Origin of the sequence: Sphingomonas sp., from assembly GCF_036388215.1 — a bacterium.
Classification (GTDB): domain Bacteria; phylum Pseudomonadota; class Alphaproteobacteria; order Sphingomonadales; family Sphingomonadaceae; genus Sphingomonas.
Genome location: NZ_DASVSH010000013.1, coordinates 1 through 45,035, shown reverse-complemented (window position 1 = coordinate 45,035; position 45,035 = coordinate 1). Strand labels below are relative to the sequence as shown.

At 64.6% G+C, this 45,035-nt stretch carries 46 protein-coding genes, 1 tRNA gene and 2 pseudogenes; 26 read left to right on the top strand and 23 right to left on the bottom strand.

Features of this window, described 5'->3' with window-relative positions:
* Positions 1-290 (bottom strand): chorismate mutase (locus VF617_RS06550; RefSeq protein WP_331014068.1); only part of this gene is annotated, 290 nt, incomplete at its 3' end.
* 178 nt (positions 291-468) lie between these two features.
* Between VF617_RS06550 and rpsD the strand changes: the two genes are divergently transcribed.
* Entirely contained in the window at positions 469-1,083 is a 615-nt protein-coding gene (gene rpsD, locus VF617_RS06545; RefSeq protein WP_331014067.1) for a 30S ribosomal protein S4, read from the top strand.
* A 93-nt stretch (positions 1,084-1,176) separates the two neighbouring features.
* On the opposite strand, the gene VF617_RS06540 is transcribed toward rpsD, so the two are convergent.
* The gene (locus VF617_RS06540) at positions 1,177-3,147 is read right to left on the bottom strand and encodes a S9 family peptidase (protein WP_331014066.1); all 1,971 of its coding nucleotides are present in this window, start codon (positions 3,145-3,147) and stop codon (positions 1,177-1,179) included.
* 147 nt (positions 3,148-3,294) lie between these two features.
* Between VF617_RS06540 and VF617_RS06535 the strand changes: the two genes are divergently transcribed.
* The 4 genes from VF617_RS06535 to VF617_RS06520 all read left to right on the top strand — a co-directional run bounded on the left by VF617_RS06535 (position 3,295) and on the right by VF617_RS06520 (position 7,344).
* Complete coding sequence (locus VF617_RS06535; protein ID WP_331014065.1) at positions 3,295-4,917, top strand: M28 family metallopeptidase; 1,623 nt, start codon at positions 3,295-3,297, stop codon at positions 4,915-4,917.
* Positions 4,917-5,909, top strand: coding sequence for an agmatine deiminase family protein (locus VF617_RS06530; protein WP_331014064.1), 993 nt, complete (start codon positions 4,917-4,919; stop codon positions 5,907-5,909). The genes VF617_RS06535 and VF617_RS06530 overlap by 1 nt, the downstream gene beginning before the upstream one ends.
* Positions 5,910-6,776, top strand: a complete 867-nt coding sequence (gene aguB, locus VF617_RS06525; protein WP_331014063.1) for an N-carbamoylputrescine amidase — start codon at positions 5,910-5,912, stop codon at positions 6,774-6,776. It abuts the gene before it with no gap.
* Positions 6,777-6,945: 169 nt separating this feature from the next.
* The gene (locus tag VF617_RS06520) at positions 6,946-7,344 is read left to right on the top strand and encodes a GFA family protein (RefSeq protein ID WP_331014062.1); all 399 of its coding nucleotides are present in this window, start codon (positions 6,946-6,948) and stop codon (positions 7,342-7,344) included.
* On the opposite strand, the gene VF617_RS06515 is transcribed toward VF617_RS06520, so the two are convergent.
* Positions 7,313-7,927, bottom strand: a complete 615-nt coding sequence (locus VF617_RS06515) for a uracil-DNA glycosylase (RefSeq protein ID WP_331014061.1) — start codon at positions 7,925-7,927, stop codon at positions 7,313-7,315. The genes VF617_RS06520 and VF617_RS06515 overlap by 32 nt on opposite strands.
* Positions 7,928-7,950: 23 nt before the next feature.
* Between VF617_RS06515 and folK the strand changes: the two genes are divergently transcribed.
* Complete coding sequence (gene folK, locus VF617_RS06510) at positions 7,951-8,427, top strand: 2-amino-4-hydroxy-6-hydroxymethyldihydropteridine diphosphokinase (RefSeq protein ID WP_331014060.1); 477 nt, start codon at positions 7,951-7,953, stop codon at positions 8,425-8,427.
* A gap of 13 nt (positions 8,428-8,440) precedes the next feature.
* Positions 8,441-8,516, top strand: a tRNA-Lys gene (locus tag VF617_RS06505).
* A 119-nt stretch (positions 8,517-8,635) separates the two neighbouring features.
* On the opposite strand, the gene VF617_RS06500 is transcribed toward VF617_RS06505, so the two are convergent.
* On the bottom strand, positions 8,636-10,126 hold the full coding sequence (locus tag VF617_RS06500) for a YadA-like family protein (protein ID WP_331014059.1): 1,491 nt from the start codon (positions 10,124-10,126) through the stop codon (positions 8,636-8,638).
* A gap of 254 nt (positions 10,127-10,380) precedes the next feature.
* Between VF617_RS06500 and VF617_RS06495 the strand changes: the two genes are divergently transcribed.
* Complete coding sequence (locus VF617_RS06495; protein WP_331014058.1) at positions 10,381-12,459, top strand: TonB-dependent receptor; 2,079 nt, start codon at positions 10,381-10,383, stop codon at positions 12,457-12,459.
* Between the two features lie 84 nt (positions 12,460-12,543).
* Entirely contained in the window at positions 12,544-13,275 is a 732-nt protein-coding gene (locus tag VF617_RS06490; protein ID WP_331014057.1) for a phosphatase PAP2 family protein, read from the top strand.
* A 270-nt stretch (positions 13,276-13,545) separates the two neighbouring features.
* Here the strand turns inward: VF617_RS06490 and galE are convergent, their stop codons facing one another.
* Positions 13,546-14,538, bottom strand: coding sequence for a UDP-glucose 4-epimerase GalE (gene galE / locus VF617_RS06485; protein ID WP_331014071.1), 993 nt, complete (start codon positions 14,536-14,538; stop codon positions 13,546-13,548).
* Positions 14,539-14,620: 82 nt separating this feature from the next.
* Here galE and msrA point away from each other — a divergent pair, with 82 nt between their 5' ends.
* Positions 14,621-15,166 carry a peptide-methionine (S)-S-oxide reductase MsrA gene (gene msrA / locus VF617_RS06480; protein WP_331014056.1) on the top strand — a complete coding sequence of 182 codons (546 nt, stop codon included), beginning with the start codon at positions 14,621-14,623 and terminating at the stop codon, positions 15,164-15,166.
* On the opposite strand, the gene VF617_RS06475 is transcribed toward msrA, so the two are convergent.
* Entirely contained in the window at positions 15,163-16,161 is a 999-nt protein-coding gene (locus tag VF617_RS06475; RefSeq protein ID WP_414713970.1) for an L-threonylcarbamoyladenylate synthase, read from the bottom strand. The genes msrA and VF617_RS06475 overlap by 4 nt on opposite strands.
* On the opposite strand from VF617_RS06475, the gene VF617_RS06470 reads away from it, so the two are divergent.
* Complete coding sequence (locus tag VF617_RS06470; RefSeq protein ID WP_331014054.1) at positions 16,160-17,866, top strand: acyl-CoA dehydrogenase; 1,707 nt, start codon at positions 16,160-16,162, stop codon at positions 17,864-17,866. The genes VF617_RS06475 and VF617_RS06470 overlap by 2 nt on opposite strands.
* Here the strand turns inward: VF617_RS06470 and VF617_RS06465 are convergent.
* From VF617_RS06465 to VF617_RS06455, 3 genes are read right to left on the bottom strand one after another with little or no spacing between them, the layout of a single operon-like run.
* Positions 17,863-18,162 carry a putative quinol monooxygenase gene (locus tag VF617_RS06465; RefSeq protein ID WP_331014053.1) on the bottom strand — a complete coding sequence of 100 codons (300 nt, stop codon included), beginning with the start codon at positions 18,160-18,162 and terminating at the stop codon, positions 17,863-17,865. The two genes, VF617_RS06470 and VF617_RS06465, sit on opposite strands and share 4 nt — an antisense overlap.
* 2 nt (positions 18,163-18,164) lie before the next feature.
* Entirely contained in the window at positions 18,165-18,521 is a 357-nt protein-coding gene (locus VF617_RS06460; RefSeq protein ID WP_331014052.1) for a GntR family transcriptional regulator, read from the bottom strand.
* 18 nt (positions 18,522-18,539) lie between these two features.
* Positions 18,540-19,127 (bottom strand): nitroreductase, encoded by a 588-nt coding sequence (locus VF617_RS06455; RefSeq protein ID WP_331014051.1) that lies wholly within the window; start codon positions 19,125-19,127, stop codon positions 18,540-18,542.
* Positions 19,128-19,282: 155 nt separating this feature from the next.
* On the opposite strand from VF617_RS06455, the gene VF617_RS06450 reads away from it, so the two are divergent.
* Positions 19,283-20,881: a peptide MFS transporter gene (locus VF617_RS06450; protein WP_331014050.1), complete on the top strand. Its 1,599-nt coding sequence runs from the start codon at positions 19,283-19,285 to the stop codon at positions 20,879-20,881.
* 216 nt (positions 20,882-21,097) lie between these two features.
* The gene (locus VF617_RS06445) at positions 21,098-21,229 is read left to right on the top strand and encodes a hypothetical protein (protein WP_331014049.1); all 132 of its coding nucleotides are present in this window, start codon (positions 21,098-21,100) and stop codon (positions 21,227-21,229) included.
* Positions 21,230-21,233: 4 nt separating this feature from the next.
* On the opposite strand, the gene VF617_RS06440 is transcribed toward VF617_RS06445, so the two are convergent.
* Entirely contained in the window at positions 21,234-23,273 is a 2,040-nt protein-coding gene (locus tag VF617_RS06440) for a M13 family metallopeptidase (RefSeq protein WP_331014048.1), read from the bottom strand.
* 70 nt (positions 23,274-23,343) lie between these two features.
* The gene (acs, locus tag VF617_RS06435) at positions 23,344-25,281 is read right to left on the bottom strand and encodes an acetate--CoA ligase (RefSeq protein WP_331014047.1); all 1,938 of its coding nucleotides are present in this window, start codon (positions 25,279-25,281) and stop codon (positions 23,344-23,346) included.
* A gap of 119 nt (positions 25,282-25,400) precedes the next feature.
* Here acs and VF617_RS06430 point away from each other — a divergent pair, with 119 nt between their 5' ends.
* From VF617_RS06430 to VF617_RS06415, 4 genes are read left to right on the top strand one after another with little or no spacing between them, the layout of a single operon-like run.
* Positions 25,401-26,831 (top strand): efflux transporter outer membrane subunit, encoded by a 1,431-nt coding sequence (locus VF617_RS06430; RefSeq protein WP_331014046.1) that lies wholly within the window; start codon positions 25,401-25,403, stop codon positions 26,829-26,831.
* Entirely contained in the window at positions 26,821-28,218 is a 1,398-nt protein-coding gene (locus VF617_RS06425; protein WP_331014045.1) for an efflux RND transporter periplasmic adaptor subunit, read from the top strand. The genes VF617_RS06430 and VF617_RS06425 overlap by 11 nt, the downstream gene beginning before the upstream one ends.
* Positions 28,205-28,918: an ABC transporter ATP-binding protein gene (locus VF617_RS06420; RefSeq protein WP_331014044.1), complete on the top strand. Its 714-nt coding sequence runs from the start codon at positions 28,205-28,207 to the stop codon at positions 28,916-28,918. The genes VF617_RS06425 and VF617_RS06420 overlap by 14 nt, the downstream gene beginning before the upstream one ends.
* Positions 28,918-30,126 (top strand): ABC transporter permease, encoded by a 1,209-nt coding sequence (locus VF617_RS06415; protein WP_331014043.1) that lies wholly within the window; start codon positions 28,918-28,920, stop codon positions 30,124-30,126. Before VF617_RS06420 ends, VF617_RS06415 begins: the two co-directional genes overlap by 1 nt.
* Before the next feature lie 3 nt (positions 30,127-30,129).
* Here the strand turns inward: VF617_RS06415 and VF617_RS06410 are convergent, their stop codons facing one another.
* Together VF617_RS06410 and VF617_RS06405 are read right to left on the bottom strand one after the other, a co-directional pair.
* Positions 30,130-30,723, bottom strand: coding sequence for a nucleotidyltransferase family protein (locus VF617_RS06410; RefSeq protein WP_331014042.1), 594 nt, complete (start codon positions 30,721-30,723; stop codon positions 30,130-30,132).
* A complete protein-coding gene (locus tag VF617_RS06405) occupies positions 30,716-31,621 on the bottom strand; it encodes an XdhC family protein (protein WP_331014041.1) in 906 nt (301 codons plus the stop codon). The genes VF617_RS06410 and VF617_RS06405 overlap by 8 nt, the downstream gene beginning before the upstream one ends.
* Before the next feature lie 74 nt (positions 31,622-31,695).
* Here VF617_RS06405 and VF617_RS06400 point away from each other — a divergent pair, with 74 nt between their 5' ends.
* Positions 31,696-32,736, top strand: coding sequence for a glycerophosphodiester phosphodiesterase (locus VF617_RS06400; protein WP_331014040.1), 1,041 nt, complete (start codon positions 31,696-31,698; stop codon positions 32,734-32,736).
* Between the two features lie 8 nt (positions 32,737-32,744).
* The gene (locus tag VF617_RS06395) at positions 32,745-33,044 is read left to right on the top strand and encodes a hypothetical protein (RefSeq protein WP_331014039.1); all 300 of its coding nucleotides are present in this window, start codon (positions 32,745-32,747) and stop codon (positions 33,042-33,044) included.
* Between the two features lie 45 nt (positions 33,045-33,089).
* Here VF617_RS06395 and VF617_RS06390 read toward each other — a convergent pair whose 3' ends face one another.
* On the bottom strand, positions 33,090-33,830 hold the full coding sequence (locus VF617_RS06390) for an esterase/lipase family protein (protein WP_331014070.1): 741 nt from the start codon (positions 33,828-33,830) through the stop codon (positions 33,090-33,092).
* Positions 33,831-33,880: 50 nt separating this feature from the next.
* Here VF617_RS06390 and phhA point away from each other — a divergent pair, with 50 nt between their 5' ends.
* The gene (gene phhA, locus VF617_RS06385) at positions 33,881-34,747 is read left to right on the top strand and encodes a phenylalanine 4-monooxygenase (protein WP_331014038.1); all 867 of its coding nucleotides are present in this window, start codon (positions 33,881-33,883) and stop codon (positions 34,745-34,747) included.
* A pseudogene (locus VF617_RS06380) lies at positions 34,744-35,240 on the top strand (DUF6882 domain-containing protein). Before phhA ends, VF617_RS06380 begins: the two are co-directional and overlap by 4 nt.
* A 93-nt stretch (positions 35,241-35,333) precedes the next feature.
* On the opposite strand, the gene zapE reads toward VF617_RS06380, so the two are convergent.
* From zapE to VF617_RS06355, 5 genes are all read right to left on the bottom strand, one after another.
* Positions 35,334-36,446 carry a cell division protein ZapE gene (zapE, locus tag VF617_RS06375; protein WP_331014036.1) on the bottom strand — a complete coding sequence of 371 codons (1,113 nt, stop codon included), beginning with the start codon at positions 36,444-36,446 and terminating at the stop codon, positions 35,334-35,336.
* Between the two features lie 82 nt (positions 36,447-36,528).
* On the bottom strand, positions 36,529-36,999 hold the full coding sequence (locus tag VF617_RS06370) for a PaaI family thioesterase (protein WP_331014035.1): 471 nt from the start codon (positions 36,997-36,999) through the stop codon (positions 36,529-36,531).
* On the bottom strand, positions 36,996-37,781 hold the full coding sequence (locus VF617_RS06365; RefSeq protein WP_331014034.1) for a succinate dehydrogenase iron-sulfur subunit: 786 nt from the start codon (positions 37,779-37,781) through the stop codon (positions 36,996-36,998). The genes VF617_RS06370 and VF617_RS06365 overlap by 4 nt, the downstream gene beginning before the upstream one ends.
* A gap of 67 nt (positions 37,782-37,848) precedes the next feature.
* Positions 37,849-38,451 (bottom strand): ATP-dependent Clp protease proteolytic subunit, encoded by a 603-nt coding sequence (locus VF617_RS06360; protein ID WP_331014069.1) that lies wholly within the window; start codon positions 38,449-38,451, stop codon positions 37,849-37,851.
* Between the two features lie 301 nt (positions 38,452-38,752).
* Complete coding sequence (locus tag VF617_RS06355) at positions 38,753-39,718, bottom strand: C13 family peptidase (RefSeq protein WP_331014033.1); 966 nt, start codon at positions 39,716-39,718, stop codon at positions 38,753-38,755.
* Between the two features lie 159 nt (positions 39,719-39,877).
* On the opposite strand from VF617_RS06355, the gene VF617_RS06350 reads away from it, so the two are divergent.
* The 4 genes from VF617_RS06350 to VF617_RS06335 are packed head-to-tail and all read left to right on the top strand — an operon-like array spanning position 39,878 to position 41,092.
* Positions 39,878-40,135 (top strand): hypothetical protein, encoded by a 258-nt coding sequence (locus VF617_RS06350; protein ID WP_331014032.1) that lies wholly within the window; start codon positions 39,878-39,880, stop codon positions 40,133-40,135.
* On the top strand, positions 40,090-40,449 hold the full coding sequence (locus tag VF617_RS06345) for a type II toxin-antitoxin system PemK/MazF family toxin (RefSeq protein ID WP_331014031.1): 360 nt from the start codon (positions 40,090-40,092) through the stop codon (positions 40,447-40,449). Before VF617_RS06350 ends, VF617_RS06345 begins: the two co-directional genes overlap by 46 nt.
* A 53-nt stretch (positions 40,450-40,502) precedes the next feature.
* Positions 40,503-40,790: a type II toxin-antitoxin system RelE/ParE family toxin gene (locus VF617_RS06340; protein WP_331014030.1), complete on the top strand. Its 288-nt coding sequence runs from the start codon at positions 40,503-40,505 to the stop codon at positions 40,788-40,790.
* The gene (locus tag VF617_RS06335; RefSeq protein ID WP_331014029.1) at positions 40,790-41,092 is read left to right on the top strand and encodes a HigA family addiction module antitoxin; all 303 of its coding nucleotides are present in this window, start codon (positions 40,790-40,792) and stop codon (positions 41,090-41,092) included. Before VF617_RS06340 ends, VF617_RS06335 begins: the two co-directional genes overlap by 1 nt.
* A 6-nt stretch (positions 41,093-41,098) precedes the next feature.
* Here VF617_RS06335 and VF617_RS06330 read toward each other — a convergent pair whose 3' ends face one another.
* From VF617_RS06330 to sdhC, 4 genes are read right to left on the bottom strand one after another with little or no spacing between them, the layout of a single operon-like run.
* Complete coding sequence (locus VF617_RS06330) at positions 41,099-41,428, bottom strand: hypothetical protein (protein ID WP_331014028.1); 330 nt, start codon at positions 41,426-41,428, stop codon at positions 41,099-41,101.
* Between the two features lie 54 nt (positions 41,429-41,482).
* Positions 41,483-43,288, bottom strand: coding sequence for a succinate dehydrogenase flavoprotein subunit (gene sdhA, locus VF617_RS06325; protein ID WP_331014027.1), 1,806 nt, complete (start codon positions 43,286-43,288; stop codon positions 41,483-41,485).
* Entirely contained in the window at positions 43,288-43,674 is a 387-nt protein-coding gene (sdhD, locus tag VF617_RS06320) for a succinate dehydrogenase, hydrophobic membrane anchor protein (RefSeq protein WP_331014026.1), read from the bottom strand. The genes sdhA and sdhD overlap by 1 nt, the downstream gene beginning before the upstream one ends.
* Complete coding sequence (gene sdhC / locus VF617_RS06315; RefSeq protein ID WP_331014025.1) at positions 43,667-44,089, bottom strand: succinate dehydrogenase, cytochrome b556 subunit; 423 nt, start codon at positions 44,087-44,089, stop codon at positions 43,667-43,669. Before sdhC ends, sdhD begins: the two co-directional genes overlap by 8 nt.
* A 164-nt stretch (positions 44,090-44,253) precedes the next feature.
* On the opposite strand from sdhC, the pseudogene VF617_RS06310 reads away from it, so the two are divergent.
* Positions 44,254-45,035: pseudogene (locus tag VF617_RS06310) on the top strand (chemotaxis protein); the annotation flags it as partial.

Genomic DNA, 45,035 nt, shown 5'->3' with positions numbered 1-45,035 from the left:
TCGAACGCCCGCATCTCGTACGCGATCGACGCTTCCACCAGCGCGTCCCACAGCGCCGCGATGTCGTCTGCCGGCAGCCCCGCTTCCACCGCCGCGGCGTGCGCATTGCCCACAACCGCGGCCTTGCGCGCCTCGTCGCGGACCGCGTCGCGGGTCGGTTTGATCCGTGCCGCCGCGTCCATGTACGCGAAGCGGCGCTCGAGGAGCGCGATCAGGTCGCGGTCGACCTGGTCGACGCCGGCGCGGACCTCGGTCATGGTCGTGCAATCGGGCCCGGATAGGATGGTCATGGCGGCAGCCTCTGGCGGCGTCCTCCCGCGCTGTCCAGCTTGACTTGAGCCCGCCCCGCGGGTAGGCGCCCGCGTTCGCAATGGCTCCGCACCCCGGTGAAGCGGCGGCCCTGCCCTCCTCATGGAGCAAGTAGAGCGATACCGGGACCAACGTTGTTCGATATTGCAAGGAATACATATGTCGAAGCGCCATAGCGCCAAGCACAAGCTCGACCGCCGGATGGGCGAGAACATCTGGGGTCGCCCGAAGAGCCCGGTTAACAAGCGTGAATATGGCCCCGGCCAGCACGGCCAGCGCCGCAAGGGCAAGATGTCGGACTTCGGCATCCAGCTGCGCGCCAAGCAGAAGCTCAAGGGCTATTACGGCGACATTACCGAGAAGCAGTTCAAGCGCAGCTACGAGGATGCCTCGCGCATGAAGGGCGATACCGGCCAGAACCTGATCGGCCTGCTCGAGCAGCGCCTCGACATGATCGTCTATCGCGCCAAGTTCGCGCCGACGATCTGGTCGGCCCGCCAGCTCGTCAACCACGGCCATGTCCGGGTAGGCGGCGAGAAGTGCAACATCGGCTCGCGCCGCATAAAGGTCGGCGAAGAAGTGTCGCTGGCTCCCAAGGCTCAGGAAATGGCGTTGGTGATGGAAGCGCAGAGCCTGTCCGAGCGGGATATCCCCGATTATGTGGTGCCGGACGGCGCCTCGAAGATCACCTTCACTCGCGTGCCGACCCTTGATGAGGTTCCCTATCCGGTGAAGATGGAGCCGAACCTGGTGGTCGAGTTCTACAGCCGCTGATTCGCGCTGCAGCGACCGGCGGCGCGGCTTCGCTGCGACGTGAACGCAAACAGGAAAAGGGCGGTCCCTCCCCTGGGCCGCCTTTTCTTTGCTTTACGGCATCGCCGGCAAACCCATCGACGTGCGCAGGAAGCGGTCGATCTTGTCGAGCATTTCGGTACGGACTGCGCTGTCGTCGAGCTGGTGGTCCAGGCCCTTATACTCGACCAGCTCGACCTTGCCGCCCGCGCCGCGCAGCTTCGCAGCCATGGTCTGCGACTGGCCGATCGCCACGTTGAGGTCGAGGTCGCCATGGAAGAGCAGCACCGGCGCCTTGATCCGCGCGGCATTGGCCGCGGGCGATGCTTCCTTCCAGAGCGCCGCCGATCCGATGATGTCCTTCACCTGGCCATCGCTCGAATAATCCTTCATCTCGTCCCGCAGCGCGTCGAGGTCGGTTACCGGTGCTACCGCCGCGATCGCCTTGAAGACATTCGGGTCGAGCACGCTCGATTGCAGCGCCGCGTAGCCGCCGTAGGACCAGCCGACGATGGCGAGCTTGTCCGCTGACGATATCCCTTCGGAAACGAGCCAGCGCCCGGCATCATTGACGTCGCCCATCGCCAGCTTCCACGAGCGGAAGCCGTTGTCGCGGAACCATTTCTCGCCATAGCCGCTCGATCCGCGATAATTGGGCTGGAGCACCGCATAGCCGCGCGCCGCGAAGAATTGCGAGAGCCAGTCGAAGCCCCATTCGTCTCGAGCCGCAGGACCTCCATGCGGCATTACGATCGCAGGCAGATTCCTGCCGTCGCTGCCGGGCGGTAATGTCAGGTAGGCAGGGACCATCGTGCCGTCCGCCGCCTTGTAGCTGATCGGCTTGACCGCAGCGAGCTTGACGCCGGCAAGTTCGGGACGAACCGGCGAGATTTCGGCCATCTTCTTGGTCGCGCGGTCGAGCACATAATAGCGGCCCGGATCCAGATCGCTGCCGACGAAGATCACCAGCTTGTTCTCGTCGAGGCTGGCATCCTGGACGCTGACGACCGGAGTTCCGGCCAGCGCCTTGGCAATCGAGCCGGTCAGTGCCTTAAGCCTGGGATCGAAGAAGCTGACCAGCCGCTGCTCGGTCGCATAGCTCACGCCGACCACGCGGCGCTGGCGGCCTATCCGAACCAGCCGGTCGATATCGACATCGGGGCGCGCGAGGACCAGTTCTCGCTTCAGGCTCCCGTCGAGGGATATCTTGTAGAGCGCCTTGCGCCCGTCAAGGTTGTCGAAGCCGTAGGCCACGTTGAGGTCGCGATCGACGGCCCATGGGTCGAAGCCGGTGGTCGCGTAGCCGTTCTCGACGACCGTGCTCAGCGGTTCCCATTCCTTGCCGCCCGGGCGGCGATATTTGTACACGCGCTCGTTGCTGGAATAGCCGCTGCTCAGCCGTGCCCGCGTCGCCATCACGCGCGCAGTGCCATGACCGTCGGTAATGAATTCCGTTGCGGTCGGGCGCGGAGGCTCGACCATCGAGCGCTTAAGAGTGACAGTATCGACGCGCTCGACGCCGAGTCCTTCACGCGAACTGGCAAGCAACGTGCCCGTGCCGTGCTCCGGTACGAAATGGCGCAGCATGAGCACTGCGCTGCTCCTTTCGTCGGGCAGCCAATCGAGGATGTCGCCGCCATAGAAGCGCTCATACAGATCACGGGTCCCCTGCCGTGCGCTGAGCTCCTTCAAGTTGGAGCCATCCGCGTTGACGGCGATCATCCGCGTCATTCCCGCTGGCTTGCCCTCGTTCGAAACGATTCCATAGAGCGTACAGACGAGCCGTTCAAAGGTCGACCAGCTGCAATTCGCCAGGCGCACGGGCTGTTCGCCGGGATAATTAAGGATCGGCTTCATCTGCCCGTCGAGCGAGACGACCACCAGGCCAGTGCCGCGCTTTCCGCTCGAGATCAGCATCGCCAGCCGCTGGCCATCTGGCGAGATGCTCACATCGCGCACGGTCTCGCGCGCGCCGAATTGCTGGGCCTGAAGGCTCTGCGCCGCCGCGGGCGCTACGCACGATAAGGAGGCGGCAAACGCCGCCATCGAAACTCTATTCACGCAAATCCCCCGAAAACATCCCCTTCACAGCAGGATAGTTACTTCGCACCATAGATCAATCCGCACATGGATGCTCGGTTGCGGTTCTGTGCCAGCCTTGCCAAAGTCGCGCGTCCGCCCTTGGAGATTTCGATGCGCCCTGCCCTCACCGCTGCCCTGCTCCTGGCTGCCGCCCCCGCCTCCGCCCAGGGCATTTCGCTCGACACGATCAAGGAAGTGACCAGGACGCTTTCGGCTGACGAATATGAAGGCCGCGCGCCGACTACGCCGGGCGAGGAAAAGACTCTCGCCACGATCGTCGACCGGATGAAAGCGGCCGGCCTCCAGCCCGGCAACAAGGGACAATGGTTCCAGGATGTGCCCTTGGTCGAATTGAGCGCGCAGAACGTTTCCAATCTCGAGTTCAGCGGCGGCAAGTCACCCGTCAGCCTGGCATATCGCAAGGATATGGTGATCGGCACGTACCGGGTCGTACCGCGGATCGAGCTCAAGGACAGCGAAGTCGTCTTCGTCGGCTATGGCATCAACGCACCCGAGCGCGGCTGGAACGACTATGCGGGAGTGGACGTGAAGGGGAAGACCGTCGTCATCCTGGTCAACGATCCAGACTGGATGACCGAGGGGCTTACCGGTCCGTTCAACGGCCGGGCGATGACCTATTATGGCCGCTGGACCTACAAATATGAGGAAGCCGCGCGGCAGGGGGCCGCGGCCGCGCTCATCGTCCACGATACTTTCCCGGCATCCTATGAATGGGGCGTCGTCCAGTCCTCCTGGACCGGGCCGCAGCTTCAGCAGGACACGCCGGGCGACAAGATGGACCAGAGCCTGGGCATAGGCTGGATCACCAACGGCTCGGCCAAGGCGCTTTTCGCCAGCGCGGGCAAGGACATCTCGACGCTGGAAGCCGCGGCGCGGCAGCAGGGCTTCAAGGCGGTTCCGTTGGGCCTCAGGGCGTCGGTGAAGTGGGATAACGCCATCAAGCGACAGGCGTCCAAGAATGTTGTCGGCATCCTACCCGGCACCGTAAGGCCCGACGAAGTCGTGCTCTACACCGCGCACTGGGACCATCTCGGCCGCTGCGACGCAGTGGATGGCGACGATATCTGCAACGGCGCCGTCGATAATGCGTCCGGGATCGGCGGACTGGTCGCACTGGCCTCGGCGCACAAAAAGGCGGGGGGAGCCAAGCGCAGCCTGGTGTTCCTGGCGGTAACCGCTGAGGAGTCCGGCCTGCTCGGCTCCAAATTCTATGCGGAGAACCCGGTCTATCCGCTCGCAAAGACGGTGGGCGGGGTCAACATGGATTCGCTGAACACGCTGGGCAAGACGCGGGACTTCGTGCTGCTCGGCGCAGGCAAATCCGAACTCGAGGATCTGGTGAAGCCATTCGTGGCGGCGGAAGGCCGCGTCATCCTGCCCGAACCGAATCCCCAGGCGGGCGGCTATTACCGCTCGGACCATTTCAGCTTCGCCAAGCTAGGCGTGCCCATGCTGGCGGGCCGAAGCGGCAACGACATGGTCAATGGCGGCAAGGAGGCGGGCAACGCAGCGGTCATCAGCTACACGATGAAGCGCTATCACAAGCCGCAGGACGAATATGATGCGAACTGGGATTGGAGCGGCGCGCTTTCGGACCTCAACATCTATTACGCAATGGGCCGCGCGCTCGCCGATGGCGACGCCTGGCCGAACTGGTATCCGGATGCCGAATTCCGCGGCATTCGGGACAAGAGCCGGGCTGGCGTAAAGTAATGATGCTCCCGCCAAAGCCCGAATGGGCGCCGCATGACGCAGTGTGGATCGGCTTTCCCAGCCATCCCGAATTGTGGCTCGACGACTTGGAGCCCGCGCGCGCCGAAGTCGCCGCGTTCGCGCGTGCGGTGCATGCCGATGGTCTTGGCGAAAAGGTGATCCTGGTCGCCGCCGACAAGGAAGCGGCCGCGGCGGCGAAGATCGCGTTCGGCCCCGATGCGCGTGTGGTGATCGAGCCCTTCGGCGACATCTGGCTGCGCGACACTGCCGCGATCATCGGCGGAGACCGCACCGCGCACGATTTCGAGTTCAACGGCTGGGGCGGCAAGTTCGATCTGGAGGGGGACGACAATATCGGCCTGCGCCTCGCGCGGCGCGAGCATTTCCCCGTCGCCAGCCATAACTGGATATTGGAAGGCGGCGCGATCGAAGGCGACGGGACCGGGCTGGCCGTGACCACCGAACAATGCCTGCTGAACCGCAACCGCAATCCCGGCTTTTCCAAAACCGAGGTGGAAGCGCGGCTCAAGTCCGATCTCGGCTATCTCGACGTGCTGTGGCTCGGCGACGGACTGATCAACGATCACACCGACGGCCATGTCGACAACCTCGCCCGCTTCGTCGGCAGGAACCGGCTGCTCATCCCGGTCGCGGCCGACAACGATCCCAATTGGCGGGTTTATCAGGACGCCAGGATGCGCGCCGAGCGCCACGGTGTGGAAGTCGTGCCTTTTCCCTCCCCCGGCCGCGTGCTCGATCATGCGGAAGAGATCGTCCCCGCGAGCTATATGAACTTCTATATCGGCAACGCGGCAGTCGTCGTTCCGCTTTACGGCCAGGAGAATGACGACGCGGCGATCGAAGCGCTGGCCAGGCTCTTTCCAAGCCGAAAGATCGTTGGGCAGCGCGCCGATCATATCCTCACCGGCGGGGGCAGCTTCCACTGCATATCCCAGCAAATTCCGGCCTTGGCCGGCGCGACGGAGCAATAAATGACCGAGATCATTGTCGGCGCGCTCCAGCTTGCCTTCACCGACGGCATCGGCGCCAATATTGCGAATGTGAGCCGCATGGTCCGGGAGGCCGCGGCGCGCGGGGCGCAGGTCGTGCTTCCCCCCGAATTGTTCGAAGGCGAATATTTCTGCCGGGTCGAGGATGAGGGACTGTTCGCCAACGCCAGGCCCGTCGGCCAGCACAGGGCGGTGCTGGCGATGCAGGCCCTCGCGGCCGAGCTGAAAATCCATATCCCGACCAGCTTCTTCGAAGCCGATGGCCCGCATCATTATAACAGCCTCGCTATGATCGGCCCGGACGGCAAGGTCGCCGGAGTGTATCGCAAGAGCCATATCCCGGACGGGCCGGGCTATGAGGAGAAATTCTATTTCCGCCCCGGCAATACCGGCTTCAAGGTGTGGGAGGGCCCGGCCGCCTCCACGCTCGGCGTGGGCGTGTGCTGGGACCAATGGTATCCCGAGACGGCGCGCGCGATGATGCTGATGGGCGCGGAGATCCTCTTCTACCCCACCGCGATCGGCAGCGAGCCGCATGACGACAGCCTCGACACCGCCCGCCTCTGGCGCCGCGCGATGGTGGGCCATGCGGTGTCGAACGTGGTGCCCGTGGTCGCCGCCAACCGGATCGGCACGGAAGGCGGGAAGGATGGGCACGGACAGACCTTTTACGGCACCAGCTTCATCACCGACGAGCGCGGCGACATATTGGCAGAGCTGGGCCGCGAGGAAGAGGGCGTGATCACCGCGACGCTCGACCTGGCGCGCGTCAAGCGCCACCGCGCCGCCTTCGGCTTCTTCCGCGATCGGCGGCCAGAGCTTTACGGCCGGCTGGTCGAGGACATCTAGCTCAGCGGGGGCCGCGCCGCTGATCGCGCACCCGGACCAGCTTTTCGCAGCCATCCTCGATGCGCAGCACTGCGTAAAAAGGCTTCGGCCGTGGGCAGCTCGTTGAATTTTCGCGGGTGCCGGGACTCGGCGGGTTTCGCGGCGGATGGCAAACCTCTATGCTCGCGCAATGCATCTGACGGGTTCCTGCCATTGCGGCGCCATTCGACTGGAAGCCGAGGCCGATCCGGCGGGAGTGAGCGTCTGCCATTGCGGCGATTGCCAGAAGCTGAGCGGATCGCCCTGGCGCACTTCGATCCAGGTCCGTGCGGAGCATCTCAGGCTGGAAGGCGTACCAGCCATCTACGTCAAGACGGCGGATAGCGGCACGAAGCGCGCCCAGGCGTTTTGCGGCACCTGCGGCTCGCCGATCTACGCGACGACGCTGGGCGACGAGCAGGTATTCGCGCTCCGTCTGGGCATTGTCGATCAGCGCGCCCAGCTGCCCCCCGTCCGCCAGATCTGGTGCGGATCGGCTTTGCCATGGGCGCTCGACATCAGCGGCCTTCCTGCTTCCCAAGGGCAATAGCCCGCGCGAACACCGCTTCGAACATCTCAACCGTCAGCCGGTTGGTGTTCTGATTGTAGCGCGAGCAATGATAGCTATCGATCAGGATACGCCCATCGGGCATGCGATGCTCGGCAAGGTGCGCGAACCGAGTCTTGGGCAGCCGGCCGCCCATGGCCTTTACCGCGGATTGGTGCGCGATCTGGCCAAGCGCGATCGTGACGGGCGCGCTGAGGTGGCCGCTGAGGAATTGCCGGCACGTGCGGATTTCCAGCGGCTCCGGCCTGTTGCCGGGCGGCAGGCAGCGGACCGCGTTGACGATCAACACTCCTTTCGGCTCACCTGCCTCCGCCAGCCCGAATTTCGCCAGCGTGGCGAAGAGCAAGTCGCCCGATGCGTCTCCGGTAAACGCCCGACCGGTGCGATTGGCGCCGTGCTTGCCCGGCGCGAGCCCGACGATCGCCAGCCACGCTTGCGGATCGCCCAGCGCGGGCACCGGCGCGTTCCACCAATCGCGCTGCTCGACGCGCAGTTGTTCGCGAAGGCTCGCCAGCCGCGGACAGAGCGGGCAATCGCGATGGGGTTCCAGGCTTGGCGCATCCATTCCCGCGCGATAGGCCCTGCGGCGTGACCACAACAAGCTATGTGATCGCGTTGGGGTCCAACCGGCGCGGGCGGCACGGATCGCCGGAGCGCGAAGTCGCGGCCGCGCTGGCATTGCTCGCGCCGCTTGCGGTCTCGCCGATCATACAGACGCCGCCGCTTGGCCCTTCCAAGCGGCGCTTTGCCAATGCAGTGGCGATTATCGAGACGCACGAATATCCCCCTGCCCTGCTCCGTCGGCTCAAGGCGATGGAGCACCAGTTCGGCCGTCGCCGGGGGCGCGCATGGGGCACGCGCGCCATCGACCTGGACATCGTCCTGTGGTCCGGCGGGGCATGGGGCGATAAAGGGCTCACTGTCCCCCACCCGCATTTCCGCACCCGCGATTTCGTCCTGCGCCCCTTGGCCACAATCGCCCCCGGCTGGCGCGACCCCATTACGGGACACACGGTCCGCCAGCTTTTCGCCCGGTTGACCGCCCCCCGCCGCGCCCCTAGTTGAGCCGCCTTGGTGCGGGCTCGTAGCTCAGTCGGTAGAGCAACGGACTTTTAATCTGTAGGTCCCGGGTTCGAATCCCGGCGAGCCCACCACCTTGCCTTAGAACGGCAAACCGCGTCGTTTCGGAAGCGTTGCCATCACGGGGCCGGTCCGGGAAAGCTGCCACGCATGCAAGGCGGCGGGCGCGCCCTGAAGCCCGCCCGCCCGCCGGTTACCAGCCGATCGTGAACCCCGCGCGCCCGGCGGTCTTGCCCCTGCGGTTGAAGCCGGTGGCGACGCCCGCATTCACCGCGACATTTGGCGTGAGCAGCGCGCCGAACTGAAACGCGCCGGCATGCGCGCCGTCATAGGTCGCCACATTTGCGGTCAGGTTGAAATGCTTGTCCGGAAGGAACGTCGCGCCGCCCAGGGCCACCGCGACCGCCGTCGAGCTGGCCATGTGGTCATCAAGCCGGTCTAGGCGCGAGTCCATCTGATCGAGGCGGCTTCCCAACGCACCCACCTGGGTCGCCAGCGCCATGTCGGCGGCGATGCGGCTGGAAGTCTCGTTCGCCAGGCCGGTCGCCAGCTGTGTATTGCTCGCCTCGCTGGCGGCCACGCGCTGCGACAGCGACACATCGGCCGCGGCGCGGGTTGCGGCCTCCTGGCCGATCTGACCTTCGAGCCGGGTATCGGCCGAAGCACGGAGCGCCGCTTCGGCGTCCAGCGCAGCGCGCGTATCGGTGTCGATCGCCTGAGCCCGCGCGCCCATCTGAGTCTGTCCTTGCTCGGATTCTACAGCATAAGCGAGCGCGTACTGCGCCTCCGCGACGCTGGAGGGCATCATGCCGAGCGCCTGCGCGACCGATTCCCCGCGCGCCGAAGCGCTGGTCGCGGCGAGCAATTGCGCCATCGTCACCGCATCGTTGGAAGCAGTGCCCGCCTGCAGATTGCTGATCTTCGAATTGCCCATGTTGATGCCGCCGCCGGTGACTTCGATCTTCGGCGCGAGCAGGCCCGAATAATCGAGCCTGGTAGTCGTAGTGACCGACGTGATAGCAGGCTGCAGGTACAGGGGTCCCTCACTGCCCCAGGTAGGAGCGACCGCAAGCGCAGATGCGGTGCCGCCGGCCACGCCCGCCTCAAAGGCGTTCTCGTTCGTTTGCACCCACCTACCAACAATATCGACAGTATTACCGTTGGCAATCGCAGTCGGGTTGGGGGTAGACACAACGAAGGGAGTATTAGAAACGCCCTGATATGATAGCCGCAATGTATTACGATAGTCGAGATATGTCAGCGATATATCCCTGACGTCCTTATAAAATTGGAACACAGGGTAAGACCCGTCCGTATAGGGAAATCCGGACGGGACTGTCGTGGTGTTGTATGTGTATTGATTCAATATACCAGTGTACCTGACGGTTCCGTTGACGATCCCGTTGGTATGGAAATTACTTCCGTTATTCCAAAACGTGCCGCCGAAATATACGTCATATTCACCCGTTATCCGTCTGTTATTACCCGTTAATGTCGTAATCGTCTGACTGAGGACCTTTGTCTCGCGGTACCCCACGACGGGACAATTGGCTTTGTCCGCCGCGATTCCGGCGAAGCCGTCGCACTTGGTATCGTTGACGATCACCGCAGCCTGCGCATGGGCGGCGGCGGGCGCGATGATGGTTGCGGCTGTGGCGAGAAGAATTCTGGTGATGGTGCGCACGTGGGACCCCCGATTTTTCGATGGCGAAAGCGCAAGCTTCGCATGCGGCGAGAGGCGGTGTCGAGTGGAGTTTTTCCAGTTCTCTTCGAGGGTTAGGGGGCGGATCGGCCTGATCACGCGCCCTCGCTGGACTTTGGCGTTGGCGAGACCCAGTGAATTAGCTGCGATGAAGCGAGACGCAGTCGCGGCGAACCGTATTGATACTATATATCATCGCAGCTATTGCAGCGCAGCACATTTCCCGGGAAGACATTATGCTGAAACCTCTCCTGCTGGCCTCGGCCACCTTGTTCGCCCTGCCCGCCAGCGCTGACGACATCCCGGCCAAACCGGCCCCTGCCGGCGTCCAGGACCATGCGCAGCCAGACGCGCAGATCGTCGTCACGGGCAGCCGCGCCCGCAATACCGCCGATGTGCTCGGCGGCATCGCGGTGATTGCCGGCGAAGAACTTGCGCGCGACATGCGCCCCACGATCGGCGAAACGCTGGCCGGCCAGCCGGGCGTTTCCTCCACGGCGTTCGGCCCCAATGCCTCGCGCCCCGTATTGCGCGGCTTTGTCGGCGCACGCGCGCCCTTGCTGGTCGACGGGATCGGCAGCATCGATGTGTCGAACACTTCGGCCGATCACGCCGCGATCATCAATCCGCTCACGGCAGACCGTGTCGAAATCCTGCGCGGCCCGACTGCCTTGCTGTTCGGCCCCTCGGCGATCGGCGGCGTAGTCAATGTGATCGACAGCCGCATACCGCGCCGGATGCCCGACGAAGCCGTGCATCTCGATGGCATCGCGAGCTATGGCAGCGCGTCGGACGAGCGCGCGGCCTCTGCTTCCGCCGATGTCCCGCTCACCGGCAAGCTGCTGCTCCACGCCGATGGCAGCTACACCAGGACGGGCGACCAGCGCACCGGCGGCTTCGTGCTCAGCCGCGAACTACGCAGCCAGGCGCTGGCGAGCGGAAATGCGGATATCCGGGCGCTTGCCGGCCTCAAGGGCCGCGTGCCCAACACGGCTGCGCGCACCTGGGATGTGGCGGGCGGCGCGGCGATCGTCGATGCGCGCGGCAATCTGGGCTTTTCGGTGGGCCATTATGACAGCCTCTATGGCGTGCCCGTGCGCTATTCGCTCGATCCCGCAGCCGAATCCGAACAGGTCCGCCTCCACGCCAAGCAGACGCGGTTCGACCTTCGCGGCGAAGTCACCACGGAGACCGCGGGCATCCACCAGATTCGCATGCGGCTCGCCGCAGCCGATTACCGGCACTCCGAAATTGACGATACCGGCGCGGTGGGCACGACTTTCTACAGCCAGGGCCAGGAAGGCCGGCTTGAACTCGTCCAGGAATCGCACGGGGAATGGGAAGGCGTGAGCGGTGCGCAATTCTCGTCGCGCAACCTGCGCATCGTCGGCGACGAGAAGTTCCTGCCCCGTAACGAGGCGCATCAATATGGCGTGTTCACCCTCCAGTCGCTCGATTTCGGCGCGCTGAAGGCTGAAGCGGCGCTCCGCTACGAACACAACCACCTGGTCGCCCAGGCTGATGCGGACATCGGCAATCCGGCTTACGATCGCAGCTTCGACAGCGTCTCGGGCTCGCTGGGCGCGAGCTATGCGATCGCGGATCGCCTGCGGCTGGGCGTCAACGTCTCGCGCAGCGCCCGCGCGCCGACGCCCGAGGAATTGTTCGCCAACGGACCGCATGCCGGAACTCAGGCTTTCGAGATCGGCAATCCCGATTTCACCACCGAGCGCGCCTGGGGCGTGGAAGCCACGCTGAAGGGCTCGGGCGATGGCTGGAGCCTCTCCGCCGCGGCCTATGCCAATCATTTTCGGGATTATATCTACGACGCACCCACCGGGGCGACCAAGGACGACTTGCCCGTCTTTCAATATTACCAGGCCGATGCGCGCTATTACGGATTCGAGGCCGAAGGATCGGCGCGGATCGGCAGGGTCAAGAATTTCGCGGTAAACGCCGATGTCCTCGCTGACTTTGTCCATGCCAATGTGATCGGCGCCGGCCCCGCGCCGCGCATCCCGCCGCTCCGCCTGCTCGGCGGGCTCGAGGCGCAATCGGACAAGCTCGATCTGCGCGTGGAGGCGGAGCGCAGCTTCGCGCAACGCCGCGTCGCCGGGTTCGAAACGCCGACCAAGAGCCACACGCTGGTCAATGCGTCGGTCGCGTGGAAGCCCTGGGGGGCGGAGGGCACCAGCTTTTCGCTCTCGGCGAACAACATTTTCGATGTCGAGGCGCGCAGGCATGCCAGCGTGCTCAAGGATTACGCCCCGCTGGCCGGGCGGGACATCCGCGTCACGGCGCGGCTGCAGATCTGAAATTGTTCTCCTGCGAAAGCAGGAGCCCAGAGCCAAAAGCATTGCGTCCACTAGCCTGGACTCCTGCTTTCGCAGGAGAACGGCATGTGCCACCATAGCCAGATGGACGAACCAACCATCATCTCCGGCCCTGAACGCCCGGCATCACGCCGCGTGCCCTGGCCAATCGTCGCCGCTTCGGCGACCGCGGCGTTGCTCCTCTTGCTGATCTGGTTCGGCCACGAAGTCGCCGAAGGCGGTGGCGGCGCGATCGATCGCGCGATCATGCTGGCGATGCGCGTGCCCGGCCATCCCGCAATTCCGGCCGGTCCCGCCTGGCTCCCCTCCGCGATGCGCGACATAACCGCCCTGGGCAGCGGCACCGTGCTGACTTTCGTCATTATTGTGACTGCGATCTTCCTCGGCCTGCGTGAGCGGATACGCAGCGTCGTGCTCGTCCTGCTCGCCACCACGCTCGGCTCGCTCGTCATCACGCTGATCAAGGCGCTGGTCAGCCGCGCCCGGCCCGATCTCGTCGATCGGCTGATGGTCGAAGTGTCGCACAGCTTCCCCAGCGGCCACGCCGCGAACAGCGCGATCGTCTATCTCACTCTGGCTACCCTGCTTTTCCCCGTGCTCCCCGATCGCCACATGCGCGCTTTGGTGCTCGGTGCGGCATTGCTGCTCACTGGAGCGATCGGCGTCAGCCGCGTCTATCTGGGCGTCCATTGGCCCAGCGACGTGCTCGCCGGCTGGGTGTTCGGCAGCGGCTGGGCGATGCTGTGGTGGTGGATCGAGCTGCGCCTGCTCGATCGCAGGCCCTTGCCCTCCGCATAGGTCCGAGTGTTCTTTTCGCACTTGCACAATAAACCGATCTGGGGAGGATGGGAGCAGGTTGGTAGGGGCACTTTGCATGATCATGCTATTGGCGATTGCGGCGAGCACAGCCCTTATCGCCTCGTACGTGGCGCATCGCGTTCGCGCGCAAAAACAGCGGGAAGAACGACGTCTGGCCAGGCGGCGACGAAACCGCGCATACCAGCGGGCATGGGACGCGATCATGATGCGGCCCAGGACGCGCCAGCTTACCGACCAGCGCGAGCGCGATTAGCGCTCGGCCAGTTTGCGCTCCCACGCCAGCGCATCGCGGACGATCTGATCTAGATCGTCGTTCTTGGGCCGCCATGGCAGCGCGGCGAGGATGGCCGAATTGTCCGCGACAAGCGCATCGGGATCGCCCGCGCGGCGGCCCTCGAGTTTACGATTGATCTTCAAATTGGTCACCCTGTCCACCGCGTCGAGCACTTCGAGCACGGAGAAGCCACGGCCATAGCCCGCGTTCATGATGTGGTTCCTTGCAGGGTCTGCGATCAGCAGGTCGAGCGCGTCCACATGCGCCGCCGCCAGGTCCGTCACATGGATATAGTCGCGCACCCCCGTGCCGTCCGGCGTCGCGAAATCGGTGCCGAACACGCCGACGCTCTCGCGCTTGCCCGTCGCCGCTTCCACCGCGACCTTGATCAGATGCGTCGCGCCCGCCGTGGATTGCCCGGAGCGGCCCTGCGGATCGGCGCCCGCGACATTGAAATAACGCAACGCACAATAATTGATCGAGTGCGCCGCGGCGACGTCGGTGAGCATGACCTCGGTCATCAGCTTGGACATGCCATAGGGATTGATCGGCAGCTTGGGACTGTCCTCCTTGACCGGCACGACTTCGGGAATGCCATAGGTAGCCGCGGTGGAGGAGAAGATGAAGTGGCGGACGCCTTCGGCCACTGCGCTCTCGATCAGCGCGCGGCTGGCGACCGTGTTGTTGCGGTAATATTTGAGCGGATCGCTCACGCTTTCGGGCACCACCACCGATCCGGCGAAATGCATGATCGCAGTCACCCGATGCTCGCGGATCGCGGCGCGGACCTTGGAATCGTCCTCGATATTGGCGACCACCAGCGTCGCGCGCTTGTCCACCGCCCAATCGAATCCGGTGACCAGGTTATCGACGACCACGACCTTCCAGCCCGCATCGAGCAAAGCCAGCACGGCATGGCTGCCGATATAGCCCGCCCCGCCCGTTACCATCACCGTTCCGTCGCGCATCGTCATCCCCGACTTTCCTGGCCTCGCATTGCCGTTCCGCCGCTCAATCCTATCTTGGGCCGGTAAGCAAGGAGCTGTGTTAATGGCAATCGAGACCGCGACGCTGGCAGGCGGATGTTTCTGGTGCACGGAGGCGGTGTTCAACGACGTGATCGGCGTCGAGCGAGTCGAGAGCGGCTATATCGGCGGTTCGGTGGCCAATCCGACCTACAAGGCAGTGTGCAGCGGCACGACCGGCCATGCCGAGGCGATCCGCGTCAGCTTCGATACCGACCAGATCAACTATGGCGAGATCCTCGATATCTTTCTCGGCACGCACGATCCGACCCAGCTCAATCGCCAGGGCAACGATGTGGGCACGCAATATCGCTCGGCGATCTTCCCGCATTCGCCCGAGCAGGAAGCCCAAGCCAGGCAAGCCATCGAGCGTGCCGCACCCGATTGGCCCGCGCCCATCGTCACCAGCATCGAGCCCTTGGCCGAATGGTGGCCCGCGGAGGAATATCACCAGGAATATTGGTCGGGCGAAGGCCAGCGCAATCCCTATTGCCTGGCAGTGATTCCGCCCAAGCTGCGCAAGCTCCGCAAGAGTTTCGCCGCGCGGACTAAGGCTGGCGAGACGGCCTAATCCCGGTGAGCGGCGCGGCGGAGGCGATCGTTGATCGCCACGCCGATGCCGCGCTCGGGGATGGGCGCCACGGCGATCGCGGGCGCCGAGGATGAATCGGCGCGGTGAAGCGCGTCGAACAGGTTCGCGGCGGCTTCGGTGAGGTCGCCGGTTGCGGAGAGCGTATCGTCACCGGCCACCGCTCCGAAGCCGATCAGCCATTCGCCGTTGCTGTCGGTCGCGTTCAACCGGAGCGGCTTGGACGGAGCATAATGACTGGCGAGTTGTCCGGGCGCCGTGATCCCCCGCGAAGGCAGGGGCCCAGACTCGGAGTTCAAGGCTAGGCCCCTGCCTTCGCAGGGGAACAGCTCGGCTTCGGTCAACGGCCCGGGCCGCAAGATGCGCACGCCCATCACGATCGTCGATTCCACCCCCGCAGGCGTCGCGCCATCGTCGATCACCAGCTTTATCCGCCCCGCCAGGCTCGCCGCGACATGCGGCGCCCGCGTCGGGCTGATTCCCCCGCTGGCATTGGCCGAAGGCGCCGCCAGCGGCACGCCGCACGCCGCAAGGAGCGCCTGCATCGCCCGGTGCGCCGGCACCCGGATCGCGATCGTATCAAGCCCGGCGGTCACCAGCGACGCGATCCCGCTATCCCCGCGCAGCGGCAACACCAAAGTCAGCGGCCCCGGCCAGAACCATTCGGCCAGGTCGCGCGCCGCATCGTCGAATACCGCGATCCGCTCGGCAGCGGCAAGATCGGGCACATGCACGATCAGCGGATTGAACGAAGGCCGCCCCTTGGCCGCATAAATACCCGCCACCGCCCGCGAATCGGTGGCGTCGGCGGCGAGTCCGTAGACCGTCTCGGTTGGAATCGCGACACATCCCCCTTCGGCAATCACGCGCGCGGCTTCGACGATCGCGGCCTCGCCGTAGGGTAAGATGCGGGGATTTGTCGGGTTCACCCGTGCGGCGCTATAGGGCTGCCGACACGCCGACAAGCGAGGATTCATGACCTTCACTCCCGCCATCGCCGAGCAGCGCTTCGTGCTCGAGCATATCGTCCGCCTCGGCGAGCTTTCCGAAGAGGCGACGCCGGACCTGATCGATGCGGTGCTGGAAGGTGTCGGCCAGTTCGCCACGGGCGAATGGGCGCCGCTGGAGCGCATAGGCGACGAAGTCGGGGCCAAATGGACTGAGCAGGGCGTGGTGATGCCCGTTGGATTCGCGGCGGCGTACAAAGCCTATGTCGAGGGCGGCTGGGGCACGATCGGATCGCCGCAGGCCTATGGCGGGCAGGGCTTGCCGGTGAGCCTCGCCACCGCGGTGATCGAGACGCTGGGCACCTCCAATATCAGCTTCGCGCTTGCTCCGATGCTGACCGTCGGCGCGATCGAATCGCTCGTCCATCACGGCAGCCGGGAACAACAGGACGCTTATCTTCCCAAACTCGCGACCGGCGAATGGACTGGCACGATGAACTTGACCGAGCCGCAGGCGGGCTCGGACGTCGGCGCGCTGCGCACCACCGCTACGCCCCGAGGCGACGGCAGCTTCCTGATCAAGGGCACAAAGATCTTCATTTCGTTCGGCGATCACGACATGGCGGACAATATCGTCCACTTGGTACTCGCCCGCACGCCGGGTGCGCCGGCGGGCACCAAGGGCATCTCGCTGTTCCTCGTGCCGAAATATCGACTCACCGAAGACGGCGCGCCAGGCGAGTTCAATGATGTCCGCACCGTTTCGATCGAGCACAAGATGGGCATCCACGCCTCGCCCACCTGCGTACTCTCGTTCGGCGACAATGACGATTGCCGGGGCGAACTGATCGGCGCGGAAATGGGCGGCATCGTCGCGATGTTCACGATGATGAACAATGCCCGGCTCAACGTGGGCCTGCAGGGCGTCGAAGTTTCCGAGCGCGCAACGCAGCGCGCCGTCGCTTATGCGCGGGATCGCATCCAATCCGCCCGCGCCGGCGCCCCTAACCGCGAAAGCGTGGCGATCATCGAGCATCCGGACGTCCGCCGCATGCTGCTGCGCATGAAGGCGCAGACCCAGGCGGCGCGCGCGCTCGTCTATTACGCCTTCGGGCAGCTCGACCGCGCGCCGCATGATGCCGCTGCAAAGGCCCGGCTGGAACTGCTGACTCCCCTCGCCAAGGCCCATGCCACCGATCTGGGCAACGAAGTCGCGTCGCTCGGCATCCAGGTTCATGGCGGCATGGGCTATATCGAAGAGACCGGCGCCGCCCAGCATTTCCGAGACGCGCGCATTTTCCCGATCTACGAGGGCACCAACGGCATCCAGGCGGCCGATCTGGTCGGGCGGAAGCTGAGCATGGACAATGGCGCAACGTTGCTCGCGCTCCTCGCCGAGATGCGCGGCGACGCCGAGGACGCCGAGTTGCTGCGCCTGATCGATGCGTGCGAGGAAGTTGCGCGCAACCTGCTCGCTTCCGAAACCGACGACCGGCTGGCGGCGAGCTATCCCTTCCTGACGATGCTATCGATCGCGGTGTGCGGCTGGCTGATGGAGCAAAGCGGGCGCATCGCCGCGCGCAGCGAAGGCGATCCCGCGTTCCTCAAGATGAAGCAGGCGGCCGCCCGCTTCTATGTCGAGCAGATCGTGCCGGAAGCGATGGGATTGAAGGCGGCAGCGATGGCGAAGGCGGAGCTGCTGTACGCCGCGGATGCGGAGGCGTTTGCCGTCTAGAGCATCACGCCTTCGTCGGTTTCGTAAAGCGTCAGGTTGCGCTCCGACACGCCAAGTTCGGCAAACATCTCGCGCCAGTCCGCCAGATGCGGAGCCGTGCGGTGCGCATCGAGCGCTTCGTGGCTCGTCCAGCGCTCGGTAACGTGGATCAGGCCGGGATCAGTCACGTCCTCGGCATAGCTGTAATGGAGGCAGCCGTCCTCCGCCTGCGTGCCCTTCACGACCGCGGTCATATGGGCGCGCGCCGTATCTACCTTGTCGGCGGGTATGCGGAAGCTGCCCGTCATCACGATCATGATCAGGCCAGCTCGCGGCCCAGCAGTTCGTTGGCGTCGAGGCCGAGCAGCGCGATATGATCCTTCACCCGCGGCCAATAGCCCGTAAGGAAGCGCTCACGCTCGGCGACACGCAGCCGCTCGACCGCGCCCGGCAATACGAACATGCCCACGCCGCGGCGGACCTCGACATAGCCATCGTCCTGGAAGCTTTGATACGCCTTGGCCACGGTCAGCGGATTGGCGCCGTGCTCGGCGGCCAGCGCCCGCACGGAGGGGAGCTGATCACCGGCGCGATATTGGCCCCGCAGGATCGCCGCGGCGATAATCGCACGCAGCTTGAGATACACCGGGCTGTCGTCATGCTCGAGCGCTGTCATGCTGCTATAATACACCAATTAACCGCCGCGTCCACCCCAAAAGTGTACGATTTCGGACAGTATGGGACGCGGGCGCTCCTCGAGCGGACGCGTGGGGGTGCCGATGAATAGGAAGCCCGCGATCCGCTCACCTTCCCGAGCGAACAGGGCCGTTACGCCCGGCGAATACGCCGCCCACCCCGTGATCCACCCGCCGACAAAGCCCATCGCATGCGCGGCATGGAGCAGGTTCATCGCCACGGCTCCCGCCGAAAGCTCCTGCTCCCAGACTGGGATCTTATGCCCATGGATCGGCGAAGACAGGAGGACCACCAATGCGGGCGCCTGCCGTGCGAACTCTCCCGCCGCCTCTACGTCGCGATCGTTCCAGTCTGCCTTCTCAGCTCCCAGGATCTCGCCCAGCCTCGCGGCCAGCACATCGCGCGCTTCGTCGGGCACCACCACGAAGCGCCACGGAAAGAGCTTGCCGTGATCGGGCGTGCGCGCGGCGATCTCGATCATCTCCAGCAACTGGTCGCGGGCCGGGCCAGGCGCGGCCATCTCGCGCGGCTTGCCAGAGCGGCGGGTCTTGAGGAGCGAAAGCGGCGTGGAGCGGTCATTGAGCATGGGCCATCTAGGCGCGGCCCGCGTCCCCCGCAAATTCCGCGATTCCCATTCCCAACTCGTTGCATTTGCAACCGATGGGGCTTCACAGCCTGGCAAACCCCGTTAGGGTGACCTGCATCGGCTTCAAGCTACGGATACAAGGGGTTACGGGTCGCATGGCCAGCACGGCAGCAGCAGGAAGCGGTGTCCCCGCTGATGCGAAGACATTTCTGGGGCACCCGCGCGGCCTCTACATGCTGTTCTTCGCCGAAATGTGGGAGCGCTTTTCCTATTACGGCATGCGCGCGATCCTGATCTTCTACCTGACCAAGCACTTCCTGTTCGACAAGGACCCCGCCTACGCGGTCTACGGCGCCTACACCTCGATGGTGTATATCACTCCGGTGATCGGCGGCTATCTGGCCGATCGATATCTCGGCGCGAGGAAGGCCGTCCTCGCGGGCGGCATCTTCATCGCCATAGGGCATCTGATGATCGCCCTGGTCGAAGGGCCATCGGGCGAGCACGGCTTCTATCTCAACGGCTTCTATCTGGGGCTCGCCTTCATCATCGTCGGCACGGGCTTCCTCAAGGCCAACATCTCGGTCCTCGTCGGCCAGCTCTATCCGCGCCAGGATGTGCGGCGCGATGGCGCCTTTTCGATCTTTTACATGGGCATCAACCTGGGCGCCTTCATCGGACCCATCCTGGTCGGGTATCTCGGCGAGCGCGTAGGCTGGTCCTACGGCTTCGGCGCGGCGGGCATCGGAATGCTGCTGGGGCTGGTCGTGTTCGTCCTGTTTCGGCGCGAGCTGCATGGCGCGGGCGCGCCGGCAGACCCGGCGCTGCTCGGCGCGCGCACGGGGGCGGGCATTTCGCGCGAATGGCTTATCTATCTCGGTGGCGTTGCCGCGGTCGGCGTTTCATTCCTGCTGCTGCGCGACAAGGATCTGGTGGGCGGCATATTGAGCGTCTTCTGGCTGCTGGTGGTCGGGTTCATTCTGTATCGGGCCGTGTTCACGCTGCCGCGAGTCGATCGCCACCGCATCTTCGCCGCCTTGTACCTGATCGCGCTGTGCCCGCTTTTCTGGGCGTTGTTCGAACAAGCCGGCTCGTCGCTCAACGTGTTCACCGACGAACGCGTTGATCGCCACATCTTCGGCTGGGAAATGCCGGCATCGTGGTTCCAGTCGGTGAACAGCTTCTGGATCATCACGCTGGCGCCGCTATTCGCGGTGCTGTGGACCTGGCTCGGCAAGCGCGGCCTGGAGCCGAGCGCCCCGCTCAAATTCGCCCTGGGCTTCATCCAGATCGGGCTTGGCTTCCTGGTGCTGGTCGCGGGCGCGGGCACCGGCGGCGAAATGACTCCGATGATCTTCGTGATCCTGCTCTACCTGCTCCATTCGACCGCCGAGCTGTGCTTCTCTCCGGTAGGCTTGTCGAGCATGACAAGGCTGTCGGTCGGTTCGATGGTCGGGTTGATGATGGGCACCTGGTTCCTCTCGACGGCGGCGGGCAATTTCCTGGCCGCCAAGATAGCCCAGGCGACCGGCGGCGAGGGCGTGGACGCGGATCATGTCCTCCAAGTCTATCAGTCGATCGGCTGGTACATCATCGTTATCGGCGTGGTCGCGATCCCGGTAAGCTGGCTCATCAAGAAGCTGATGCATCTAGACACGATCGGCCGGGATCAAGCGGGCCACGGCCTGGCGGGCGAATCCCAGCTCGCCGAGCCAGCCGCGCCAGGGACGCGCACGACGAACGAGACGCTTTGAGGCACAGCGGAGGATGCAACGGAGCCGCTGATCGCAGCCGCCGGGCATTTACCGGCCTCCCTTTCCTCCTCTCGCATCCTTTGCGAAAGCCGCTTGTCGAGCGGATCGGCGAAGGGCGTTCCTCGGGTTCCAGCCGCTGATCGCCCGATCGCGCTCGTCCCAGCCTTGGCGGGGGCTGGCAGGTGCGCACGTCGCATTTGTCCTTCGCGGCGCCGATTGCCGGAGGGGCGGGCTGGTCGCTTGGCGGCGCCCGCGCTGATCGCAGGCACGCTGCTGTGGCTGGCCGAGACCGGGGCGCACCAGCCGCTCGGCACCTTGGCCGCCGGCGTCTGGCGCAGGATCAGCTAGCGCCTCACCAAATCCTCACGCGCTTCTCGGGAGCGAGATACAGCGCATCGCTCGGCTGGATGTTGAATGCCTTGTACCAGGCATCGACATTCCGGACGATGCCGTTGACGCGGAACTTGGCCGGCGAGTGCGGATCGGTCTTCAGCTGCTGGAGCTGGGCGTTTTCACGCACCTTCGCCTGCCAAGCCTGGGCATAGGCGAGGAAGAAGCGCTGGTCGCCGGTCAGCCCGTCGATCACCTTCGCCTTGCCATGCTGGGCCTGGTGCATCTGGTATGCGCCATAGGCGGCCTCGATGCCGCCGAGATCGCCGATATTCTCGCCCAGCGTCAGCTTGCCGTTGATCCTGGTGCCGGGGATCGGCTCATATGCGTCATATTGCGCGGCCAGCGCGCTGGTCCGCTCCTTGAATGCGGCCTTTGAGGCGTCGGTCCACCAATTCTCGAACTTGCCGGTGGGGCCGAACTGGCTCCCCTGATCATCGAAGCCATGCCCCATTTCATGACCGATGATCGCGCCGATCGCGCCGTAATTGACCGCCGGATCGGCGTTCGGATCGAAATAGGGCGGCTGGAGGATCGCGGCGGGGAAAGTGATCTGGTTGCTGAGGCCGCTATAGTAAGCGTTCACCGTTTGCGGCGTCATCGACCAGAGCGAACGATCGACCGGCTTGGGAAAACGCTGAAGCTGGAGCTGGTGCTGGAAATGAGCCGAGGCCATCGCATTGGCGAGGATGTCGCCGCGATCGACCTTCATCGACGAATAATCCACATATTTCACGGGATGACCGATGCGCGGCTCGAAGGCCTTCAGCTTGGCCAGCGCGGCGGTCTTCGTCGCGGCATCCATCCAGGTCGAGCCCTTGATGCGCTGCTCATAAGCGCCGCGCAGGTTCTCGATCAGCTCTCCCATCTGCTGTGCCGCCGCCGGCGGGAAGTATTTGGCGACATAGATCGCGCCTACCGCCTCGCCGAGCGCGCCGTTGACGAGCTGGATGCCGCGCTTCCAGCGGTCACGCTTGACCTGCACGCCGTTCAGCGTCCTCGAATAGAAGTCGAACCGCGCGTCGTCGAAAGCCTTGGGCAGGAAACCGGCATTGTCGCTGACGAAGCGATAAGCCAGATAGTCCTTCCAGGTGGCCAGCGGGGTCGCGGCCATGATCTTGCCCGTCTCGGTGAGCGCGGTGTTATTGGCCATGATGATCGTCGGCGCCTTGTCGATTCCGACGGTCTTGAGCATCAGCGCCCAATCGAATTCGGGGGCCTTGGCTTCCAGGCCCGCGATCGATTGCGGATCATTGATCCTGGCGATGTCACGATTTTCTTCGGGCGACCATTGCTCTTTGGCGATGGCGGTCTCAAGCGCGATGATCGCGTCGGCCTTTGCGGCGGCATCGGAAAAGCCGGCGAGCTCCTGGATCTTCGTCACATAGGCGCGATAGGCGGTGCGAAAGGCGTCGTATTTCTCGCCTTCAAGCAGGTAATAATCGCGCGGCATGCCCAGGCTGCCCTGGGAGACGACCGCCGTGTAGCGCGTCGGATCGGCGAGATCGGGGATGATCTCCATATCGACCGGCGTCGCATAGCCGATGCTCGCGAACAGCACTTGCAGCCCGGCTAGATCGTTTACTCCGGCGATGCGATCGAGGTAGGGCTTGAGCGGCGCAGTGCCGCGTGCCTCGATGCCGGCCTCGTCCATCCAGCTCGCATAGAAATCGCCAACCTGCTTGCCCGTGGCGCCATAGGCGCCGGGGTTCTTCGCCATGTCGTCCAGAATGCCGCGCACATTGGCTTCGGCCTCCAGCGTCAGCTGCGTCCCGAACCCGGCGGAGGCACGATCGGGCGCGATCTGCACCTTGTCCGCCCAGCCGCCATTGGCATGGGTCCAGAAATCGTCGCCCGGTTTGACGCCTGGCTTCTGCGCCGTCGTATCCACGCCGAAACTGCCATAGCGCGGAGGGTTTGGGGCCGTCTGCGCAAGCGCCGGCACTACGCCGACAACCAGTGCCGCGCCCGCCATCAGGCGCGCCAAAGTCTTGATCTTCATGGGGATATCCTCGTCCTCGAAACTGTATTGCACAGATATAACGCCGGGCCGGAGCGGCCGCAACGCAGATTCAACCGACGCGGTTCGCCACCAGATCGTCCACCACCACGGGGTCGGCCAGCGTGCTGGTGTCGCCCAGGGTGGACACGTCGCCTTCGGCGATCTTGCGCAGGATTCGGCGCATGATCTTGCCCGAGCGCGTCTTGGGAAGGCCGGGCGCGAACTGGATCGCATCGGGCGTCGCGATCGGACCGATCTCGGTGCGCACCCAATCGCGCAATTCCTTGCGGAGTGCGTCCGACTGCTCGACGCCGCTGTTGAGCGTGACATAGGCATAGATGCCCTGCCCCTTGATATCGTGCGGCATGCCTACGACCGCGGCCTCGGCCACCTTGGGGTGGAGCACCAGCGCACTTTCCACTTCCGCGGTGCCCATCCGATGCCCCGAGACATTTATAACGTCGTCCACACGGCCGGTGATCCAGTAATAGCCGTCCTCGTCGCGGCGGCATCCGTCGCCAGTGAAATATTTGCCGGGATAGGTGCTGAAATAGGTCTGGAAGAAGCGCGCATGATCGCCCCAGACGGTGCGCATCTGCCCCGGCCAGCTGCGCGCGATGCACAAATTTCCTTCGGTCGCCCCGTGCAGCACATTGCCCTCGGCATCGACGATCTGCGGATCGACCCCCGGAAGCGGCAGCGTCGCCGATCCAGGCTTGAGCGCAGTCGCGCCGGGCAGCGGGGTGATCATCTGCCCGCCTGTCTCTGTCTGCCACCAGGTATCGACGATCGGACAGCGGCCCTCGCCGACCACTTCGTGATACCAGCGCCATGCCTCCGGATTGATCGGCTCGCCCACCGTCCCCAGCAGTTTCAGCGACTTGCGCGACGTGGCGGTCACATAGCCATCGCCTTCACGCATCAGCGCGCGCAGCGCCGTGGGCGCGGTGTAGAGTATCTCGACCTTGTGCCGATCGATCACCTGCCAGATGCGGCTGGCGTCGGGCCAATTGGGCACCCCTTCGTACATCAGGGTCGTGCCGCCGTTCGCGAGCGGGCCATAGACGATATAGCTGTGCCCCGTGACCCAGCCGATATCCGCCGCGCACCAATAGACCTGGCCCGGCCGGTAATCGAAAACCAGCTCGTGCGTATAGCTCGCCCAGAGCAGATAGCCGCCGGACGAATGGAGCACGCCCTTGGGCTTTCCCGTAGAGCCCGAGGTGTAGAGGATGAAGAGCGGGTCCTCCGCCCCCATCGGCTCGGGCGGGCATTCGGCCGAAACCTGCGCGGCGGCCTCGTGATACCAGACGTCGCGGCCGGGCTGCATCGCAATGTCGCCGCCCGTGGCCTTCACCACGATGACGTTCTGGAGCGCGGGCGCATGCCTCGCCGCCACATCGACATTCCCCTTGAGCGGGACTTTCTTGCCCCCGCGCCGGCCTTCGTCGGCGGTCACCACGACCGCACTGTCGCAATCGGTGATCCTTCCGGCCAGCGCCTCCGGCGAGAATCCGCCGAACACCACCGAATGGATCGCCCCGATCCTGGCGCAGGCGAGCAAGGCGAACGCCGCCTCCGGGATCATCGGCATGTATATCGTAACGCGGTCGCCCTTTCGGACGCCCTCGCCCTTCAGCACATTTGCGAAGCGGCAGACTTCTTGGTGTAGCTGGCGATAGGTGTAGCTGCGTGGGGCCTCCGAAGGTTCATCGGGCTCCCACAGGATGGCGACGGCATCGCCACGCTTCGCCAGATGCCGATCGACGCAATTCGCCGAAACGTTGAGCTTGCCGTCCCTGAACCAGCTGATGTGGAAATCGCTCTCGTCGAACGACCAGTCCCCAGCGAGTTCGGGCCGCTTGATCCAGTCGAGGCGCTTTGCCGCATCGAGCCAGAAAGTGCCCGGATCGGCCAGGCTGCGGCCGTGAAGCTTCTCATATCCGGCCGCGTCCACGCGCGCCTTGCGCGCCCATTCTTCAGGAACGGGATAGACGCTGTCGGTCATGAAGCTCTCCTTGCTTGCCCTTGATAGAAGGCGCGGGACGCACCGCGCAAGCAAGGGCCGCGACAAACTGCGACAATGTTTTGCTGGAACCGAATCGCTCGCGAAACCATGTAGGCCGCATGGCCTCTCGCCCCTTTCCCTTCGCGCTTGTACTTGCGATCCCCCTTGCCGCCTGCTCGTCCGGGCCGGATTATCGTCCGCACGCCGTGAGCGAGCTGGGCGTGCCGGAGAATTACTCGGTAGCCGCAAACAGCCAGGCGCGGGAGGATGTGACGCAATGGTGGGTCAAGTTCGACGATCCGCAGCTCGCAAGCCTGGTTGATCGCACGCGCGCCGCAAACCTCGATATCGCCCAAGCCGTAATCCGCCTTCGCCAGGCGCGCGAGTCGCTCGTCCAGTCTCGCGCCAGCCTGCTTCCTACGATCGGCGCGGGCGCAGGCTATTCGCGCGGCGTGGCCATTACGGGCGGGGGCGGAGGATCGAACGACAATTTCTCGATCGGGGGCGATGTCAGCTACCAGGCCGACTTGTTCGGGGGCGTGCGCAGGGGCGTCGAGGCGGCGCGCGCAGGCTACGAATCCACCGGCTATAATTACGCCGCCGTGCTCATCTCGGTCCAGGCCGAGACGGCGCGCAACTATGTGCTCGCGCGGCGAGCCCAGGCTGATCTGGCGAATGCGCGTGAGGCATTGGCGATCCAGGACGAGAATCTCGAAATCGCAGGCTTCCGCGTCCAGGCCGGGCTCGTCTCTTCGCTCGACGCCGAACAGGCGCGCGCCAGCCGGGCGCAGACCGCGGCGTCAATTCCCTCGCTCGAAGCTAGCTATAACAGCTTCGTTTCGCGGCTCGGCGTGCTGACGGGCCAGGCCCCCGGCGCGCTCAAGGCGGAACTGGAAGTTATCAAGCCAATTCCTCGCGGTCCCGCGAGCGTCGCCACGGGAATCCCCGCGGAAACGCTGCGCCAGCGCCCCGACGTTCGCGCCGCCGAGCGCAATCTCGCCGCGGCAACCGCGCAGATCGGCATAGCCACCGCGCAGCTTTATCCTTCGCTTTCGATCGGCGGCAGCCTCGACGGCGGAGGCGGGGCGCTTTCGACGATCTTCAACGCGGTCAGCGGGCGGCTGTTCGCCAACATCGCCCAGACGATCTTCGATGGCGGCCGCACGCGCAGCCAGATCCGCTCGGCCCAAGCCGGCGCAGACGGCGCGTTCCTGACCTACAAGCAGACCGTGCTCGGCGCGCTCGAGGAAATCGAAAATGCGATCGTCGCATTGCAAGCCGCCCAGCGCCGGGAGACCGAGTTCCGCATCGCGCTCGACGCCGCCAACAACCAGACATTGCTCGCGCGGCTGCAATATCGTTCGGGCCTCACCGATTTCACTACCCTCAACCAGGCCGAAAGCAGCCTGCTCTCTGCCCGCAACGGCATTTCACAGGCGCAAGCCGACCAGGCTACCGCGCTGATTCAGCTCTATCTGGCATTGGGCGGCGGCTGGGACAGCAGCGTCACGCCTCAAGCCCCGGAACAGGCCCGCACCGATGGCAACTGACACCAAGAAGCTCGACGACTTTCTCGGCACCCCCGCGCTGCCCTGGTGGCGGCGCTATTTGAAATGGGTGCTCATCGGCTTGGGCGTCGTGCTGCTGCTCCTGCTTGGCTGGCGCATGTTCGGTGCATCGGACGAAGTCCGCTATTCGACCGCGGAAGTGGAGCGCGGCAATCTCGCGGTCACGGTTTCCGCGACGGGCAAGCTCGCGCCGACCAATCAGGTGACCGTCGGCTCCGAGCTTTCAGGCCTGGTCGAAAGCGTGACCGCCGACGTCAACGATCGCGTCGTGAAGGGGCAGCCGATCGCCTTGCTCGATACGTCGCGGCTCGACGATGCGATCGCGCAGAGCGTCGCTGCGTTGAATGCACAACAGGCGCAGGTCTCGCAGGCCGCGGCGACGGTCCAGGAATCGCAGACGCAGCTCGCGCGGCTCGAGGAAGTCTATCGCCTGTCGGGCGGACGCGTCCCCGCCAAGGTCGAGATGGAACAGGCCCGCGCTGCGGTCGCCCGCGCGGTCGCGGCCCGGCGCGCCGCCCAGGCCAATGTCGCCTCCGCCCGCGCCGCGCTCTCTTCGAACCAGACCCAGCGCTACAAGGCGGTCATCCGCTCGCCGGTCAACGGCGTGGTCCTCGCGCGCCAGATCGAGCCGGGCCAGACCGTCGCAGCCTCGTTCAGCGCGCCGACCCTGTTCGTGATCGCCGAGGATCTCTCCGCGATGGAGCTACAGGTTTCGATCGACGAAGCCGATGTCGGATCGGTCCAGCAGGGGCAGACCGCGAGTTTCACGGTCGACGCCTTTCCCGGCAAGACCTTCCCCGCGACGATCACGCGCGTCGATCTCGGCTCCAACCTGACCGCGACGGCCGCGACCGCTAGTAGCACCAGCGCGACGGCGACCCAGGTTGTGTCCTACGCGGCGACGCTCAGCGTCTCGAATACCGATCAACAACTAAGGCCCGGCATGACCGCGACCGCGGAGATCACTACCCAGGCCAAGCCCAATGTGCTGCTCGTGCCCAATGCGGCGCTTCGCTTCACGCCGGCAGCGGCGGGCGGCGGCGGCAACAGCGGCATCGCCGGCGCGCTCGTGCCTCGCGGCGGACGGCGCGGCAATCAGAACACGAAGACCGCCACGGTCGGCCGCGGCGCAACGCAGACCGTTTATATCCAAGGAGCCGACGGCAAGCCCCAGCCTGTGGAAGTCACCACCGGCGATACCAATGGCACCGTCACCGAAGTCACCGGCGGCAAGCTGAAGCCGGGCGACAAGGTGATCACCGGCCAGCTCTCCGCCAACAGCGGCGGTCAACGCTCGGGACAACGCCGCCAGGGCGGTGGCGGCCAGAGCGGCGGCGGCCAAGGCGGAGGTCAGCGTGGCGGCCAGTGAGTCGCCCCTGATCCAGCTGCGGAACGTCACCAAGGTCTATGGCGAAGGCGCAACGCAATTCCAGGCGCTGAAGGGGATTGATCTCGATATCCAGGCCGGCGATTTCGTCGCGGTGATGGGACCTTCCGGATCGGGCAAGTCGACGACGATGAACATCCTCGGCTGCCTCGACGTGCCTTCGGCGGGCGAGTTCCGGTTCAAGGGCGTACATGTCGAGCAGCTCGGTCGCGATCAGCGCGCGCTGCTGCGCCGCAAATATCTCGGCTTCGTGTTCCAGGGCTTCAACTTGCTCGCGCGGACTTCGGCGCTCGAAAATGTCGAGCTGCCTCTCGTCTATCGCGGCGACGGCAAGGCGGCTCGGCGCGAAACGGCGATGGCCGCGCTGGAAAAGGTCGGGCTCGACAGATGGTGGGATCACACGCCCGCCGAATTGTCCGGCGGCCAGCAGCAGCGCGTCGCGATTGCCCGCGCGATCGTGACCAACCCGGACGTGCTGCTCGCGGACGAACCCACGGGCAATCTCGACAGCGAGCGCTCGATCGAAATCATGGAATTGCTCACCGACCTCAACAAGACGGGCAATATCACTGTGTTGATGGTCACGCACGAGCCCGACATGGCCGCCTTCGCGCGCACGCTCGTCCATTTCAAGGACGGGCTGGTCGAGCGGATCGAGCATAAGAGCAGGACTGCGGCCTGATGTTCGGCACTACCTTCCTCCTCGCCGTCCGCTCGATCCTGCGCCACAAATTGCGCTCGATCCTGACGGCGCTGGGCATCATTATCGGCGTCGCGGCGGTGGTTACGATGGTCACGCTCGGCAAGGCTACCACCGCTGCGGTCCAGCAGCAGATATCGTCGCTGGGCACCAACATCCTCCAGGTCCGCCCAGGCCAGGGCTTCGGGCGCGGCGGCGGGGGGCCACGCCCGTCCGATTTCGAGGAAGACGATGTCGAGGCCGTGCGCGAGCAGATCGCGGGCGTGCTCGCGGTCGCCCCGCAGGCCCAGTCCACCGCGACGGTGATCTATAACGGCGCGAACTGGTCGACGACTATCAACGGCACCACGATGGATTTCTTCCGCGTCCAGCCCTGGCCGCTGTCGAGCGGCCGTATCTGGAACCGCACCGAGGAACTGGCGGGCAAGGCCGTCTGCATCATCGGCAATACGGTGCGCACCAATCTCTTCCGCGGCGGCGAGGCGGTGGGCGAGCGGCTGCGCGTCAACGGCGTCTCCTGCGACGTGATCGGCGTGCTCACTGCGCGCGGACAGGCGGGCTTCGGGGGCGATCAGGATGATGTGATCATCATGCCGATCAAGCAGGTCCAGCGCCGCTTCAGCGGCAACCGCGACATTCGTTTGATGCTCGTCGGCACCGATCCCGATTTCGACAGCGCGCAGGTCCAGGCCGGCATCACCGATCTGCTGCGCGAACGGCGCAATATCTCCGGCGGCAAGCAGGACGATTTCAACATCTTCGACACCGCGCAAATCAGCGCGACCCTGACGGGCACGACGACCTTGCTTACCCAGATCGTCGCTGCGGTTGCCGGGATCAGCCTGATCGTCGGGGGGATCGGGATCATGAACATCATGCTGGTATCGGTCACCGAGCGTACCCGCGAGATCGGCATCCGCCTGGCGATCGGCGCGGTGGCGAGCGAAGTGCTGATGCAGTTCCTGGTCGAGGCGGTCGTGCTGTCGATGCTCGGCGGCGTCATAGGACTGTTGCTCGCGCAGCTTGCCGTGGGGCTGATGTCGTATCTGGGCGGCCTGCCCTTCCTCTTCGACTTGCAGATCAACCTGATCGCCTTCGCCATATCGGCGGTGATCGGGATCGTCTTCGGCTATTTCCCGGCGAAGCGCGCCGCGAGCCTCAACCCGATCGACGCGCTGCGGCACGAATAGCGGTCATTTGCCGTCCGTCCGCAGCCCATAGAGCGCGCGCAATTCCTCCAGGTCCTCGCGGGTATCGATATCGACGAGTTCGGCCGGCGTGGTCACCACATGGCGCCCGCGCGTGATCAACTCGCGCGCGCCTTCGTCGCCATGCAGACCGAGCAGCGCTTCGAAATGCGCCTTGCCGAACAAGGCCGGGGGCATCGGCCACTCGCCGTCGCTTGAGGCGACGATCGTGTCCGGGCCATGTGCCGCGTCGAACAGCCGCAGGATATGCGCCGCCGTGACTCGCGGCATATCGGCCAGCGCCACGAGCACATAATCGCAGCCCAACTCCTGCGCGCGCGCGACGCCGTGGCTCAGCGAGCGCCCCTGGCCAAGCGACGGATCGCGGTTCTCGACCACATCGTAGCCGAGCGCGGCGAAATCGAGCCGCGTGTCGGAAACCACTGCAATGCGAGCGCCAAACGGAATATTCTCCAGCGCAGTGGCGACATGATAAGCCAGCGGCTTGCCCAGGAAGGGCTCGCTCAATTTGTCGCCCTCGAAGCGCAGCGAGCGCCCTGCGGCAAGCAGCACGAGGGCGACTTGCTCAGGCTCAAGCATGAAAGTGCTTCACCATCGAAGCCGCGATAGACAGCCCTATCTCCGCGGGGCCGATCGCGCCGAGATCCAGTCCTGCCGGCCCCTCGATCCGCGCCACATCCGCTTGCGAAAAGCCAGCCGCCGCCAGCCGCTCGAGCCGAGCCGCGTGACTGCGTCGCGAGCCGAGCGCGGCGACATAGCCTGTGGGCGCGGCCAGCGCCACGGCAAGCGCCGCATCGTCGATCTTGGGATCGTGGCTGAGCGTCACCACGGCCGTGGCGCGATCCGGCCTCAGCGCCGCGATCGCTTCATCGGGCCAACGATCGTCGAGCATCACTCCAGGGAAGCGTTCGGAGGTCAAGAATCTCCCGCGCGGATCGATTACGGTGCACGAAATGCCCAGCTCGCGCGCAAGCCCCGCAAGCGTCTGGGCGATCTGCACCGCGCCGACGATCAGCAGCCGCCGCGGCGGATCGTAGCGGTTGACGAACTCGCCGTCGCCCAGCGCACTTAGTCCGGAAGCCAGATCGGTGCCGACTTCGATCGGCTCCCCCGCATCCCGCGCCCGCTGGATCGCCTCGAACAATTCCGGGGGAAAGCCATGGCCCGACACCGGCTGCACCAGCACCGCGATTTCGCCGCCGCATGGCAGCCCGACTTCCCACGCCGCGGCATCGGCGACCCCGTAAGTTCTGACCAGCGCGGGTGCGCCCGCGATCACTTCGGCGGCGGTCGCGAGAATGTCGGTCTCGACGCACCCGCCCGATACCGACCCCTCGAAGCGCCCATCGCCATGCACGATCATGTGGCTGCCGCGCGGGCGGGGCGCGGAACCCCAGGTCGAGACCACCGTCGCCAGCGCCATGGGCGCGCCCCGCCAGGCGCGCGCGGCGGCGATCACGCTATCGTTTTCGGCCACGCTTCGCCTCGCTCCCGTCACACATTTCCGCTATCGACTAGCGCGTGATGCGCAGGGTGGCGAGATCGTTGATTATGGCGGCATGGCTGACGGCGGGGGGCTGCGCGACGGCGGATCGCGGCATCGATACCGGACCATTGATCATCGCGCATCGCGGTGCGAGCGGCGAGCGGCCCGAGCATACGCTCACCGCTTACGATCTCGCGATCCGGCAAGGCGCCGATTATATCGAGCCCGATCTGGTGCCTACCAAGGACGGGCATCTCGTGGTGCGCCACGAAAGCAATATCGTCGAGACCACCGATATCGCGAAGCATCCCGAATTCGCTTCGCGCCGCACGACCAGGACGATCGACGGCGTGACCGAGACAGGCTGGTTCACCGAGGATTTCACCCTCGCCGAACTCAAGACGCTGCGCGCGATCGAACGGCTGCCCCAGCTTCGCCCAGCCAACATGCGGTTCAACGGTCAGGACGAGATCCCGACGCTCGACGAGGTCATCGCGCTCGCCAAGCGCTCCAGCGTGGAGACGGGACACACTATCGGCATCTATCCCGAGACCAAGCACCCGACCTATTTCGCCAGCCTCGGCCTGCCGATCGAGCCGGCTCTGCTCCGCGCGTTGAAGGCCGCGGGCTGGGACCGGGCCGATGCGCCGGTGTTCATCCAGTCCTTCGAAGTAAACAATCTGAAGGCCCTGGCGAAGCAGACGCAGGTGCGGCTGATCCAGTTGATCAAGCCGGCGACAGCGCCCGCCGACGGCTCCTATGCCAGTTATCGCGAAATGACCGCGCCTGCCGCGCTTCGGGACATCGCCGCGTATGCGCATGGCATCGGCCCCGAACTTGGCCTGATCCTCGGCGCCGATGGCAAGGCCACGACATTGGTTACGGACGCGCACGCCGCGGGGCTCAAGGTCCATCCCTGGACCTTTCGCGCGGAGAATGTGTTCCTCCCTACGAACTACCGGACCGGCACCAATCCCGTGGAGCATGGCAGGCTGCTCGAAGCGATGCAGTTCTTCATCGGCCTGGGCATCGATGGTTTGTTCACCGATTATCCCTATATCGGATCCCAGGCGCGCGCCTCGGCTCTCCGAGCGCCCGCAAAGTGAGGGCTGAAATGCGCAAGATACTGATTCCGTTGATCGTGGCCCTGCCCCTGCTTTCCGGCGGCTGCATCGCCAAGACGATCGTCGACGTCGTCACGCTGCCGGTCAAGGTCGGCAGCCAGGCTGCGGACTGGGCGACCACGAGCCAGGAAGAGTCCGACCGCAATTACGGCCGCGAGATGCGCAAGAAGGAAGCCGCGGAGGGCAAGGAAATGAAGCGCCAGGCCGAGGAAGAATCGCTGCGCGAGGCCGAGCTGAAGGAAAAGCAAAAGAACGACCGCAAGCGCAAAAGGCGCGACGACAATCGGTGAGCCTGTTCTCCTGCGAAAGCAGAAGCCCAGGAACCGCTCGCCGCTCTAGACTCCTGCTTTCGCAGGAGAACTTGAATTTCCTAAAACCTTAGCCACTGCGCGTAAAGTCTCTGGCTTCATCTGCACGAACAAATGGCCGCTGTGAATCTCGATCGCGCGGGCATCAGAACCCTCCTCCTCGCGGCAGATCAGCCCGTTGACCAGACCGTCGCTGCGGCTCCAGATCGCCGTGGCGGGGACAGGGAGCGGGCGCGCGGCCTCTTCGAGCCTCGCCGCCACGGCGGCATCGCCGATCCTCTCACCGGTCAGCAGCTCGAACGGGCGCCAGACATTGGTGGCGGTCGGCGGGCCGGCAAAGGGCGAGCTGATCGTGATGACTTCGCGCACCAGTTCCGGGCGCCGATGCGCCGCGAGCCGCGCCATGATCCCGCCCAGCGAGACTCCGATCAGCGTAACCTTCTCACCCGTCTCGGCGTGGATCTCCTCGATGCGGGCGATCAGCCTTTCATTGTCGGCGCCCACGGTGCGCACACCGAAATTGCGCTGCAGCCCCCAGCCATAAGCGCGGTAGCCGAGCTTGTGGAGCAACGCCCGCAGCGCGAAGTTCGAGCGGTCCGAATTGAACAGTCCCGGCAGCACCAGCACCGGTCTGCCGTCCCCCGCGGGCAAGCCCGAGGCCCATCCGCCGAGGCCGAGGCGGACGATCGTCCAAGCCGCACGCGGCCATTCCAGCGCCATCGCCAGCCTTGGCGGCGGATCGTCTCGCGTGCGCGGCACCGGCAGCATGTTCAAAGCCTCATTTCATCCCAAGCACTTGCCATGCTATGCCACGCCGCATGGCCGATGACACGCATGTGCTGGATCGCCCGCCCGAAGGCGCGGCGCCCGACTGGACGATCCCGCAGGACTGGCAGGGCTATACGCCCGAGGAACATGCCACCTGGGACGTACTGTTCGCGCGCCAGGCGAAACTGCTCCCCGGCCGCGCGTCGAAAGCCTATCTGAACGGTCTGGATGCACTGCGCCTGTCGGACGGCGGCATCCCCAATTTCGAGGAGCTGAGCGAGCGGCTGATGAAGCTGACCGGCTGGCAGGTGGTCGCCGTGCCGGGGCTGGTGCCCGACGATGTGTTCTTCGATCACATGGCCAATCGCCGCTTCGTCGCCGGCAACTTCATCCGCCGTCCGGATCAGCTCGATTACATCCAGGAGCCCGACGTCTTTCACGACGTGTTCGGACATGTGCCGATGCTCGCCGACCCGGTGTTCGCCGATTATCTCGAAGCCTATGGCCGCGGGGGCAACCGCGCGCTCGAACTGGGCGCGCTCAAGCAACTCGGCCGGCTATACTGGTACACGGTGGAGTTCGGGTTGATCGAGGAAGAGGGCGACCTGCGCATCTATGGATCGGGCATCGTTTCAAGCTTCGCCGAGAGCGTGTTCGCGCTCGAGGATCGCAGCCCCAACCGCATCGGCTTCGATCTCAGGCGCGTGATGCGCACCGAATACCGGATCGACGATTTCCAGCAGAATTATTTCGTCATCCCGAGCTTCGACGAGCTGCTGCGCGTGACGATCGAAACCGATTTCGCGCCGCTCTATCGCGAAATCCTCGCCCAGCCCGACATCCCCATCGCCGCAATCCTCCCCGGCGACCGCGTGATCACGCGCGGGACCCAGGAATATGCGGCGTCACGGAAATGAGACTTAATCCATTCGCCCGCGTGCATCACACCCAGCACAATGACGAACCAGAACTGACGCTTGCACGATCGCTGGAGGATATGAGCGCAAAGACCGCGCTGCACAACGAAACCTGGCGCATGGATAGGGCCATATGGGCGGCGGACCTTGATCTCGGATTCATCACATTCACCAACGAACGCAAATGGATCATCACCGCACCCGTGCAGGTGATCGGTACTTTCAACAGTGAAGACAATTCCTGGCTTTGGGGCTGGGATCACCCCTCGATACCCGCACCGCTGGCGAGCACGCGCAGCGCGCACGGGATTTCGGCGAGAAGTATCGCCTGGAGCGCTATACGACTCGCAAGATCGTATCCAGCGAGTCGGAGGCTTGGCATTTCACGGCACTCGCTAGCTATCTCGCTGGAGCGCAAGGTGGCTATCGCGGACCCAGCGGAAGCACCTTCGTGTTCATGACCTTCGGAGATGTCACTATCACGAAGCCTTGAGCGCAGATCGCGCGCCTTGGCGCGGGTGCGGCGGCCAATTCAAATCGCATTCTCGGCAGTGACTACGGAAGCAGAAAAATGGCGAGATCAGGCCTATTTCTCGCCATGCCCCTCGGCGAGATATTCGTCCGAGCGCATTTCCATCAGCCGGCTGACCGTCCGGTCGAATTCGAAGCGGCCGTCGCCGGTTTCGTAGAGATGCTCGGGCTGCGCATCGGCGGCCGCGAGCAGCTTCACGCGATGCTCGTACAGCGCGTCGATCAATGTGACGAAGCGCGCCGCCTCGTTGCGATTCTCCGGGCCGAGCTTGGGCACGCCGACCAGGATGATCGTGTGGAAGCGGCGCGCGATCGCCAGATAGTCCGCAGCGCCGCGCGCATCGCCGCATAGTCGCTTGAACGAGAATACCGCGACGCCCTTCAGGCATTTGGGCACATGGATTTCACGCGCGCCCTGCACTGCCAGGTCGCACGCCGGCACATGGGCGCGATCCTCGGGCGGGTAATCGGTCAGGCGGAAAAATGCGCCGGAAAGCTGCACGGTCGCCTCCGGTCCATTGGGCACCAGCCAAGTCTCCATGCTGCCCAACCGATCGAGCCGGTAATCGACCGGCCCGTTCAGCGGGAGCACGTCCATCCGCGTTTCGATCAGCGCGATGAAGGGCAGGAACAGCTGCCGGTTGAGCCCGTCCTTGTAGAGATCGCCCGGCACCCGGTTCGACGTGGCGACGATGGTCAGCCCGTGGCGCATCATCTCGGTGAACAGGCGCGAGAGGATCATCGCATCCGCGGGATTGTTGACCACCATCTCGTCGAACGCGAGCAGGCGGATATCCTCGGCCAGCCCCTCGGCCACCGCTATCACGGGATCCCGCGTGTCCCTCTTGCGCTCCTCGTTGAGCAGCGCATGCACTTCGAGCATGAATTCATGGAAATGGACGCGGCGCTTGCGGCGGATCTCCAGGCAATCGAAGAACAAGTCCATCAGCATGGACTTGCCCCGCCCGACTCCACCCCACAGATAGATTCCGCGCGGTGGTTCGGGAGCGCGGCCCAGGGCGCGCCACAGGATGCTGCCTTTCTTGGGCACCGCTTCAAGGTGCGAGGCGAGGATGTTGAGGTGAAGCGCGGCGGCCTCCTGCTCGGCATCGGGCTTGAGCTCCCCCGCCGCGACTAGCGCGCGGTAACGCTCCAGAACCCCGCTCATTCCCAACCGCCCTTAAACCCGCTCATGCTGAGCTTGTCGAAGCACCCTTCGACAAGCTCAGGGCGAGCGGTGGAAAAAAATGTCACGAGCCCGGCTTGCGAACCGTGCCGGAGAAGCTGGCGATCGTCGCCTCGCCTTGCACGATCAGCCCGCGCATGAAGAGGAAGCGCCGCGTCTGGCGCAACAATTCGACGCGCGCTTCGACTGCGCCGGCCGATACCGGAGCGCCCGCGATGAACTGGGCGGAAAGATCCAGCGTCGCGGCAGTGCCCGCGGTCAGCACGCCATAGCTGCGACCCGCCGCGAAGAGCGCCATGTCCATGAAGCCGAGCAGCGCCCCGCCATGCACGTCGCCCCGCAGGTTCGAATGCGCATGCTGCGGCGTAAAGCGGACGCGGGCGAGGCCGTCCGCCACCAGAACCGAAAATGGCCCGAACAGGCTGTTGAACCGAGTCGTGTCGCTCAGCGACCAGCGCTTCCAGCCTGAAAGCTCGGGATCGTCCTCGTAAACGAAGCGATGCTGCCCCGCCTGGCCGGAGTCGCCTTCGGTCAAAGCGTGCGCTCGGCTTCCATCTTCTTGATCTCGGCGATCGCCTTGGCCGGGTTGAGCCCCTTGGGGCAGACGTTCGCGCAGTTCATGATCGTGTGGCAGCGATAGAGGCGGAATGGGTCCTCGAGCTGGTCCAGCCGCTCGCCCGTCATTTCGTCGCGGCTGTCGGCGAGCCAGCGATACGCCTGGAGCAGGATCGCGGGTCCCAGGAACTTGTCGCTGTTCCACCAATAGCTCGGGCACGAAGTGGAGCAGCAGGCGCACAGGATGCACTCGTAAAGGCCATCGAGCTTGTCGCGCTGCTCGGGCGTCTGCAGCCGTTCCTTGCCGGAGGGCGTCGAGGTGACCGTCTGCAGCCAGGGCTTGATCGAGCTGTATTGCGCATAGAAGTGCGTGAAATCGGGAACCAGGTCCTTGATCACGTCCATGTGCGGCAGCGGCGTAATGCGGATATCGCCCTTGATGTCCTCAATCGCGGTGGTGCAGGCCAGGCCGTTGCGGCCGTCCATGTTCATCGAGCAGGAGCCGCAAATCCCCTCGCGGCACGAGCGGCGGAAGGTCAACGAGGCGTCGGTCTCGGACTTGATCTTGATCAGCGCGTCGAGCACCATGGGCCCGCATTGATCGAGGTCGACCTCGAACTTGTCGTAGCGCGGATTTTCGCCGGCATCGGGATCGTAGCGGTAGATCTTGAAGGTCTTGACGCGCTTGGCGCCCGGCGCCGCCTTGTGCTCCCTGGCCTTCCCGTTGATCTTGCTGTTCTTGGGCAGGAGAAATTCGGCCATCACGCGTTCCTTGTGCTGGGCGCGCGATAGCCAATCGGCGCGGGCGGCTCAACACCTATGACGCGTCTCAGATAACGTCGAGCACCAGCCCCTGCGCGCGGGCTTCCTCGGCCTCGATGTACCAATTGGCCGGGGCCCGCTGGCAGAGGTCTTCGAACGACACGCATGACCCGGCGACGATGTCGCGAAAGCCTTCTTCCTCGATGCGCACCGATTCCTCGATCTCGTGCAGGGAAGCCTTCAACCCCGCCACGCAGCTCTTGAGCGGGCCGGAGAGTTCGATCGTCTTGGTGATGCTGCGCTCATGCACCATGATCCGCGTGCCGCGCGTCAGGAAACGCTTGTCGACCGGAAAGCTCGCCATGAAGGTCGCCCCCGCGGAATAGACCGCGACCTTGCCAAGGAAAATCATCTCTCGCCCGGTATATTCGCGGATCAGGCGCAGTTCGTCGCCCATCAGCCGGGCGACTTCGGGATCCCCGCCGAGCGTAGAGACCGCCACGACCAGCGGCCCGTCCACCGGTGCGGCGGTGAGCTGAGCGCGGAAGCTCTGGTACATGTCATGGTCGACCGGACCCGACAGGTGAATGTGGGGCGTGCTGAGCAGCGGATAGAGCGGGGCGCGGCTTTCAGGCGCGCGCGGAACGGGCGCCACAGCGGGCGCGGGCATTTCGGTCGGTTCGGTCATGGCGTGCGAAACCGTCGCCGGCGGCGCAGGTTCCAAGGGAATCGATGCGGGCAGCGGCACAAAGCTTCGTGTCGACGCTAGTTCGCGCTGCTTCTCTTCGCGCCGGACCAGCATCCGGCGCACGACGAACGAGAAACCGAAAGTGATCAGCACGCCCAGGATTATCTGGACGAGGCGGTTCTTGAAGCCGCCGGGGAGCACCTTCTCCACGGCGGCGGGGATCTGGTGCTCCAGATCGCCGGGAATCAGCCGCTCGAGCAGCGTCTCTTGCCGCTCGGCCAAGCTATCCGCCCTTCAGCGCGTCGGTAGCCGGGCGGCCGACAGGCTCAGTCGCGGTCTTGGGCATCCGCGCTTCCAGGGGCGCGAGCCAGGTCGAGACCTTCGCGCCGATGCTCACCTGCGGATTCGAAGGCTGAAGACGCGCGCTGCCCTCCCATTCGCCGATCAACGCACGCGCCTCTTCCGATGCCTTGTCGAGCGTCTGCGCCTTTCGCAGCCCGCGATTGATCATTGCATCCCCGAAAAACGTCCAGTCATTCTCCGCCAGGCAGCCGAACGAAGGCCGATCCGAGGAAGCCGCGGTGAACAGGGCCGTGGTGTCGCTGGACAGCGCCGGTACGAAGATCCCCGAATAACAGGCTGAGAGGATCAGCACGCGATTCTTGATGCCCAGTTCGTCCAGCAGCCCCGCCAGCCGCTCGGGCGCGAGTATGCCATAGCCCTGGTTGCCGTCATGATAGGCGATGCCGACCTTGGCGCCGTGGCTGGTCGTGTAAAGGACGAGCACGTCCTGTTCCTTGTCCATCAGCTCAGCGACGCGGGCCAGGCCCAGCGTGAGGCTGGTCAGGCTGCCATTGGGAAGCGTGCTCGGACCCTTGCCGTCGCTGCCGCCCAGCACGAGCGTGCGGCCCACGGCATCGTAGCGGCGGCCGAGCACCTTGCCGGCCTCGCGCGCTTCGCGGCCGAACACCGGATCGCTGTCGAGCGCGACCGCGACCACATAGGCATCGACCACGCTTTTGCGCTGAGACGCCAATGCGGCGAGCGCCTTCGTGAGGCGCCGATTGTCCTCCAGCATCCACTTGGCGGTGCGGCCGCGCTGGAGTTCGGGGCCGGAAGCCAGGCCTTCGACTGGCCCCTGTCCCGAAACGATGCCGGGCCATTTGGCGGACTTGTCTGCCGGCGGGACCTGCGCCGCGGCGGGCGCGGTGACGAGAAGCGCGAAAAGCGAAGCGAACAGGTAACGCATGGTCGGAAAGCCCCCGGCGATTTGGTTAACGCCAGTCTCGCGGGTGCGGGGGCGGAGTCAAGTTGGTACTGCGCGGCTCAGTCCGCCTCCGGGACGAGAAAGGTTATAACCTTGTGCTTACATTGCCGCGCGACTATGTTGTCCACGAAGGAGCGAGCGATGCAAACCGCACTGCGCAAGATGGGAAATTCGACCGGCATGATCGTGCCTCGTGCATTGTTGGCCGAGATGGGAGTGAGCGCGGGAACCGCCTTTGAACTGAAGGTGGAGGACGGCAAGCTCGTCGGGTCTCCCATCCGGCGAGTGCGCGAAGGCTGGGAAACGGATGCCGCCCAGGTCGGGAGCGAACCGTTGACTGAAGACGAGCGGGATTGGATAGCTTTCGGCAACGAAGCCGACGACGAACTGCGTTGGTAACGCGCGGCGAGATTTGGCTCTGCGCGCTCGATTCGACGGTCGGTCGCGAGATCAAAAAGACGCGGCCTTGTCTGATTGTTTCCCCCGACGAAATGAACCGGGGCCTCTCGACGTTGATCGTCGCGCCGCTAACCAGTGGCAGTCGCCTGACCCGCTTCCGCATTCCAGTCCGTTTCAGGGATGGCGATGGCCTGATACTGCCAGATCAAATGCGCACGATAGACCGCGCCCGGTTGGTAAAGAATGTGGGGCGAGTCGATGCCGAAACGCTGCGCGCGACGATGGAAGTTCTAAACGAGATGTTCGCGGTGTGAAGTGATCGTCGCGTGCAACTTGACACATTACGATTTGTGGCTAGATTAGTGCCGTGCAGATAGACAGCATCCGGCACAAGGCGCTTCGGCAGTTTGTGGAGACCGGCAAGCCGAAGGGCTTGAAGGCCAACGTGGCCGATCGTCTGCGCAAGATGATCGCCTTCCTGGTTGCGATCGACACTGTGGAGGAACTGTCTACGCCGCCCAATTGGGGTGCGCATCCGCTCACGGGCGATCGGGCGGGTTGCTGGTCGCTTACCGTTACGAAGAACTGGCGCCTGACGTTTAGGCTGACCGACGAACTGACCGTCGCCGATTTGGATTTGGAGGATTATCACTGATGGCCATCACCATTTCGTCCACCTTCGCCATCCATCCCGGCGACTGGCTCCGCACCGAAATAGTCGAGGCGCACGGCCTGAACGTGACCGATGCCGCGAGGCACCTTGGCGTGACGCGTCAGGCGATGAGCGCGTTGCTCAATGGCCGCGCTGGGCTATCCGCCGATATGGCGATCCGGTTCGAGAAGGCATTTGGCGTGAAGGCGGATACGATGCTTCGCATGCAGACGGCGCATGAACTGGCGCAAGCTCGGGCGCATGCGGATGAGATTCGCGTGGAGCGGTTCAGGGACGCCGCTTGAGCGTGATTACTTAGTGCTATGCTTCCGAAATCCGTTTCGAACCCAAATAAATGTTCCAAACAGAACGATCAACGCCGCAGGAATCCCTCCACCAACCATTGCTGCAAAATCTCTACGTTCGCTTTGGTCAATGACTTCTTGGATGGCTTCGGCGGCACCATAATCGCGCAACAGCGTCCTAGAGAGTTCGCCCATATCGGGGCCACGAGCTTCCCCGGAAGATGGATCGAGCACACGTTTATATATCCCGTCAGCGCGAATTTGAGCGCTTTTGGCGCGAGAATATGACTCAATAAAAGTCCACGACCAAAAAATTGTCCACGGCAAAACCGTCACTAAGGCAAGTCTCAACCAACCTGAGTCAAGGTTGCTAGCCCGCCAAAATTTCACTCAATAAACCCGCTTCTTCGGCTTGATATATTCGATCGCATCCGTGAGCGTGTAATCATGCACCGGGCGGTAATCGATTGCAGTCGATCCGCCCTTGCCGCCCCAGCCCTCGAACGTCGCCACCGTGTGTTTCATCCATTCGTCGTCGTGACGATCGGGGAAGTCCTCGTGCATATGCGCGCCGCGCGATTCCTTGCGGTTGGCGGCGCATTCCATGGTCACCACGGCCTGGCTGATGAGATTGTCGAGCTCGAGCGTCTCGACCAGGTCGGTGTTCCAGATCAGCGAGCGGTCGGTCACGCCGACATCCTCGAAGCTGCGATAGACCTGGCCGATCTTCTCGACGCCCTCGGCCAGCAAGGCGCTGTCGCGGAAAACCGCGCAGTTGCGCTGCATCGTCCGCTGCATGTCGGCACGGATCGCCGCAGTGGGCGTGGCGCCCTTTGCATTGCGGAAATGATCGAGGCGCGTGAGCGCATATTCCTCTGAGCCCGCCGGCAGCGCATTATGGGGCGTGCCGGGCTTCAGGATTTCCTTGAGGCGCAGGCCGGTTGCGCGCCCGAACACGACGAGGTCGATCAGCGAGTTCGACCCCAGGCGGTTGGCGCCGTGGACCGAGACGCAGGCCGCTTCGCCTATCGCGAACAGGCCGGGGACCACGGCATCCGGATTACCATCCTTATTATGGACGACCTCGCCGTGATAATTGGTCGGGATGCCGCCCATATTATAATGGACGGTCGGGACGACCGGCAGCGGCTGGCGAGTCAAATCGACGCCGGCGAAGACCTTGCCGGTCTCGGTGATGCCGGGCAGGCGTTCGTGCAGGATCTTGGGATCGATGTGGTTCAAGTGAAGGAAGATATGGTCCTTCTCCTTGCCGACGCCGCGCCCCTCGCGCATCTCCATCGCCATCGAGCGTGAGACCACATCGCGCGAGGCAAGGTCTTTCGCCGACGGAGCATAGCGCTCCATGAAGCGCTCGCCCTCTGAGTTGGTCAGGTAACCGCCTTCGCCGCGCGCGCCCTCGGTGATCAGCACGCCGGCGCCATAGATGCCGGTCGGGTGGAACTGGACGAACTCCATGTCCTGCAGCGCGATGCCCGCGCGCAGGGCCATGCCGTTGCCGTCGCCGGTGCAGGTGTGCGCCGAAGTCGCGGACTGATAGATGCGCCCGCCGCCACCCGTTGCCAGCACGACCGCATGGCTGCGGAAACGATGGATCGAGCCGTCTTCCATGCAGAGCGCGATCACGCCGCGGCACTGACCATTTTCCATGATCAGATCGAGCGCAAAATATTCCACATAGAAGTCGGCGTCGTACTTCAGGCTCTGCTGATAGAGCGAATGGAGCATCGCATGGCCGGTGCGGTCCGCCGCGGCGCAGGTGCGCTGCACGGGAGGGCCTTCGCCCATATTCTGCATGTGGCCGCCAAACGGGCGCTGGTAGATCGTGCCATCCTCGTTGCGGCTGAATGGCACGCCGGCATGTTCCAGCTCGTACACCGCCTGAGGCGCTTCACGGACCATATATTCGATTGCGTCCTGGTCGCCGAGCCAGTCGGAGCCCTTGACCGTGTCGTACATGTGCCACGACCAGTGATCGGGCGAATTATTGCCCAGGCTCGCCGCGATGCCGCCCTGCGCCGCCACCGTATGGCTGCGCGTCGGAAACACCTTGGTGATGCACGCGGTTTTCAGGCCCGCTTCGGCGCAGCCCATCGTGGCGCGCAGCCCCGATCCGCCCGCGCCGACTATGACGGCGTCATAGGTGTGATCGATAATCTTGTAGGCGGCCGTGGCCATCAGATCGCTCCGGCAGTGAACGCGGTCTTGAGGATCGCGAAAATCGCAGTAGTCGCGGCGGCCAGCGTGAAGAAATTCAGCGCGACCAAAGCGACCACGCGGGTCTCGTCATGCTGATAATCCTCGATCACGACCTGGAGCCCCAGGCGGAAATGATAGAAGGTCGAGACGACCAGCAGGATCAGCGGCACCGCCACAAAGGTCTGGCCCGCCCAGGCATGGACCGTCTCCCAATCATAGCCTGGCAGCAGCGCGATGCTGAGCACGAACCAGAGCACGAGGATCAGGTTCGATCCCGCGGTGAGCCGCTGGTGCCACCAGTGATGCGTGCCCTCATGCGACGAGCCCAGCCCGCGCACGCGGCCGATTGCGGTTCCGTCACCCATTGCTCTTCTCCACGATCCAGACCCAGAAGGCCGCGGTGGCGAGCACCGAGAAAACGAAGGTCGCAAGCGCAGTGCGCTTGTTGCCCTTGAGCTCCAGATTGGCTCCCGCGTCGAGGAACAAATGCCGCACGCCCGAGGCCATGTGCTGGAAGAACGCCCAGCTGAGGCCGACGCCAATGATCCAGCCCAGGATGTTCAGCTTGCCCGAGTTCAACGTGAAGACGTCCAGGAAGCCGGCATAGGCCGACGGGCCGGTCGCCATTGCAACCAGCCAACAGACGAACAGCAGCGTGCCGATCGTGGCCATCCCGGTGCCGGTTGCGCGGTGGACGATCGAGGCAGTCATCCCCGGGCCCCATTTCCATATCGAGAGATGGGGAGAAAGCGGGCGCGCTTCGTTGCGGACATTGGCCAAATGGCGTTCCTTTCGGGTCGTTGCCGCCTCCTTAGTCCGGCGCTCGGGGGATGCAAGCCGGATGCTTCGCCGGAGCTATTGGCTAACTCCCTCTTAACCACTTCAGCGCATAGCTTTCGTCAAAGGATCGGGCCGCATGGCTGCCCGCGCGAAGGGGACTTTCCGTGACGATTGCCGCATCCAACACCAGCCTTCCAGCGCCGGGCACGATGACTGCCCGCATCGATGTGCGCTCGCGCCTGCGCATCTTCGATTTCGAAGGTTCGCTGATCGCGTCGAGCCGCGAAGTCTGGGACGCGCTCCAGCCCGAGATCGAAGCCGTCTCGAGCGCCTATTGGCAGCAATGGCTGCGCTGTTTCGCCGACGAGCGCAGCTGGGCGACGGACGACACCGCAAAGATGGTCGAATTGGGCGCAGCGTTCCTGAAGAACCGCTTTCTGGACACCGCCGGCACCGCCTGGATCCAATCGATCGAGCGCTCGGTCGCCGCGGCTTATGCCGCCGAAGTTCCTCCGATGGCGCTTCTTTCGATGATCAGCGCAAGCGACCGCGCCGCGCTGGAAGTGCTGATGCGCCGGGTCGGGCCGGAGAACCCACGCCTGCCGGCGCTGATCGACACGCTGATGCGCCTCTCGGCGCTCGAGGGGGACATCACCGTCGAGCTCTACAACATGTATCGCGAATATAGCGCCCAGGGATCGCGCGACCGGCTTGCCGCCGACTTCCGCGATTCGATCGGCGCCACTGTCGAGCGCGCATCGCGCGAAGGCGATGCGCTGCGCGTCCAGGCAGTGCATACCTCTGCTTCGGCGCGCGGGATGCTCGGCAAGGCGAGCGAAGTCGCGGCGGCAGCCGAGCAATCGGCAGTGGCGATGCGCGAGGCGGCGCAGACTGCCGCGGGGCTCATTCGCGCGATCGAGGATGCGCGGATGGAAGTCGAAGCCGC

Bases quoted from the DNA above. Each gene is read 5' to 3' on its own strand.
- rpsD (WP_331014067.1), top strand. From the start codon at position 469: ATGTCGAAGCGCCATAGCGCCAAGCACAAGCTCGACCGCCGGATGGGC.
- VF617_RS06540 (WP_331014066.1), bottom strand. From the start codon at position 3,147: ATGGCGGCGTTTGCCGCCTCCTTATCGTGCGTAGCGCCCGCGGCGGCG.
- VF617_RS06535 (WP_331014065.1), top strand. From the start codon at position 3,295: ATGCGCCCTGCCCTCACCGCTGCCCTGCTCCTGGCTGCCGCCCCCGCC.
- VF617_RS06530 (WP_331014064.1), top strand. From the start codon at position 4,917: ATGATGCTCCCGCCAAAGCCCGAATGGGCGCCGCATGACGCAGTGTGG.
- aguB (WP_331014063.1), top strand. From the start codon at position 5,910: ATGACCGAGATCATTGTCGGCGCGCTCCAGCTTGCCTTCACCGACGGC.
- VF617_RS06520 (WP_331014062.1), top strand. From the start codon at position 6,946: ATGCATCTGACGGGTTCCTGCCATTGCGGCGCCATTCGACTGGAAGCC.
- VF617_RS06515 (WP_331014061.1), bottom strand. From the start codon at position 7,927: ATGGATGCGCCAAGCCTGGAACCCCATCGCGATTGCCCGCTCTGTCCG.
- VF617_RS06495 (WP_331014058.1), top strand. From the start codon at position 10,381: ATGCTGAAACCTCTCCTGCTGGCCTCGGCCACCTTGTTCGCCCTGCCC.
- VF617_RS06490 (WP_331014057.1), top strand. From the start codon at position 12,544: ATGTGCCACCATAGCCAGATGGACGAACCAACCATCATCTCCGGCCCT.
- galE (WP_331014071.1), bottom strand. From the start codon at position 14,538: ATGCGCGACGGAACGGTGATGGTAACGGGCGGGGCGGGCTATATCGGC.
- msrA (WP_331014056.1), top strand. From the start codon at position 14,621: ATGGCAATCGAGACCGCGACGCTGGCAGGCGGATGTTTCTGGTGCACG.
- VF617_RS06470 (WP_331014054.1), top strand. From the start codon at position 16,160: ATGACCTTCACTCCCGCCATCGCCGAGCAGCGCTTCGTGCTCGAGCAT.
- VF617_RS06475 (WP_414713970.1), bottom strand. From the start codon at position 16,161: ATGAATCCTCGCTTGTCGGCGTGTCGGCAGCCCTATAGCGCCGCACGG.
- VF617_RS06465 (WP_331014053.1), bottom strand. From the start codon at position 18,162: ATGATCGTGATGACGGGCAGCTTCCGCATACCCGCCGACAAGGTAGAT.
- VF617_RS06460 (WP_331014052.1), bottom strand. From the start codon at position 18,521: ATGACAGCGCTCGAGCATGACGACAGCCCGGTGTATCTCAAGCTGCGT.
- VF617_RS06455 (WP_331014051.1), bottom strand. From the start codon at position 19,127: ATGCTCAATGACCGCTCCACGCCGCTTTCGCTCCTCAAGACCCGCCGC.
- VF617_RS06450 (WP_331014050.1), top strand. From the start codon at position 19,283: ATGGCCAGCACGGCAGCAGCAGGAAGCGGTGTCCCCGCTGATGCGAAG.
- VF617_RS06440 (WP_331014048.1), bottom strand. From the start codon at position 23,273: ATGAAGATCAAGACTTTGGCGCGCCTGATGGCGGGCGCGGCACTGGTT.
- acs (WP_331014047.1), bottom strand. From the start codon at position 25,281: ATGACCGACAGCGTCTATCCCGTTCCTGAAGAATGGGCGCGCAAGGCG.
- VF617_RS06430 (WP_331014046.1), top strand. From the start codon at position 25,401: ATGGCCTCTCGCCCCTTTCCCTTCGCGCTTGTACTTGCGATCCCCCTT.
- VF617_RS06425 (WP_331014045.1), top strand. From the start codon at position 26,821: ATGGCAACTGACACCAAGAAGCTCGACGACTTTCTCGGCACCCCCGCG.
- VF617_RS06415 (WP_331014043.1), top strand. From the start codon at position 28,918: ATGTTCGGCACTACCTTCCTCCTCGCCGTCCGCTCGATCCTGCGCCAC.
- VF617_RS06410 (WP_331014042.1), bottom strand. From the start codon at position 30,723: ATGCTTGAGCCTGAGCAAGTCGCCCTCGTGCTGCTTGCCGCAGGGCGC.
- VF617_RS06400 (WP_331014040.1), top strand. From the start codon at position 31,696: ATGGCGGCATGGCTGACGGCGGGGGGCTGCGCGACGGCGGATCGCGGC.
- VF617_RS06395 (WP_331014039.1), top strand. From the start codon at position 32,745: ATGCGCAAGATACTGATTCCGTTGATCGTGGCCCTGCCCCTGCTTTCC.
- VF617_RS06390 (WP_331014070.1), bottom strand. From the start codon at position 33,830: ATGCTGCCGGTGCCGCGCACGCGAGACGATCCGCCGCCAAGGCTGGCG.
- phhA (WP_331014038.1), top strand. From the start codon at position 33,881: ATGGCCGATGACACGCATGTGCTGGATCGCCCGCCCGAAGGCGCGGCG.
- zapE (WP_331014036.1), bottom strand. From the start codon at position 36,446: ATGAGCGGGGTTCTGGAGCGTTACCGCGCGCTAGTCGCGGCGGGGGAG.
- VF617_RS06365 (WP_331014034.1), bottom strand. From the start codon at position 37,781: ATGGCCGAATTTCTCCTGCCCAAGAACAGCAAGATCAACGGGAAGGCC.
- VF617_RS06360 (WP_331014069.1), bottom strand. From the start codon at position 38,451: ATGCCCGCGCCCGCTGTGGCGCCCGTTCCGCGCGCGCCTGAAAGCCGC.
- VF617_RS06355 (WP_331014033.1), bottom strand. From the start codon at position 39,718: ATGCGTTACCTGTTCGCTTCGCTTTTCGCGCTTCTCGTCACCGCGCCC.
- VF617_RS06350 (WP_331014032.1), top strand. From the start codon at position 39,878: ATGCAAACCGCACTGCGCAAGATGGGAAATTCGACCGGCATGATCGTG.
- VF617_RS06335 (WP_331014029.1), top strand. From the start codon at position 40,790: ATGGCCATCACCATTTCGTCCACCTTCGCCATCCATCCCGGCGACTGG.
- sdhA (WP_331014027.1), bottom strand. From the start codon at position 43,288: ATGGCCACGGCCGCCTACAAGATTATCGATCACACCTATGACGCCGTC.
- sdhD (WP_331014026.1), bottom strand. From the start codon at position 43,674: ATGGGTGACGGAACCGCAATCGGCCGCGTGCGCGGGCTGGGCTCGTCG.